The sequence below is a fragment of the Variovorax sp. J31P179 genome, assembly GCF_030316985.1.
GTDB classification, from domain to species: Bacteria; Pseudomonadota; Gammaproteobacteria; order Burkholderiales; family Burkholderiaceae_C; genus Variovorax; species Variovorax ginsengisoli_B.
Window position 1 is genome coordinate 1 of the sequence record NZ_JASZYL010000022.1, and the last position, 56,342, is coordinate 56,342.

Below are 56,342 nucleotides of genomic sequence, written 5' to 3' on the forward strand. Positions count from 1 at the left end.
TTCGACCGCGCCGACGCTCACAAAACTGCCAACCGCCTCATCCGACGACTTCAGCAAATCGGCTACGCCGTGCAGGTCACTCCGACTTAAGTGAGGACGTTTCATTTCAGACCACCGAGGTGGCACCGCCGCCGGCAAAGCCGGGCTCGCGCCAGTTCGCCGGCGGCGGCGCGGTGACGATCGAGTCCAGCGCCGGCTCCGTCATCCGCAGCGCGGTGAGGTCCGGGCGCGGTCGGCGCAGCACCGGGTCGGCGGCGAAGGCCTGCTCCAGCGCCAGCGCGGCCGAGAGCACCTGCAGGTCGCCGCGGAACGGCCCGACCACCTGCAGCCCGAAGGGCATGCCCCTGGCATCGGTGCCGCAGGGCAGCGTCAGCGCGGGGTGGGTGGTCAGCGTGGTGACGTAGGTGAGGGCCAGCCACCGGTAGTAGTTGGACTGCGCCTTGCCGTCGATCACCTGGGCGTGGGATTGCGTCCATGGGAAGGGCGAGACCGGCGTGGTCGGCGCCAGCACCAGGTCGTAGTCGGCGAAGGTGGCCTGGAAGCGCTGCAGGATGCGGGTCTGCTCGGCCTGCGCCCAGGCGCTGTCGAGCAGGCTCATGCCGGCGCCCATCTCGTAGTTGGCGCGCGGGTTCTCGCCCAGGCTCGCAGGGTCCTTCTCGTAGGCCTCGCGCATGCCGGCGACGAAGGCTTCGGCGCGCAGCACGTCGAAGCAGCGGTGGACGTCGCCGAGCTCGAAGCGCACCTCGTCGCAGCGGGCGAACAGGTGCCGCATCGCCGCGATCCGGCTGGCGAAGGTGGCACGGATCTCCGGGTCGACGTCGCAGCTGCCGAAGTCGGTGGTCCAGGCGACCCGCAGGCGGCCCAGCTCGGCGGCCCGCGGCTGCAGGAACGCGAGCGGGTCGAGCGGATAGCTGAGCGGGTCGCCTGCATGCATGCCGGCCGTCGCGGCCAGCTGCAGGCAGGCATCCCCGACGCTGCGCCCCATGGGGCCGACGACCGAGATCGGCGTCCAGCCCAGCAGCTTGCGCACGCTCGGCACCACACCGGGCGAGGGGCGGAAGCCCACCACGCCGCACTTCGATGCCGGGATCCGCAGCGAGCCGCCGGTGTCGGAGCCGGTGCACACGGGCAGCATGTCGCAGGCCAGCGCGGCGGCCGAGCCGCCCGAGGAGCCACCGGCATTGAGGCGGGGGTCGAAGGGATTGCCGGTGGCGCCCCACACGGGGTTGCGCGAATTGGCGCCGGCGCCCATCTCGGGCACGTTGGTCTTGCCGGCGACGATGGCACCGGCGCGGCGCAGGCGGGCCACCAGTTCGATGTCCTGGGTCGGCACGTGGCCGCGAAAGGCCGGCGAGCCGAAGGTGGTCAGCAGGCCGGCCGTGGGCTCCAGGTCCTTGACGCCGAGCGGCAGTCCGTGCAGCAGGCCGAGAGGCTCGCCTCTCAGCACCGCCCGCTCGGCGGCGCGGGCCTCGTCGCGGGCGCGCTCGAAGCAGGTCGCGGTGACGGCGTTGACGAAGGGGTTGACGGTTTCGATGCGTTCGATGCAGGCCGCCAGCAGCTCGACCGGCGAGATCTCCCGGGTGGCGATCATCTGCCGCAGGGCGACGGCCGAGTGCTCGACCAGCGCGACGGGTCGGGTTCCTTCGCTCATCGGATCACTCCGGCTGGATGTTGGCGCGCACGGCGACGGCACGCATCAGCGGCAGCTCGGCCTCGAGCTGGGCGGCGGCCTGGGCCGAGCCGATGAAGCCGGGCTCGACACCCTGCTCGGCGAAGCCCTTGCGCACCGCCGGATCGGCCACCGTCTCGGCCAGCGCCTTCTCGAGCCGGGCATGCACCTCCGGCGGCAGGCCGCGCGGCGCGACCACCATGCCCCAGCTGTCGAGCACGGCCGACGGGAAGCCCGACTCGGCAAAGGTCGGCACGCCCGGCATCAGCGCCGAACGCCTGGCCGTCGTGACCGCGATCGCCTTGACCTTGCCGGCCTTGATCTGCGGCAGCGCGGCGGTCACGGTGTCGAAGGAGAAGGGCACCTGCCCGCCGATCAGGTCGGTCATGGCCGGGCCGCTGCCCTTGTAGGGCACGTGGACCAGGCGGATGCCCATCGCCTGCAGCGCCATCTCGGCCGCGAAGTGCGAGCTGGTGCCGGCACCGAAGGAGGCATAGGCGTACTTGTCGGGGGCGGCCTTGGCGGCCGCCACCAGCTCCTTCAGGTTGTTCACGGGCACGTTCGGGTTGGCCAGCATCACGAGCCCGACCCGGCTCACGATGCCGATCGGCTCGAAGCTCTTGACCGGGTCGTAGGGCAGCGTCTTGCGGATCGCCGGGTTCAGCGTGAAGGTGGAGGCCGAGCTCATCAGCAGCGTGTAGCCGTCGGCCTTGGCGTTGGCGACGTAGGCGGCGCCGATGGCGGTGCCGGCCCCGGGGCGGTTGTCGACGATCACGTTCTGGCCCAGCTTTTCGGCCAGCTTCAGGGCCAGCAGGCGGCCCTGGGCGTCGCCGCCGCCACCCGGCGGGAACGGCACCACCATCGTGATCGGCCGCGACGGCCAGGCGTCCTGCGCCATCGCGTGGGGGGCGTGCAGACCGAGTGTGCAAAGGGCGGCGATGCCGAGGGCGCGCAGGTGTTGGAGGTGCATGGCTGGGTGGGGGCGATGGGGCGGGAGGGGCAGCGAAGCCTCATCGTAGAAAGGCGAATGCCCTCCAGCAATATCAATGTTAGAAACCTTTCATTGCGATAATGGCAATCTTCATCAGGGTCATCCCGTGTCCAGGAACATCAGTCAGCGCGTGTTGCAGGAAAGCTCCTTGCGCCATTTCCTCGAGGTGGTGCGCACCGGCTCGGTCACGGCGGCCGCCGAGCGGCTGAACGTGGCGCCGTCGGCGGTCAGCCGGCACATCGCGCGGCTGGAGAGCGAACTCGACACGCTGCTGTTCGAACGCCGGGCGCGCGGCATGGTGCCCAATGCAGCAGGCGAACTGCTGGCCGCGCACGCCAAGCGCGCCTGGCAGGACATCGAGCGCGTCACCGACGACATCCTGGCGCTGCGCGGGCTGCAGACGGGGCAGGTGCGGGTGGCCAGCACCGAGGGCTTCGCGTCCGAGTTCCTGCCGAACCTGATCGCCGATTTCCAGCGCGACTACGCCGGCATCCGCTTCGCGCTCGATGTCCGCATGCAAGCCGAGATCCCGCAGCTGGTGCGCGACGGCGATGTCGACATCGGTGTCACGCTCAGCACCAGTTCCGAGCGCCACATCAACGTCGAGCTGCGCCACCCCTCGCCGATCCTGGCGATCATGGCGAAGGACCACCCGCTCGCGTCGCGGCGCCAGCTGGCGCTGTCGCAGCTGGTCGGCTACCCGATGGCGCTGCCCGGCCCGTATTCCACCTTGCGCCAGCTGTTCGACATCAGCTGCAGCCGGCAGGGCCTGCAGTGCGAGCCGGTCTTCCTGAGCAACCGGCTCGACGCCATGATCGCCTTCGCCGCCGCCGGCGGCGGCATCGCGCTCAGCGGCGAAGCGGCGCTGCGCACCCGGCTGAAGGCCGGCCTGGTGGTCGGCGTCCCGCTGCGCGACCGCGAGATGAACGAGCGCCATTTCGAGGTCCAGACGATGGCGGGGCGTACCTTGCCGGGGTCATGCCGGGCCTTTCTCGACCACCTCAGAGAGGTGCTGCACCGGGAGGGATGAAGCGCTTTGCGCATTGTGATTTTCGCAATGCATCGTTCAACAGATTGCCACGCCTGCATATTCCCAGCCACCCATAATCGACCGCATTTCAAAGCCGCCCCATGACAGCATCCGCACTTCCGTTCTCCAAGCTTCGCCAGGCCAGGGGCCTGGTCTTCCTGTCGGGCGAGATGCCCTTTGCCGACGACGGTCGCATCCCGGAGGGCATCGCGGCGCAGACCGCGCTGGTGCTGCGGCGCATCGGCGCCACGCTCGCCACGGTGGGCCTGGGGCTGGACGACGTGGTGCAGGTGGCCGTGCACCTGGTCGACGGCGCTGACTTCGCCGCCTTCAACGCCGAGTACCGCCAGCACTTCCGCGACCCGCTGCCGGTGCGCACGACGGTGGTCGCGAGCCTGCTGGCGCCCGGCGCGCGGCTCGAAGTCACGGTCACCGCGGCCCGGCCCGACTGAAGGGCGCGGCGCAGATGGCGTGCGATGTCCTGGTCCTGGGTGCCGGCATGGTCGGCACCTGCACGGCGCTGCAACTCGCGCGGCGCGGGCACTCGGTGGCCCTGGTCGACCGGCGCCCGCCCGGCCGCGAGACCTCCTACGGCAATGCCGGGATCATCCAGCGCGAGGCGGTGGAGCCCTATGCCTTTCCGCGCGAGTGGGCGAGTGTGTTCGATGTCGCGTTCAAGCGCGGCATCGACGTCAACTACCACTTCAGCGCGCTGCCGGCGGTGCTGCCGCGCCTGGCCCGCTACTGGCACGCCTCGGCACCGGCCCGCTACGCACCGATCGCCCAGGCGTACAGCCGGCTGATCGAACACTGCCTGACGGAGCACCAGGCCCTGATGGACGAATCCGGCGCCGGCGATCTGGTGCGCAAGGAGGGCTACCACTTCGCTTTTCGCACGCCGGCGGCGATGGAGCAGGCCGTGGCGCGCGCCGCCGACCTGGCGCGGCGCTACGGCGTGCGGCATGCGCTGCTCGACAGCGCCGCGCTGGCGCGCGCCGAGCCGGGCTTGCGCCGGCCCATGGCGGGTGCGCTGCATTGGCTCGATCCATGGTCGGTCAACGATCCGGGCGCGCTGGTGGCGCGCTACGCCCGGCGCTTCGCCGAACTCGGCGGGCAGGTGGTCGAGGCCGACGCCCGTGGCTTGCGCCCGGTGGGCGGCGGCTGGCAGGTGCAGACGGCGGCCGGGCCGCTGGCCGCGCGCCACGCGGTGGTGGCGCTCGGGCCCTGGGCCGACCCGCTCATCGCGCCGCTCGGCTACCACCTGCCGCTGTTCGTCAAGCGCGGCTATCACCGCCACTACCGAGGCGGCCCCGGGCTGCGGTTGCCGTTGCTGGATGCGGAGCGCGGCCTGGTGCTGGCGCCGATGGCGCAGGGCATGCGGATCACCACCGGCGCCGAGTTCGCGCGCATCGGCGCGCCGGCCACGCCGGTTCAACTCGACAAGGCGGAAGCCGCGGCCCGAGAACTGCTCGATCTGCCGCAGCCGGTCGAGCCCGAGCCTTGGATGGGCAATCGGCCCTGCACGGTCGACATGAAGCCGGTGATCGGGCCGGCGCCGAACCATCCGGGCCTGTGGTTCAACTTCGGCCATGCGCACCAGGGCTTCACGCTGGGGCCGGTGAGCGGCCGGCTGCTGGCCGAGATGATCGAGGGCAGTCCGCCGCTGGTCGACCCCGCGCCCTATTCGGCGGCGCGGTTCTGACCGACTGCTCGCAGCTGAAGCTGGCCGCGTCGTCCGGATGGCTGCCCGTGTAGGCCGCCACCTCAGGATTTCGCAGTTCCTGGTGCGTTGAAGCGGCGGTCGGCTATGCTGAACACGACATGAACGCGATCACCTGCATCGAAGACCTGCGCGTGCTGGCGCGGAAGCGGGTGCCCCGGATGTTCTATGACTACGTCGACGGCGGGTCATGGACCGAGAGCACCTACCGCGCCAACGAGCGCGACTTCCAGCGGATCCTGTTGCGCCAGCGGGTGGCGGTGAATCTCGCGCATCGCAGCACCCGCACCACCATGCTGGGCCAGGAGGCCGCGATGCCGGTCGCCATCGCCCCGACCGGCCTGACCGGCATGCAGCGCGCGGACGGCGAAATACTGGCGGCGCGCGCGGCGAAGGCCTTCGGCGTGCCGTTCACGCTGTCCACGGTGAGCATCTGCTCGATCGAAGACGTCGCCGAGGCCACCGGCGGCCACCCGTTCTGGTTCCAGCTCTATGTCATGCGCGATCGCGGGTTCGTCGAGCGCCTGATCCGCCGGGCGCACGACGCGAACTGCTCGGCCCTGGTGCTCACGCTCGACCTGCAGATCAGCGGACAGCGCCACAAGGATCTCAAGAACGGTCTCTCGGCACCTCCGCGGCTCACGCTGCGCAACCTGATCGACATGGCGAGCAAGCCGCGCTGGGCCCTGGGCATGCTCGGCACCCGGCGGCATGGCTTCGGCAACATCCTCGGCCACGTGAAGGGGGTCGAGGACATGGCGTCCGTGTCGGCCTGGACCTTCGCACAATACGACCCGACCCTCGACTGGGACGACGTCGACTGGATCCGCCGGCTGTGGAAGCGCAAGCTCGTGCTCAAGGGCATCCAGGATGTCGAAGACGCGCGGCATGCGGTGGCCGCCGGCGCCGACGCGCTCATCGTCTCCAACCACGGCGGCCGGCAGCTCGATGGCGCGCAGTCGTCCATCCGTGCGCTGCCTGCCATCGTGGAGGCCGTGGGCGACCGCATCGAGGTTCACATGGACGGCGGCATTCGCTCGGGCCAGGACGTGCTCAAGGCCGTGGCGCTGGGTGCCAAGGGCACCTACATCGGGCGGCCGATGCTCTATGGCCTGGGCGCACTGGGCGAAGCGGGCGTCAGCCGCGCGCTCCAGATCATCCACACCGAACTCGACCTCACGATGGCTTTCTGCGGGCGCACCGACGTCGGCGATGTCGATACCGGTGTGCTTCTGCCGGGCACTTGGTGACAGCGTCCGGCGGCTCGCTCAGGAACGGTCCAGGGACCCGTCGTCGGCCCGGGCCTGCGCGCCGCGCCGGGACCGTGCACGCTGCACCAGCAGCCCGATCAGCAGGGCCGCGGCCGCAGAACCCGCCAGTGCGCCCGAGGTGGTGAGCTGCTGCACCAGGCTGTCGACGGTCTCGACGCTGACCTGCTGCGCGTGGTGGACCAGCGCCACCATGTCGGCGGCGCCGACGTTCTGAAGATCGTCGATGCGCACGCCCGGATCCTGGCCGGCGTTGCGGAACCGGATCTTGGCGAAGATGCCATTGGCGATAGCCACCAGCGACAGCACGCCCAGGGGGCGCAGCAGCGTCTCGACCAGGCGGCAGCGCTCTTCCGCGGGGGCTGATTCGTAGACCTGCGCCACCAGCGCAGGGATCGCCGTCTCGGCGGTGGCTTCGGGGGATTCGGGTGTGCGGTCGTCAGGCCACGATGCGAAGGTTGCCATGTGTCTGCTTCCTTTCTCTGCATCCAGCATATTGGCGCGGCGATGCGGCAATTTGATGAAGGAACCGTAAAGCCGCGATGACTTTGCGCAACCGGATGTGGCGTGTCAGCCCTTGGTCAGCAGCCGCGCCGTGGCGCGCGCGATCGGCTCGTCGTCCTCGGCATCGTAGAAGGTGAATCCGGGCGACGGGTTGACCTCGAAGCAGATCCAGTCGCCTTCTGCGCTGCGGCGCAGGTCGATCCCGGCCATGACCAGCCCCAGCGATGCCGCCAGTCTGCGCACCCGGGGCCGGAGTTCGTCGGGCACCCGCCAGGGCTGCAGTCGAACGCCTGACTCCGCATAGCGATAGTCATCGGCTTCGGAGTCGATCGCGTGGCCGTGGATCTCGTCGCCGATCACATGCACGCGGTAGTCGGTGCCCGGCACGTATTCCTGGAACTGGGTCGGGCAGGTGGCGAGCCGGGCCAGCCGGTCGGCATCGTCCGCCGCCAGGCGCGAGACGATGCTGCGAACACCGCTGCTGGACTTGTAGACGATGCTGCCGTGGCGCCGCCAGAAGGCGCGCAGCGCATCGGGGTCGTTGGTCACGAGCGTGTCGGGCACCGCGAAACCGGCCTTCGCGATCAACGCCGACTGGTAGGGCTTGGAACTGTTCGATCCCATCGCGGACAGTCGATTGACGACCAGCGCCGGCGTCAGTTCGAGCCAGCAGGCCAGCGCCTCGTCGACCGCGCGGGCCGCGTCCTGGGGCCGCGCATAGACCGAGCGGACGAGGTCCAGCGCGCAGCGCTGGTCGCCGACCTGGATCCAGCCGCCGAGGACGCCATCGATCTCGATGTCGATCTCGATGGAAGTCTCGCCGGCGCGCGTCTGGTCGACCAGGAACATCGGCGTACCGAGACGGCTCAGCGCGGTGCAGACGGCGGCGATGGGCAGGTCCAGCGGCGAGCCCCACAGCAGCACGGGCCGGGACGGGCGGAGGCTCATGACAGGCTCTCCATCACGGCGTCGCCGATCGATCGGTCGGACAGGTCGGGCCAGCGGTCGGCGCCGACGAAGCGCGCATGGCCGTCGTCCGCATCGAAGAACACGCCGAGCAGCGCCATGCCGGCGCCATCGGCCAGCCGCCGGGCATGCGCGCGCAGCCGCGGATGCCCGTGGCCGATGACCGCCCGGCCGATGACGTCGAGGCGAACGCAGGCCTCGCCCGGAGGCGGCGGCGCCGGCATCGGCGACCCGGGCCGCAGCGCGAGCCGGACCGGCGCGACCGGAATGTCGAGGCCGAGCGCCAGCCGGACCCACTGCTCCCGGCGCCACACCGGCCCCGAGAGGGAGGGAACGAAAGGGCGGTTCATTACCGGGCATGCCAGCGCCGACAGCCAGGCCCCGAGAAAAGCGCTCATCTCGCTGGCCACGTAGTCGCGATCGGCCTCGGCCACGTGCGGCAGCTGCGCGGGCGCGATGGCGGCGAGCCGTGTGATCACGCCGCGCAGCGTCGATGCGGCGATGGCGCCGTCTTCCGCCACGGCGACCGAGGCGCCCGGATCGCCGACGCGAAGGCACCAGCCGGGGCGCGAGAGATCCGACGGTATCAACAGGCGCGCGCCCTCCGAGCGATGGTGGGCGACGAAAGCCCGCGCCGCGAGATCCCGTTCGTCGGCGAGCACGAGCAGCGGCCGATCAGCCACCTTTCTTGCTCTTGCCCTTGGTCTTGCCGGATGCCTTGGGCGGCGCAGGGGGGGCTGGCGGCTCCGGCGCGGCCGGCGGCGGCCCGACCTCCGGCCGCTGGGCGGGCGCGATGAACGAGCGCTGCAGGATCACCGGCGAAGAGATCACCGCCGGGCTGGCGATCACCGGGCTCACCACCGCCGGGCGCACCACCACGTCGCTGACCTTCTCGGCCAGCACCGCCTTGTCGAGGCGCACGGTCTTGTCGGCGGCGGCCTCCTTGTCCTTGTCCTTGTCCTTGCCCTTGACGCGCACGGTCACCGTGGCCTGGGCGCTGCGCCGCGGGTCGGCGACGCTGGTCGCGACCACGGCGAACACGCCGGCCGCGCCGGGTGCGACGTAGTTGCCCGAGGCGCTGACGGAGCCGCCGCTGCAGCTCCAGCTCACGCCGGTGTCGACACCCCCAGGGATCGCGACCCCGCTGCTGCCGACGCTGGCCGTGAACTGCTGCGAGGTGCCGGCGAGCAGCAGCGCCGTCGGCGGCGACACGCCGACCGCCAGGACCACCACGGTGAAGTTGGTGGTGAGCGTGGTCGTCAACTGCGAATTGGGAATTGCGGGCACGCTGGCCGTCACGTTGACCACGCTGCTCGACGGCGGCGCCGAGACCGTGATCGGGAAGCTCGCGCTGGTCTGCCCGGCCGGGATCGTGAGCGGGTTGCCGCCGTTCAGCACGACCGGGATCGCCGGCGCGCTGCTGGCCGACAGCGTCACCGTGACCGCCGACTGCGCGACGCTCGCGAGCACCACCTGGCCGGTCAGCGCGCCGTCGCCGAGCAGCACCGCCGCGTTCAGGCCGAAGCTGCGCAGCGAGACCGGCGTGGCGGCGAGCTGGAGGGTGAACCAGCTCTCGAAGTCGCTGTAGCGGCGCCCGCAGCCCGAGGGAAAGGCCAGGTCGGTGCGCAGGCTGTTGGTGCGCGATGCGCTCAGCCCGGGCTGGCCGCGGACCTCGCCGTCGAGATAGAGCCGCTCCTGCCCGAGGTCGCCCCAGATGAAATTGCCCTTCATCCGCACGCGCACGCGCGCCTGCCCGCCGCTCAGTGCATTGACCACGCTCTGGGCCGCCGGGCTGGGCACCCACAGCAGCGTGTTCGATTTCGCCTGCCAGCTGATCGGGTTGCCGGGCAGCACCACCGGCACGGGCATCGTCAGCGCGGGCTGGGCGTTGGCGGGCTGGTTCGGTACCGGTGTCGGAATTTCGACGGTGACGACCATCGAATTGTCGGAAACCGTCATCAGCGCCACGTTCGTCGGCACCGGCGTGCCCGTTCCCGGGTCGAGGTTGACCGTGTATTGCCCGATCGGCGCCCCGTCCATCGAGATCGACAGGCCGGCGACGAACTGCGACAGCTGCAGGACGTCGTCGTTCTGCCAGCTGATGCCGGTGACGTGGAGCGCCGGCGGGATGTCGGTCAGCGGCGCAAAGGTGCGCCGGCAGTCCGTGAGCAGGCTGCCGGCCGGGGCGCCGGCCCAGCGCAGCAGCCCGATGCGGGCGAAGTGATGCACGATGCCGGCCGGTGGCTGGGGGGCCGCATGGTGCCACTCGACGCTGGCCGTGGCGCCCGAGCGGGCGGGAACGAGCCAGTGGTCGCCGGTCGCGTACTGGCCGGCCGTGAACTGCACCTGCACGCCGAGCTCCAGGTCCAGCCAGCCGCCGCCGCCCGCCGGTACGACGGTCGCGGCACCGTCCCAGCGGCGCATCTTCGGATTCAGCGACGCATCGATCGGCGTCGGCGACGCGGCGAAGCTCACGGTCGAGGTGGCGGGCTGCACGGTGGCGATCTGGATCAGCTGCCCGGGCCGGCCGTGCAGTTCGTCGGCGGCGCCGATGATCTCGACCCACTGGCCGTTCGCCAGTCCCAGCGCGTCGTCGGGTCCGGTGCTGTCGACCGTCAGCGTGCTGCCGTTGAAGCCCCGGATGCGCGTGACCACGCTGCCGTTGTCGCGCGACCATTTGAAGGTCGCGCTGCCGTCGGTGCCGGCGTCGTGGATCTCGACCCGGTAGAGCTGGTTGTCGAGTCCGCGGTAGCCCCCGCCGGGCGGGATCAGGCAAGGTCCGCTCTGTCCCAGCGACGGTGCCGCGCGGGCGGACAGCGCGCCACTGGAGCCGCCGGTCAGCGCATCCCACTCGGGGAAGGCCGTGCCGCAGGCCGGCGCATCGGTGGCGGGCGGCGTGACCGCGAGCAGCTTCAGCTGGCGGATGGTCCTGGTGCGCACGGCCGTGTCGGGGCCGCCGAGCGCGCTCTCGCGGATGTCCGGATCGTCGAGCGCGGTGACCAGGCGCTGCCAGACGTCGAGGTAGGCCACGTACAGGCCCTTGGGCAGCGCCAGGGTGGCCGGGTTTGCGCCGGCCGCGGCGCTGGCGAAGTCGGGATTCGGAAAATCAGGCTGCGTCAGGTAGGTCGTGATCCGGCGCAGCACGCCGTTGAAGCTGCCGCTGGCCGGCGTCGGCGGCCGGGTGACGGCCCCCGCCAGGGTCAGCGTGAAGCCGCCGTCCGCGGCCGCCACGGCGGTGATGCGCAGCATCTGCGACGCGTCCGCCGTGACGTTCAGAAGCACCCACTGGCCGGCGCGGAAGTCGGCCAGATCGGCGCGCGGCAGGGCCACCAGCGCCTTGTTGTCGCCGCTGCTGCTGAAGGCCAGGCGCTGGCCCGGCTCGGCATCGCAGGCGATCCCGTCGACGTAGTAGCGGCCCGAGGCGATCGTCAGGTCGCTGCCGTCGGCGGTGAGGGCCAGGCCGAAGCCCGGGTCGTCCTGCGGCGCGCCGCTCGGGCCGACGACATCGATGCCGAGGCGCTCGCGCCGATGGGCGTTGATCGACTGCTGCTCGTTCCAGTCGGCATCGAGTTGCACCCGTCCCTGCTGAAGCAGCACGTCGCTGTAGTGCTTGCGCGGATCGAAGGTGTTTCGGCTGAAGTCGGCTGTCATGTCGTTTCTCCCTCGGAGGCTCAGTCGGCGAAGAGCAGGCCGCCGTCGAGTCCGACGCGCAGGTACTCCGCCAGGCGCAGGCGCAGGTTGCTCTCGCGCTGCTGGGCCATCTGTTCGTGGTGGACGCCCATTTCGGCGCCGTCTTCGGCGCCGGTGCGGATCTCGATCGCCGAGCGCCGGGCCAGTTGGCAGTAGGACGGGTCGCCGTAGCGCAGCGAATCGAAGAGCGGCACGACGCGGCTGGCGTCCGCTGCTGTCGCCGGCTGGCAGCGGTAGCGGCGCGGCACGATCGAATCGAGCGGCAGGTAGGAGAAGCGCAGGCAGCCCTCCTGCCGCCGCTCGGACCAGACCGGCGCCGGCCAGGGCGGGGCAGCGCCGCCCGCAAGGCTGGCGCGGGCGTGGAAGATGCAGTTCGAGGCCGCCCCGATCATCGCGCTGTGGACGCGGCCGACCAGCGTGCAGTCGGTCGCCTGCAGTGCGCCGCCCGCCGCGTTGCCGTCGACCGCCGCGAAGGCCACCGAGGCCGGATCCCCGGCGTCGACGATGCAGTGGCTCAGGCTCACCTGGCACTCGGCGGCGATGCGCAGCGCGCCGACCACGCAATGGTCGAGCTCGACCCGCGTGCCCTTCGTCTCGACGATCAGGCTGGGCGCGCCGGGCTGGGCGGCGCTGCCGTCGCTCTTCAGCGTCGACCCCGGCACCAGCGTGCAGTGCACCAGCCGCAGCGTGTTCGGGCCCTGTCCGTTGGCGGTGGCCGCCAGGTGCAGCGCCGCGCCGCTGATGACCAGCCCGTTGAGCGTCAGCTCGGAGCCGGCCGCGCCGCTGATCTTCAGTTCGCCCGCCAGCTGCAGGACCGGCCGCGTCTGGTCGGCGGCACGCAGTTCGACGACCGCGTCGGCCGCCAGCGCGACCGACGGCGTCTCGGCCCAGGTCGCGCTGCTCGGGAACTGCGCCGCGCCCCCCGTGCTGACGGCGCCGAACGCGGCCTGCACGCTGCCGTTCGCGGCCTGGACCTCGACCACCGGTTGGAGGCCGAGCGAGAGCGTCGACAAGCGCTCGTATTCGCCGCCGCCGAGGTCCGCCTCGGTGGCGCGATGGAACCATACCGCCAGCGGCCTGGATGGCGCGGCGGCGAAGGCGATGCGGCCGCGCTGCGGATCGATCAGCACGCTGCCCGCGGCCGGCACGTGCGCCCACTGGGTGCCGGCGGCATCGAGGTCCGACAGATCGGCCGCCAGCAAGGTCGTGCCGGCGGGCAGGCCGGCGATGAAGAGCGACGCGTCCGGTCCGTGGAAGTCCGCCATGCCGGAAGCCAGCGCGCGGCGGCTGATGGCCACCGGCAGGTTCGATTCGCGGGCCAGCGGCGCATCGGCTGGCAGCGGCTGCGGGCGGTTGAAGAGCTGCGTGTCGGCGCCGAGCGGATCGAAGAAGAAGCGCAGGTTGTCGCGCGCGAAGGCCGTGGCCTGCGACAAGCCGACGCTGCGCTGGGTCCACAGGTGGATGCCGACGTTCGGCAGGTTCCAGCGGCCGCCGCAGCCGAGCCCGCGCACCTCGACCCCGTGCGCCGCGCCGTCGAAAGGCGAGCCGATCCGTTCGAGCAGGGGCTGGCCGCGCAGGTCGACCGTGCCGCCGGCGCCCGGCCGGACGTGCTTCACGCACTGCGTGGCCGCCAGCCCGAGGAAGTATTCGACGACATGCGCATCCCAGCCCGTGACGTCGCGGGCCAGCCGCTCGAGCACGGTGACGGTGCCCTTGCCGCGCCGCAGGTTGATGGTGTTGGCCACCTCGGCGCGCGGGCTGCTGACGGTGGCGGCCACGCCGTTGAGTTGCCGGTAGCCGATCAGGTCGCCGATGTAGGGCACGACCCAGTCGGCGCAGGTCTCGATGAACTGGTCGTCGTAGAGCTGCGCCAGGTCTTCCTGCAGCACCTGCACCTGTTCCGCCAGCACGTCGAGCAGGCGCGCCAGCGCCCCGCCCTGGTCGGCGTCGCGCAGCCGGTAGATCGCGGGCAGCAGCTGGAGGAGGGCGGCGCCGTCGAGTGTCATGGAGGTGCCTCCGCCCAGGTTGCGACCAGGTCCAGCGGCCTCGGGTCCAGCGTCAGCAATTCGGCCGCCAGGACACTCGCGTCGGAGCCGACCTGGGGCAGCGCCGCATCGATCTGCGCGTTCTCGCGCAGCACGGCCAGGCGCGCCGCCGGCACGAAGAGGGCCGTGTCGGTGCGCCGGAGCGCGCTCACCTGCACCGCCACCACGCCCGGCACGCCCTGCAGCAGCGCGATGACCTCGCTGCGCGCCACCGCCTGTCCGAAGCCGCGGCGCGCGAACGAGAACGCATCGCGCGCCGCCTGCTGCGCGGCGGCCAGCACGGCGTCCATGTCGCGGGCCGGATCGATCATCAGGTTGGCGCTGAAGGTGAAGGCGCCGCGCCGGTAGCTGCTGAGCCTGACCGGCACGTTCGGCTCGGCCGCATCGCCGATCGCCGAGAGCAGGTGGCCGAAGACCGCGCCCCCCGATTCCACGTCGGCACCGTCGATGCCGGCGACCGTGAGGAAGACGCCGCGGGTCTGTCCGAACCAGGTCCAGGTGGCGCGCGCCTTGGCGATGCCGCCGAAGGCGCGGGCGAAGTCCTCGTAGTCCTGCAGCGAGACGATGCGCCCGAGCGTGCTCAGGCCGAGCGCGGCGTTGGCGCGGATGTCGTCCGCGGTCTCGGCGTCGGCGCCGCCGGTGGCGGGCGTGGGGTTGGTGACGCCCTGCACGCCGAGAGGGCGCGTCTGCAGCAGCGTGAGCTGGCCGGCGCCGACATTGCCGACCGCGCCGATGCCCTTGCGGTAGCTGGCCACGATGTTCTCGGTGCCGGTCGGAGGCCGCGCGCCGTGGCTGCCGTCGCCGAAGCCGACGACGGTGCTGCCGTCGTCGTCGAGGCGGGCGACATAGACGCGGTCGCGGGGCCCGCTGCCGAAGAAGTCGTGGACCTCGCGCCACTGCACGCCGTTCACGCGCAGTGCCAGGGTCGATGCCACGCCGCTGGGCGTCGCCGCGCTGACATGGGTGAGCGGCGACTGCCGCAAGGTGAAGCGCTGCGATGGCACGGCGGCATTGCCGCTGCCGAGCACCTCGCTCACCGCGCTGCCGTGCGTGGCGGCTGCCACGTTGCCATTGATCGTGACGGTCTTGCGCACATAGGCCTGGGTCAGCGCGCTGACCAGGGTCAGGCTGGTGCCGCCGTCGGCGCCGATGGCGTGCGCCACCGACTGGATCTGCACCATCTCGCTCGCCAGGTTGCCGGGGGCATCGGCGAGCTCGCCGCTGACGATCAGCCGCTGGCCGGCATGGAGGCCGTCGACCCAGGTGTCGAGGTCGATCTGGCTGTCGGCGGGCAGCGGGTCCTCGTTCGGCAGGCGGGCCAGGGGCAGGGCCTCGCTCTCGGCCTGCAGGGTGGCGCCGCGGTAGCTGCTGAAGCTCGGGTAGGCGATCGACACCGGCCCGCTGTCGCTCTGGCCGACCACGGACAGCCGGAGTTGGGTCACCTTGCCGGTCATCGTGTATTTGGCGATGCCGTGCTCGGCCACGCCGTCGACGTTGGCGACCACCCAGTGGTCGCCCTGGGCATCGCTCCATCTCAGCGCGGCGAAGCTGGGGGCCGCATCGCCGCCCGGTGCAATGCGCGGATAGCTGGCGTCGAGCAGCGGGTCGAGCACGTCGGCGGGCGGCACCCAGTCGCCGCCCGCCACGTACTCGTCCGAATACTGGCCCGAGATGGCGGCCGGCAGGCTGCGCGGGTCGGGTGCGTTGTAGCCGAAGAGCGAAGCTTTCGTACGCAGCGCGTAGATGCTCGGTGCGACCGGCGGCGACCAGGCCGCGAGGGTCCGGAACAAGTGCCTGAGCTTGAGCCCGAAGCGCCAGCCGAAGACCTTCAGGTCGTCGGCGCGCGCGACGAAGGGCACATGCGCCGACAGCGCCTGCTGCGTGACGAAGGACCAGTTGCGCGGCGCGGCGAAGGTGGCCGTGATGTGCAGCGGCACGGTGTCGGCCCGCAGCGATTCGAAGGCGATCCGCGGGCGCCGCGGGCGCGGCGGAGGTGGCGCCGGTGCCGGCACCTGGGCCCCCGAGATCGCCGGTCGCAGCGTCACGCGGGTCTGCTGCTCGGCCGCCATCGGCGTCACGCCAGCCACCGTGCGCAGCACCGGGCGGCTGCCCGCGTCGCTGGGTGCGACGACCACGCTGTCGCCGGGCTTGAGCCCCGTCGACACGCCGCTCAACAGGACTTCCGTCGTGTCGGCGTCCACCGTCTGGGCCAGGCTGAGGCTGGGGCGGAACGCATTCCATTCGACCCTGGCCGGGACGGCCTCGAGGGTCTCGAAGGTCTGCGGCAGGCCGCCGGGCAGGGGAATGCTCTGCACCCGCGTGCCCGCCGGAACCTCGACCGCCGTCGGCGCCGCGCCGGGCGCCTGCATCAGCGTGAAGGCGAGCCAGGTGCTCGCGGCCACGCCGGGCTGAGGCACATAGCCGACCAGTTCCGACAGGCCCGCGAGCGATCGCCGCTCGGTGGCGGTGCGCAGGAAGGATTCGTTGGCGATGCGCTCCTGGTAGAAGCTGAGCACGTCGGCGACGCTGGCCCAGGCGTCGATCAGGCCGAGCGTGAAATCGCCGGGGTCGCGCGTGCGCAACTCGGGCAGGGTGCCCAGGCGCGCCTGCATGCTCTCCTTGAACAGCGGCTGCGTTCCGACCCGGTAGCCGATCGCCGACAGGCCGGCGCGGTTGGCCACCGGCGCGGGCGTCTGCGGCGACGTGCCGGCGCAGGCGCCGCAAGCGTCGAGCTCGGTGGTCATTTGCCTCCCCTCACCGCGAAGCTGAACACGCCACGCTCCGGAAAGTCCGGGTTGTTGTCCAGCCGGGCCACCTCGAGCCGCCCGATCGGCAGCACGCCGGCGTCCAGTGCCGCGCGGCCCGGCTCGCCGCGCCGCTGGAAGGTCGTGATCTGCACCGATTCGACGCCGTCGATGGCCATCGCCGCCGCATAGAGCGGACTCGAATACACGTCCTGCCCGATCCGGAAGTTGTCGGGGTGGAAGAGCCCGAGCCGCCCGTCCGGCCGCACCCGGCTGTTGAAGACTTCCGACAGGGCCTGCGCGACCTCGGCGCGGAAGTAGTCGGGCCGCACGCGGACCTCCATCGCGATGTCGAGCGGCACGGCGATCGGGGCCTCGATCTCCAGGTCGTGTCCGGCCATGCGCAGGCTGTCGAGCGACTGCGCGAGCCGGGCCTGCGACGCCGCATCCAGTGCGCCGCCGCCGAAGGGGTCGACGGTGACGAAGACGCTGCGCCAGCTGCCGGTCCAGCGCATCGTGGCGGCCGCGCTCTGCACGCCGGGCAGCTGCGCGGCCAGGCGGGCGTAGTCGTCGGTCGTGACCGCGCGCTGCTGCGTGCGCAGCGCATACGGCGCGTTGGCGCGCACCGAGGCGATGCTCTCCGGCTCGCTGCCGCCGCTTGCCGGCAGCGGCTGGCGAACGCCGACGATGGCCGGGTCGTCGGTCACGATGCGCACCAGCGTGCCGGCGCCGACATTGCCGGCGCTGCCGGTGCCGACGCGGTAGCTCGCGCTGAACGTCGTGCCGGACGCGGGACGGCGGCCGTGGCTGCCGTCGCCGAAGCGAAGCCACCCCACGCCCGCGTCGTCGGGCTCGACGACGAAGTGCGGATCGTCCGCATGGCTGCCGAGCAGGTCCTGCTGCGCGAACCAGTCGACCGACAGGCCTTCGAGCTGGCCGGCGAGCTGAATCGCCGGCGCGGCGCGTGCTGCATCGGGCTGCTGCAGCGCCGCGGCCGAGGCGGCGAGATCGGTGGGATCGAAGGGCACGGCCCAGGTGAGCGGCGACCGCGCCAGCCGCGGCCTGAAGCGCGGCGGCACCGGCTCGCGACGGGCGGCGCTGCACATCGCGCCGCTCGCCGCCGGCGCGCGGAACAGGGTCGGCGCGGGCACCTCGCCGATGGCCTCGGCCGCCGCGAGACGCTGGCCATGGTCGGCCATCACGATGTTGCCGCGGGCGACGCTGATGTCGCTCACGTCGCTCTCCGTGTTGTCCTTCGCGATGCGGGCCGAGAGGCAAAGTGGAAAGGCCAGCGCGTCGCCGGCGGCCCATGCGATCTGCGTGACGGGCTGCTTGTACAGCGGGTCCTGCAGCGGCTGGCCCTTGGCATCGTCGACCGAGACGCTGACGAGCCGCACCGCCTGGCGGTGGGTCGGGTCCGCGTCCGCGGCCAGGCCGGTCTCGGGCCCGAGCACTTCCTCGAACACCAGCACGTCGCCCGGCTTCAGGTTCGGGAAGCGGCCGCGCAGGGTTGCCCGCGTCGCGCCCCGGGGCAGCGCGCAGCGCCGGTCGCCCCAGGTGTGGAAGCCGATCTGCTGATGGGCCTGGAACAGCGTCGCGGCCTGGGCCGTCTCGAACACGACCGGAAGACCCGCCAGCGCGGCGGCGTAGCCGGCCCTGGCGACCACCGGCGCAGCGCCGGCCTTGCCGCCGAGGACCGGCGTGTGCGCCGGCAGCGCCACGTTGTCGGCCTGCACCTGCACCTGCACCTGCACCCAGGCGCGGGCGCTGCAGCCTTCCTGCATGAAGTAGTCGACCAGCCGCGCATGGCGGCGCACCGAGGTCCGCAGCCGTGCCGTGCCCAGGTAGGCCTCGGTCGCCACGGCGTCCTGCTGGTAGCTCAGGTAGTCGCCGACGTAGGCCAGCATCTCGACCAGCGCGACGCCGAGGTCCGCCACGTGGCTCTCCTGCCAGCCGGGCACCTGCGTGGCGAGGCGGTCGAGCATGAGCTGGCGAAAGCCCGCGTAGTCCTTCGCCAGGTAGTTGAGCTCCGGCACCGTGGCCACGGCGGGCGCGCAGGCAGTCGACGACTGGCAATCGAAGGGCGATGGGCAATCCACCTTGAACGAGAACTGCGCCGACGCCAGCACCGGGTCCATGCCCGTCATCGGCAGGCCGCTGCCGTCCGGTTGCACGAGCTGCAGCGTGTAGGTCGAGAAGTCGCCGGGCTGGTCGACGTGCAGCACCAGCACGTTGTTGTCGTAGGTGGGCGGCCGGTCGACCACGATGCCGGTGAAGCGCTCGCCGCCGCTGATGCGCACGTTGGCCGCCGTGATGCCCGCGGGCGCGGGAGCGCGCAGGAAGTGCACGCGCAGGCCCTGCTGGAACTGCGCGCCCACGTCCACGACCTCCACGAAGTCGATGCCGTTGAGCGTGGTCGAGTTCGCGACGTCGATGCGTCGTTGGGCGTCGCAGCAGAGGGTTTGGTCCATGTCAGCGGTCCACTGCTTTCGGGCTTGAGATTTCCGGGGCGCGTGCCGAGGGCGTCGTTGTGTCGCCCTTGCCGAGGATGAACCACCGACTTGATGGCTCACGCCGATGGTGTGCTCTGCGCAGCGAAATAAAGGAGGAGGCCGCAGGCCGGGGGACATTCGCGGAGCAGAGCACACCGTCGGCGTGAGCCCGCCCCCTCGTTCCCACAACAGAAGAGCCGGCCTTCATGCTATCCACCCCCCCGAGTGAACTCGGCAGACATACGCTGCTGCGTCGCAAGCACCACGTACTGCACAGTCACCGTCACCGTGCTCTCCACGCTCTCCACCTGCACGCCGGTGAACTTGATCAGGTCTCCGAGCCACTGCTGCAGCGCACCCTGTACCAGGAACTGCGTGGCGGTCGCCAGTTCGGGGCTGGTCGGTGAGAAGAGAAGCTGCGCCAGCCCGGTGCCGAAGGTCGGCCGGTTCACGCGCTCGCCCGGCGCCGTGAACAGCACCTGCTCGATCAGGTCACGGATATGGTCGTCGCCGGCGGCTTGTGCCGTGCGGCCCTGGGCGTCGAATCCGTAGGGATAGGCTAGCTGCATCACGTTCCCCTCGCGCGGACTTGCGAAGGCGCGACCAGCACGCCGGTGCCGTTGGGCACGCACTGGGCCTGGCTGTCGACCAGCAGCACCGGTGCGCCGCCGGCCCTGACGCGGGTCGCCACCGTCGTCCAGGCCGCGCTCACGCAGGGGCTCGGCGCGCCCGAGACATTGAAGGGGCAGGCCGAGACCATGTAGGCCGCCGCTTGCGTCACCACCGCCTGCTTGTTCAGCGTGACGCGCGGGAAGGGCGCGGTCGCCTTCGCCTGCCCCGCGTGCATGCAGGTCACCACCGAGGTCTGGTCGAGCAGGAAGCCGGGCATCAGATCACCTCCAGCGCACCGTCGTTGATGGACACGCCGGTGGCGCCGATCGCGATGCTGAACGCGGCCATGGCGAGCTTGATGCCGTCCGAATCGAGCGTGAGCTTGAGCGGCACCGCGACCGCCGGCGGACTGACCTCCAGGATGAAGCCGCCCACGCCGGGCAGGTCGCTCATCTGGAGACTGATGCAATCGGTCTTGAACACCTTCATCTCGGCCACGGCCGGCATCGCCGGCACCTCGCCCGCGCCCCAGAAGCAGCCGCTCCAGATCGGCTGCTCGGGATTGCCGCCCTCGAACTCGACCCAGATGTTGGCGCCGACCGGCGGCACGGCGAAGAAGCCCACGCCCGAGCCGCCGTAGGGTGCGCAGGGCAGGGCCCACGACAGCGTGCCGTCGCCGAGCACCGCGGCGACGCTGACCTGCACCCGCCCGAGCATCATCGGATCGACGTTGTTCTCGACCTTGCCGCGGTACTTGCCGTAGAACGGAGTCATGTTCGTACCACCGGGACAGTCGATCCCCAGCCCTCGCGCGCCAGCGTGAACGACTGCGAATAGTTTTCCTTGCGGATGCGGTGCCTCACGTTCTTCACGTACCAGAGCCCGTCGTGCAGGTAGCCTGCCCCGCGCACGCCCACCACGCCGCGCGGCTGCAGGATGTCGCCGTAGCGCAGGGCATCGAGCTCGCCGTTGGCGACCACCAGGTCCATCGAGTCCTCGATGAGTGCCTGCGCGCGTCCGTAGGCCTGCATCGCATCGACGCCCGACTCGCGGAACCGGGTGGTGCGCACGTTCGGCTGGTTCACCAGCCAGGCGGGCAGCGCAGCCAGCGGCGGCCGAAGGCTCGCGAACAGCCGCACCGGCAGCGCCTGGTTGGTCAGGCGGTCCTGCACCTTGCCGCTCACCTGGGTCGGCCCGAGGCCGTTGCTGTGGACGCTGAAATCGCGGACGTTGGTGTTCGGCCCCATGTTCACCGTGATCGCGCTCTGCGGCAGGCCGGCGCGAACCGGCGGCCCCCAGTAGGCGGTGTTGGTCATCGGCACCGGGCCGGGCACGATGTAGAACACATAGCCGTGGCGCAGCGCCAGGAAGCGCAGGTGCTCGAGGTCGGTGCGCAGCTGCACCGGCACGCGGTCGATCGGCAGCGGCGGATCGATCACCGGCGGCGGGATCAGGTTCGGAACCAGGCCGTACTCGGCATAGCTGCCGATGAGCTTCAGCGCGACCAGCCCGTCGTCGAGGCCGACATGCTCGGCGCTCTTCTCCTCGAGGTCGAGCTTGACGCTCACGTCGTCGCCGGTCAGCGTGATGAAAGAGCGCCCGGGCTCGTTGCTGGCGGAGAACTCGCGCTGCGTCACGAAGCCATCCATCAGCACCCGCGGCGTCGCGTTGAAGGTCACGATCACGATGACCCGGTTCCAGGTCTGCAGCAGCGGACTGGCGAGCAGGGCGTAGTCGAGCAGGTCGGCGGGCCCGGAGCGGCCGACCTGGAAGCGGATCTGGAAGCCCGATCGATCGTCGCCGGTGTGGACCTCCACCTCCTCGAGCGCCTCCATGATGTCCACGGGCGCCGGCAGCGGCACCGAGGGGCCGATCAGCAGGGTCAGGTGGATGCCGAGGAAGTCCATGGCTCAGAACTGGGGCGATGCGATGCGCAGCACGCGGCCGATCGTCGCGGTGAGTTCGAAGGGATCGAGCGCATCGTTGGCGTCGCAGATGCGCCAGTACTGCTCCGGATCGCCGAAGGTGCGCGCCGCGATCAGGTCGAGCCGGTCGCCCTGCGTGACCGTGACGCCCATCACCAGCGGCATCGCGCTGCCCGCCGGCAGGAAGCGGCGCCCGAAGTAGCTTACGGCGCGCCCGCCGGGGTCCGTGTGGGTCAATACCGGAAGGCTGGCATAGCGGCTGGTCGTGGCCATGGTCTACATCCCCGTGCTGACGCCGCCGCTGAACGACAGCGAACCCGACGCCGACGCATTGCCGACCGTGTTGAGCGTGGCCATCGTCTCCTTGGCCACCTGGTGCGCAAGGAACAGCGCATAGCCCGGATGCGTGATCGGCAGGTCGTTGTAGCTCAGCACGCGAAGGCCCAGCTGCACCCTGGCGCGGGTCGGATTGAGGTTGACGTCGTAGGCCTCCTCGGTGATCGAGAAGGTGCTGATGCGAACCGGCAGCACCCGCTGCGGCCCCCAGATGAACAAGGTGAAGGGGGCGGCCGGCGGAATGATCTCGATCGTCCCGACCGCCAGCAGGATCGTGTTGGCGATCACCAGGCTGCTCTTCGGATAGACCAGCATCTCGAGGGCCGAGAGCTGAGGATAGATGCCCGAGCTCACCGCCAGCGGGTTGGCCTGCTCGAGCTGGTCGGTGGCATCGATCTCGACGTCGAGCGAGATGGTCTCGACCGGTGCGCCCTTCAGGCGCAGTGCCTCGCCGCGGTCGCCATCGTCCGAGCGCGTGGTCTGCGCCTCGATCTGGCGCGTCATGGTGTCGGGGTTGTACTGGAAGCTGATGATGCTCGCGAGCGGGTTGAACGGATCGATGCCGACGATCGCGCCCTTCACGAGCCGAGGCGAGCCTGGGAAGCCGCTCATGGCCGGCCTCCGCGCGCCGCGGGCGGCAGCGCCTGGTGCAGCGCCGCGGCGATGCGGTGTTCGAGGCGCTGCCCTGCGGCAGGTTCCTGCCGAACGGCCGGCTGGCGTGGAGCCCCGGCGTCGATGCGCTGCGCAAGCGCCTGCGACACCGCCTGCGCCAGCCGCTCGCGATCGACGGCGGCACCGCTGCCCGCGTCGACGACCAGCCGGTCGATGTGCAACTCGATCTTCATGCGTGTGCTCCCTGAACGGCCGCGGGCCGGAAATCCGCTTCGTGGATCGGCCGTCCGAGCTTGAGGAGCTCGCTGCGCGCGGCCTCGTGGACCAGCGCCATGGTCACGCTGCCGCCGCGGTGGGCGGCGAGGAAGGCGGCGTTCAACGCGATGCTGTGGATGCTCCCGCCGGTGCAGTCGAGTCTTGCGAGCTGCGTCGGGTCGAGCCCTTCGACCGGCGTGTCGGCGGGAAAGGCGCGCTGCCACATCAGCGCCCGCTCGTGCGGACCGGGGTAGGTGAATGGCACGACGAAGCGCAGCCGCCGCATGAAGGCCGCGTCGAGCGAGCCCTTCAGGTTGGTCGCCAGGATCGCCAGGCCGCGGAAGGCCTCGATGCGCTGCAGCAGGTAGTTGGTCTCGATGTTTGCGTAGCGGTCGTGGCTGTCGCGCACCTCGCTGCGCTTGCCGAACAGCGCGTCGGCCTCGTCGAAGAACAGGATGCCGCCGCCGTCTTCCGCGGCATCGAAGATGCGCTGCAGGTTCTTCTCGGTCTCGCCGATGTACTTGCTGATCACCGCCGAGAGGTCGATGCGGTAGAGGTCGAGCGCGAGCGCGTTGGCGATGACTTCGGCCGCCATCGTCTTGCCGCATCCGCTCTCGCCGTGGAACAGCGCGCTGAGCCCCAGGCCGCGGCTCATCTTTCGCTCGAAGCCCCAGTCCCCGTAGACCCGGCGGCGCAGGGCGACCTGGGCCACGATCTGGTGCAGCAGCGACAGCGCCTCCGCGGGGAGCACGATGTCGCTCCATTCGGCCTTGGGCCGGATGCGCTGCGAGAGCATGTCCATCTTCGAATGCGCGCATTGGCGGCAGGCCGTCCAGAGCGCCGAGGCGACGCCGTCATCGCCGCTGTCGCCGTCGTCGCCGGCCGCGCGCCCGGCGCTGCGCACCATCGACGCGATCTGCGGCAGGTTGAAGTTGAACTGGCTCGCCAGCCGCGACGCGAGCGCCTCGCGCGATTCGCCCAGCAGGTCGAGCCAGGCCTGCGTCTGCTCGGTGGCGCTGGGCCTCTCGATCGCCGTCACCAGAAGCCCGTCGCGGCCGCCGGCACCGAGCGCATGGGCGTCCCGCGTGGCGACGAAGGCCAGCGCGTGCAGCCGGTCGAGCAGCCGCCCCAGCACGGCCGCGCTCGCGTCGGACGACTCGCCGGCGGGCACGTCGTGCGCATCGATGTAGAGCGCCAGCGGCATCAGCAGGCATTCGCGTCGCCAGAGCCGGCACCAGGCCTCCAGATCGGCGCTTTGCGCCGGCAGCGCGGACAGCCCGACGCGTTCGAGGCGCAGCCCCAGCCCGGCCGCGACATGGGCAGCCACCAGCTGTTTGCTGGCGACGTCGATCCCGGTCAGCTGCAGCGCCGGGGCGCTGCCTTCGTCGGCGGACCTGTGCACGAAGGCCAGCAGCGCATCCACCGCCGACTGCTGCGAGGGCGGCAGCGCCTGCAGGTCGTCGGTGGCGATCGGCAGCAGCGAAGGCGCGATCCGCTCGTCGGCGCGATTGAGGCCCTTGATGTAGTCGACGATCCGGTCGTCGGCCCGCAGCGCGCTCATCGTCAGCGGCGTCGGGCCGTTGGCGTGCACTTCGACCAGGCGCCAGTAGCGCAGCGGCCGGTCGGGCGACAGGGCCTCCCATGCGGGGTCGTCGAAGAGCACCATCGCGAGCGCGAAGCTCGGCCAGGGCCGGGAGGGTTCGTCGAGCGCCTGTGCGCAGAGCCCGCCGATGCGCGTGTCGAGCGCCGCCGCGGCGCACAGCAGCAGCACCTTGCGCTCGAACGTCGACAGACCCAGCCGTTGCGCGAGCACGGCCAGGGTCGGCACCGCCACGAGTTCGTCCGAGTCGACGGCTGCCGCGGGCGCGCTGCGATCGGCCAGCCGCTGCAGCCGATCGCGCAGCCACGCGAGCGCCGCCCCGAGCGCCAGCTCGTTGCTCTGCAGGGGTGTGGCGCCGGCGTTCATGTGAGTGTCACCGTCGGGCCCACGTACTGGTGGAGGGTCGGGCTCCCGGGCGCTTCATCCGTCACCAGGGCACTGCAGGCGCCGTCGACCATCACCCGGGCCAGGTAGCTGCGGGCGACGAAGTTGGCGGGAATGGGAAACGAGACCGTGCTGCTGGTGTCGGGGTCGCCCGGCGCATGCGGCGCCGACGCGACCTGCTCGTCGTCGAGCAGCAGCACGGCGCGCTGCGTGCGGCCGACTGGCGGCGCCACCTGCAGCTGCAGCACCGCGCCGCGCGCGACGCTGATCGGCGATGCGGCGGCGATGCTCGGGCTGAGCATGAAGGCGGCGGCGTTGGACTCGAAGCCGACGCCCGGATGCACCACCGGCGGCGCGCCCAGCGGCACTTCCTGCACCACTCGCACGGTGTTCACGCCGGCCGGGACACCGGGAGGAAGGGTGAAGGACAGCGTCCGATCGGCGACGGTCGACGGCGCCACCCGGAGGCCGGCCACCACCACCTGCGTCGCCGGGGCACCCAGGTTCGCGCCCACCAGCGTCATGGTCGCGCCCGGCACGGCGACCTGCGGCGTGACCTGGTCGATCGAGGGCGTGCGCAGCGGCGCGACGACGATGCTCGCGCTGCGCACCGGGGGCGCGATCTTCGCGGGCCGGGCGCTGTCGATCAGGACCACGGAGGCCTCGTAGGCCGCCGACAGGCGGTATTGCGTCTGGTAGGCCATCCAGAGCTTCGACATCTCCTCGAAGCCGAGCGAATGCGGCGTGATGCGCACCCGCTCGACCTGGCCCTGCACGTCGGCCGCGCCCAGGGCATCGGCGAGGTCGGCCGGCATCAGCAGCGGGTTGTCGTGCAACGCCAGCATCGCGCGGCCGAGGAGCAGCTGCGCGATCAGCTCGTTGTCGTCCTGCCCGAAGGCCGTGAGCATGTAGTGCAGGTTGAGCGCGAGCGGCGGCTCGCCGCCGGCGGGGCCGCCGCGCGGCGGCAGGCCGTTGCTCAGCGCCGGGTTGGGCACCGTGCTGTAGAGGTACAGGTTGAGCAGGTTGCCGTTGGCCGAGAAGCTGCGCACCTTGTCGAGCGGCAGCGTCGTCACCTGGACCTGGGTGGTGGGCACGGTGTCGGCCGGCAGGTTGGCGGGCAAGGGAGCCTGCAGCGCCTGGTTGACCAATGCGCGCAGCCCGCGCGTCACGCTGGCGATGGCGAGCGCACTGCTCATCGCCCATGTCCTCCGGCACGGCGCTGCAGGTAGTCCTGCAGGCTCATCCGCGGCGCGGCGCGCGCCGGCTTCGCCGAAGGCCGGCGCGGCGACGCTTCGGGAGATCGAAGCTCGAGCCGGCCGATCGTCACCTGCACCACGGCGGACGGATCGGTGGCTGTGGCCGCCGGCTCGCGGCGTTTCGGCGCTGTTGCGGCGGTGGAGGCCGCGGCCGTTGTGCGCGTGTCGATCGAAGGCCGTGCGGCGGCGTCGGTCGGTTCTCGCCACGGCGCGATGCGGCTCGCCATGTCGGTGACCGGCGTGCGGGACGGCTCGGCTGCGGCGGGCAGCGCAGGCAAGGGCATGGGCGCAGCGTCCGGCCGCGGCGATGCGGTGCGGATGGCGGGCACTGCGGTGGCGACCGCATGGACCGACGCCGGCCGTTCGGCCGACGCCGGAGCAGGTCCTTCGCGTGGCGTCGTTCGAACGCCCTGCGATGCAGGCTTCGGAACTTCCCGCGAAGCATCCTGGACCGATGGCGGGTCGGAGATCTCGCGGATGACCGAAGCCCGGCGCTGTTCCTTCGGGCTCGCATCGACACCTGCACGAGGCGTCCGCATGGACGACGCAAGGCTCTCCTCTCCCCGCTCTTGCGCCACAGGCGCCGGCCTCGCGCGCGCCGGCGGCGCAGGCAAGGCCTCGTCCTCGCTGGCCGATCCGGGCTCCGCCATGGATGCGTTCAGCGGATCCGCAGCCTCGAAACGCGACAAGGGACGCGGCCTGATGAGGGGCCGGGGCTCGACGAGTCGCGCGGCGAGACGATCGAGGTAGCCCATCACGACAGCACCAGTGCGAGATAGGCGTCGCGCCGGACGCGGCTCATCGACAGGATGTCCGCCTCGCTCCAGCCGTAGCGCGAGGCCAGCGCATCCACTTCGGCGAGCAGGCGCGGCGCGCGGGCCTCGACCTCGGCCCAGCAGAAGGCGGCGAGATCGATCGGCTCGCCGAGGACCGCATCGCACGCCGGGCAGGTCATCGAGATCATCAGCTCCGCGGCCGGATCGGCGGCTTCCATCCAGGCGGCGGCTTCCTCCAGCAGCGCCGGCGGCAGCGCCTGCGGCGCCATGGCCTCGCCCGTTCGCGTCGTGCAGGCCAGGCAGCGGTCCAGCAAGCGGCTGTAGGCATGCCGGACATCGTCTTCGTCGGCGAGCGCGATGCTGTCCGCCACGGTCGGCAGTCTCATCTCGACGCGCAAGTCCCCGGACTCGACAGTTCGCGTCGGCGCGGCCTCGGCCGGCACGGGCAACCCTGCCGCAAGCGCACGCGCGTCGAGTTCGAACTCGAAGGCCTCGCCGCACTGCGGGCAGTCCGCGACGCAGGCGAGGCGGGCGCCGAAGCAATGCGCGTGCAGGTCCAGCAGCCGGCGCTCCCGCTCGCCGAGGCTCAGCCCGGCCAACCGGCCGCTCGCCAGGTCCGGCGCCGCCACCGCGAGCAGCGCGGCGGCACGGCGCGGCAGCGTCTGGCGCCGCATGGTTTCCCACAGGTGGAGCAGGTCGGAGTCGGCCAGGGTGTCCATGGCAAACGCGCGGTGAAGGGCGAGGATCAGGCGTTGATCGTCGGCTCGGTCGGTTCGGTGACGGAAGTGTCGCGCGCCCAGCCTTCGTTCTCGAGCTTCAGGTGCTGGATGGCGATCGCATTCGCATTGGCATCGAGGTCGGGCAAGGCCTGGAACTCGGACACCCAGCAGCGGTACACGTTGTAGGCAATCACCTTCTGGCCCGCTTCGTTGTAGACCTCGATGATGATGTCCTTGCGGAAATCCTTGAGCGAGACTTCCGCGCCGAGGCCGCCGCCGAAGTTCCAGACCTTGCCGGCCCAGTTCTCGAACTCGGGGTCGTGCGTCACGCCGCGCTCCAGCGTGATGGCGTCGAACTCGGTGCGCCCCGGCGACTTGTGCGAGGTGCTGGGATCGCCGCCGTCGCGGTGCTTGACCACTTCGGTCGTCTTCTTGAGCATGCCGACCTTGCTCACGCCCGCGACATACCGGCCATCCCACTTGACCCTGAACTTGAAGTTCTTGTAGGGGTCGACGCGAAAGGTGTTGACGGTGAACTGGGCCATGGTCTTCTCCTCAGGCGGCGATCTGGCCGGCCAGTTGCTGCAGGCGGATGACGACGAACTCGGCGGGCTTGAGCGGCGCGAAGCCGACCAGGATGTTGACGATGCCGAGGTTGATGTCGTTCTGCGTCGTCGTCTCGCTGTCGCACTTGACGAAGTACGCGGCCGATGGCGTGTGGCCCTGGAAGGCGCCCTGGCGGAACAGGTTCTGCATGAAGGCGCCGACGTTGAGCCGGATCTGCGACCACAGCGGTTCGTCGTTGGGCTCGAAGACCACCCACTGCGTGCCGCGGTAGAGGCTTTCCTCGATGTAGAGCGCAAGCCGGCGCACCGGCAGGTACTTGTAGTCGTCGGCCAGCAGGTCGGCGCCGCGCATCGTGCGCGAACCCCAGATCACGCGGCCGGAGACCGGGAACGAACGCAGGCAGTTGATGCCGAGCGGATTCAGCACGCCGTTGTCGCCGTCGCTCAGGTTGGCCTGCAGGCCCTGCACGCCGTTGAGCGCCGCGTCCAGTCCGGCGGGTGCCTTCCAGACCCCCCGCGTGCCATCGGTGCGCGCGATGATGCCGGCCACCACGCCGCAAGGCGCGAAGACGTCGGGCTGTCCGTTGAGCTGCGGATCGGACTTGATCACGCGCGGGAAGAAGATCGCCGCGTTGCGTGCCGCGTCGCCGGTCAGTCCCAGGCTGGCGACGCCGGTCGACGGGTCGGAGGCCTTCGCCGCCGCGGTTTCCTTGACCTGCCCCCAGGCGGCCAGCGGATCGACCAGCAGCACCGCGCGGCGGGTCGCGCAATAGGCCATCGCCGCCTGGTAGACCGCCGCGGCCGTATCGCCGCCACGGGTGTCGGGCGGGATGCACATCAGGTTGAACAGGTCGGCCTTGTCGAGCGCGAAGATGCCCGTCTTCAGGCTCGCGGAGCCCAGGTAGTCGGCGTTCGCGAGATGCGCGCTGTCGACGCCGCCGGCCAGTGCGACGGTGCCCGGCTGCGGTCGCGTGGCAGGCGCGATCGGATGGCCGGCGTTGTCCAGCGCCACCTTCGCGAGCAGCGAACTGCTGTCGAGCACGCGGGCCACGAAGCGCGGGCTGGCTGCGCTGGAGGAGACGTTCAGGAACTTCTCCGTGGCACCGCCGGCCTGGGTGATCGTGAGGTTGTAAAGCGTGGTGTCGGTCGGGTCGCGCGTGGCGTCGTCGACGATCGCCTTGAGCGCGTTGCCCCAGGTGCCCGGACTCGACGCGACGAGGTCCAGCGCCTCGCCGTTGGCGCCGCCCGTGACCAGCGCCGCCGAGGCGGCGACGGCGCCCGACTGCAGCCGCACGATGATGGCCTGGCTGCCGCCGTTCAAATAGAAGTCCTGGACCGCGTAGCTCAGTGGATAGTCCATCTGCACGCCGCCGAACAGCCGCTCGAAGTCGCCGAAGCTGGTGATCAGCGCAGGCTCGCTCACGGGTCCCTGCGATGTCCTGCCGATGAAAGCGGCGACCGAAGTCGCCACGCCGGTGATGGTGCGCACCCCGCTCGGCACCTCCTCGATATAGACGCCGGGGGACAGCAGTGCGGAAGGCATGGTCGACACTCCTTGTTGCAAATCGACACGACGCGCGGTCCTGGAGGCAGCGCCTCGCGCCAGGCCGACGGATCGATGCCCGAAGGGGAGCCGACATTACCCGCGCGAAACATGAACCGCAATAGACTGTGGGCCATAGGCATAGCGCCATGCCCTCGAAGGCCCGCGCTTCAGGGCGGCACGGTGGCCGGGTCGAGGCTCTTGCGTGCCTCGATGCACTTGTTGCGATCGGCACCGGCCGCGAAGGCCACGGCACAGACGTCTTCGGCCAGCAGCGGATTGTTGTTGTAGGCCATCTTGCTGTAGGCATCGCGGGGACCGGCCGTCTTCTTCATCTGCTGGACGAACAGGCTCAGGCGCATCTCGAGCCGCATGCTGGACCGGCTCGAATGGCTCTCGATGTAGTCGTAGCGGTCGTCGAGTCCCAGCGCATGATGGACCTCGTGCGAGAGCGTCACCGGGCTCGATGCCCAGTTGCCCGAGTTGGGCCATTCGCAGAACTTGACGGTGAACTCGAACACGTCCGGCCCCGACTTGTCGACGAACACGATGTCGACGTAGTAGCCCTTGGTCGTCATCGAGATCGAGCGCTCGATCGCATCCTCGAGGCCCTTGATCTTGGACACCTCGTCAGGGGCGCCGTTGAGCTTGACCTTGATCTTCACGCGGATGTTCTTGGGATCGCTGCGGTCCACCTTGTACTTCTTGCCCTGCTCGCCGGTCCTCTCGACCATGTTGGTGGCCGAGGCGACCGAGAGCTCGTCGACGTCGCTGTAGGCGCCGCCCCATATCGCCTCGGTCTTGAGGGCCTTGTCGACGACCTCGCGGTTCTGCTTGGCGACGTCCGGCGAGCAGCCGTAGCCCGATCCCGTCGAGGTGCCGACGAAGGGCGTCGCGATCGCCTTCAACAGCTTGAAGAGATAGTAGAGACGCTGGCCCTTGGCATCCCCGAGCGGCTTGGTCCTGGCCTGCGCGATGATCCAGGTGACGTTGCCCTTGGACACGCCGTCCAGCGCCTTGAATTCGGGGGCGGCCAGGATCTGGGTCTCGAACGCCGTCGCCTCGGTTTTCCATTCGGCCTCGGTCTTGCGCTGCACGCGCGGCGTGGCGTGGCCCTGCTGCAGCGTGTGCACCAGCTCGTGCGCGAGCAGCAGACGTCCGGCGTGGTGGTCGGGGTCGAACTTGCCGTGGCGAAAGTGGATGTGGTTGCCGATCGTGAAGGCCTGGGCATTCAGCTGCCGCGCATGCTCGTTGTCCGAGGCATCCGCATGGATGCGCACGGCGGAGAAGTCGGCGCCGAACCGGCGTTCCATGAAGAGGCGAGTGGCCGGGGGCAGGGCACGGCCGCCGCCGGTCGCGCCGAGGCCTTGGGACAGCGATTCGGCGACCGCCTCGCCCGGCTCGGGGGATCGCTGCAGCATCCCTTTCTCCTGCTCTTCCTCGCGTTCGCACCGGGCGCAGGCGCGGCTGATGCGCGGCGGCGCGGGCGTGAACGACAGCTCGTTGTCGGGCGCACGCAGGACCTTCTCGGCAATGCGGTCGGCTTCGTGCTCGAGCGGATCGTCGACCGCCCCGATCGTGAGCTTGCGCTGGACGATCCCGTGCAGCGGCGGTGCCACCGCCCACGCTGTGCGGCTGGCGGATTTTCGGACCTGTGTCCTGGCGGCCTGCGGCGCGTACATGGATCGACCCCTTCCGGAACGAAGTGGCGGGCGACGAGGAAAGCGACCGGCATATTAGCCCTGGGCGTGCCGCTTGGGGATACGCCGAAGGTTGGGGGCGCCGCGCGCGCCCGACTTGCGAGGCCACGTGGATCGGGGCACCATCCGCGCCATGCATCGTGCAAGCCTGTTGTTCGAACCTCCGCATCCGGTGGCCGCGAGGTCATCCGGGCCGGTTCGAGGCGCGGTAGCGGAAAGCGAGCGAGCCGCACCGAGGCGCGAATTCACGCGCTCCGGCTTCAGCTTCGGCGAGGTTCCCATCCATGCGGGCGGACCGCCGCCGGGCGAGGTGCCGGGCAGCGTGCATCAGGTTCTGCAGCAAGCCGGCAGTCCCATGGAGACCGCCCTGCGGCGCGACATGGAAAGGCGCTTCGATGCCGACTTCTCGGCCGTGCGGATTCACTCCGGGTCCATGGCCGAGCAATCGGCGAGAGAGGTCGCCGCGGATGCCTACACCGTCGGCCGCAACATCGTGTTCGGCGCCGGCCGGCGCGCGGAGGACGCCGGCGACGGGGGTCGATTGCTGGCCCATGAACTGGCCCACGTGGTCCAGCAACGCGGCGCCTCCGCCGCGCCGATCCGTCTCCAGCGCAGGGCGCGCGATCCCGACGAAGCCGCCGCGATCACCAAGGAGGAGACGACTCTCGCGGCGCTGGCGAAGCGGGCCCTGGCCTCGGGCAAGCCGGCATTCGCCGTGCACGAAGTCGTCTGGCGGCTGATCAACGCCTACGGCCTCGACATGCATTTCGAACTGAGCGGCAGCCGCTACGACAAGGGCCGCAAGGGCGTCTTCTTCGACTTCAAGGGCAGCGGACCCAGGACCACCGGAACCATCGTCGCCGGCGACGATGCGCTGCAGCGGGTCGCCAAGGGCGACGCCCCGGCGCTGGCGAAGGAGATCGAGGCCCAGATCGGGCGTGTCGATACGGCGCGCGGTGCCATCGACTATGTCTTCATCATGGGCAAGGACGCCAGGAAGAGCGACAACAAGTTCTACACCGAAGCGAAGAAGTTCTTCAAGGCCGAGTATGCGGGCGCGACGATGGTGGAGGACGTGCGCGACCTCGACGGCATCAACCAGCGCATCAACAGCGGCGGCAAGCCGGTGGCCAACCTGATCATCGTCTCGCACGCGCACCCCGACGGCACCCTGCAGTTCTCTCTCGACGCCAAGGACCCGACGCCGGGCAAGGTGGAGTATGCGGAGCTCAAGAAGGCCAACCAGGGCGGCGGCATCACCCAACCCAAACCGGACCTGGTGGGCTTCTGGACCAACGTGCTGATCAGGGGCTGCAACCTCGGGCGCAGCGAGGAGATGCTGGGCGAGGTGCGCACCGCCTTCGGCGGCAGTGCGCGGGTGATCGCGCCGACCCATGGCCAACGCTATGGCGGCGGCACCGAATCGCTGGCCGATCCCTTCTACGAGGAGCCCGGCGCGAGCAAGCTGTCCGACGAGGACGCATTCAAGCGGATGAAGGCCAAGCCCGAATATGCCTTCGTCACCGATTGGGCCGCGATGCGAAAGAAGCTCCGGCGCACCACCGACCAGAGCCAGGAAGTCGCCTACGACGGCGCCTTTCCATCCAAGGGCAAGGAACTGGACCTGCTCCGGTCGCAGGCGAAGCAGCTCAACGTGAAGGACTTCAGTTTCGGCTCCAGCCGCCGCGTGGGCAAGGACACGGTGTTCACCTTCACGCCGAAGGACGAATTCAAGAACGGCCCGGTCGACATCACGGCCGAAACCCCCCCCAGCGACAGCGAGGCGATCGCGCTGGCGAAGGAGAACATCGCGCGTCCCTCGGCCTACACCTTCACTGTCCGAAGGATCCAGTCCGGGCTGAAATTGAAAGTCGTGGTCGATGTCGTGCGGACCGAATGGGAACTGCACCACGCCGAGATCCACAAGGGCGGCAAGGGCTTCGACCCGAGGCCGGGGTCCAAGCCCTGGTACGGCGACACCGACTATTGATCAGCCCGCTGGACGGAACGGCTTGCTCAGGTAGCGCGAACCCTTCTCACCGAAACGCCAGGGCAGATCGATGGCCTTCGAGATGCCGATCCGCGGCCCGACATCGACCGCCAGCGGCGGCCGGTCGCCGGGCCGTGCGAGCAGCGCGAAAGGGGGCGCATCGAGCGCCTTGCCGTTGAAACTGTCGTCGACACCGAGTGCCTGGCCGACCCGCCCGGGGCCGGCACACAGCAGCCGCAAGTCATCGAGGCCGCGCCGCTCGCGCATGCGCGCCAGGCCGTGGGTCGGCTCCAATGCGCGGATCAGCACTCCGGCGCCGTGTCCTGACTCGCGGCAGACGAAATTCAGGCACCAGTGGATGCCATAGGAGCGGTAGACGTAGGCGTGGCCCGGGGGGCCGAACAGCGCCACGTTGCGCGGCCGCGGGCCACCGAAGCTGTGGGCCGCCGGCTCGGTGCTGTCGTAGGCCTCGGTCTCGACGATGCGCCCGCCGACGCCATCGACCAGCAAGGTGACGCCGATGAGTCGGCGCGCCACCTCCTGCGACGGGCCGTCGAAGCCGATCGATGGTGCGGCTGGGAGCAGGTCGGCGGCAGTCATCGGCGCCGCGGCACGCGCTCGCGCTCAGACCCCTTCGATGACCCGGAGATCGCGCTCGGCGCCATCGCCCAGGGCGGCGAGGGCGGCCTGGTAGGCAGGGCTGTCGTGGGTGGCCGTGGCCTGCTCGATGCTGTCGAACTCGATCAGGACGGTGCGCTGGGCGAGGCCGGCCTCGTAGACCTTGGCCGGCACGCCACGTGCCAGAAAGCGTCCGCCACCGTCGGTGATGGCGGGACCGGCGAGTTTGGCGTAGGCCGCCAGTTTGTCTGCGTCCTTGACGGCACGGTACGCGCTGATCCAATAGGCTTTCGGCATGGTGATCTCTCTTGTTGCTGAGCCGGAAATATAGCTTGCGGCCCAAGTTCTCGCCGACGGAGTCACTGTGCCAGGGCGGCGGCTTCGACCTGCATGTCGGCGGCGAGGGATCGCAAGGTCGATGCGGTCAACGTGTCCGCCAGGCCCAGCGCGGCCAGCGCGTGGCCGATGCGGCGCTGCGAATCGAGAATGGGAACGGCCAGCACGGAAATGCCGTTGATGTAGTTGCCGCGATCGACCGCGAACCCCTTTTGCTCCACCGACTTCACTTCCTTCAGCCAGGTGTCGAACGAAGGAGGGTTCTCCCAGTTCAGTGACTTGAAGCCGCGGCGCAGTTCGCTGTCGCTCAAGCCGGAATAGTGAGCGACCAGCCGCCCGGTCGCGCTGGTGAGGGCGGGCACCCTGCTGCCGACTTCCACGTACAGGCGAAACGGCCCCTTCGATCGCGCCAGGGACAGCACCACGAGGTCGTCGAGGCCCGAGACCTTCATGCCGATGGTGGTGACGTTCCATCGCTCGGCGATCCGGTCGAGCGCGCTTTGCACGCGGACGGGGAACGGGTTGTTCTCGACCACGCTGCGCGCGAGGGACAACACGCCGACGTCGAGGCTGTAGCGCTTGGTTCCCGGTTCGAGCTTGACCATTCCTTCGTCGACCAGAACGCGAAGGATGTGGAGGCAGGTGCTGGTGACCAGATCGAGACCTTCCGAAATCGTCTTGAGCGTCATCGGCTCGGGGCTTCCCGCCAACAAACGAAGAATGGAAAGCGCGCGCGAGACGGCGGGCACGGGACGAACGCGAGGGCCCTTGGCGGACGGTGATGCGGGTGCTGCGACAGGCATGGAGAAGGGGCGGTTCACTGGGTTGGCGAAGCATACGACGCTTTGAGCTGGCGTCCGTCGGCCGGCATCGATGGGTCATGCGGACCGCCTGAAGTCATTTTCATAATTGTCTATAGACAATTTATAGACGCTATTGACAATTAAAACGCAGACGCGCAAAGTCTCCCCATCAAGAGCAAACGAGAGACAGCGATGACGAAATTGACGCAATTCACTTCCTATGCGGATGCGCAATCGCGCTGCAGCAGCGCCGGCCTGTGGGCGCTTTTCGATGGCGACGCCGAGCGCATGAACATCGCGCACGAGTGCATCGATCGCCATGTCGATGGCGACAACGCGGCCGTGGTCCTCGTTCGGGCCGACGGCGAGGACCAGACCCTGAGCTTCCGGCGGATCTCCGAAGCTTCGTCCCGCTTTGCCCACTTCCTGGTCGAGCAGGGAATCCGGCCGGGCGATCGCGTGGCGGTGATGCTCGAGCCGTCGCTGGCGTTCTATGCCGCCATCTTCGGCGCGATGAAGGCGGGCGCCATCGCGGTCCCGCTGTTCACGCTGTTCGGCCCGGACGGCATTCGGCTGCGGGTCCAGGACTGCCAGCCGAAGCTGCTCGTGACGAACCACGAGAAGACGGAAGTCGTGGCCGGGTTCGAGGGCCTGCGCGTAACGATCGCCGACGATGCCTTCATCGCATCGCTCGATCGCTTCCCCTCGCGCTTCGAAACCAGCACCCGGGCCGACGACCTCGCCATCTTCCAGTACACCTCCGGCACCACCAGGGAACTGCCGGATGCCGTCAAGCACACGCACCGGGCGATCGTCACGCTGATGCTCGCGGCGCTCTACGGAACCGGCGTGCGCCCGGGTGACCGCTTCATGTGTCCGTCGTCGCCGGCCTGGGGGCACGGCCTCTGGCACGGAACGCTGGCCCCGCTGGCCATGGGGGTGACGATCGGCGCCTATGCAGGCAGATTCAGCGGCGAGCGGCTGCTGCAGGCCCTGGAGGCGCATCGCTTCAACAACCTGTCGGCGGCGGCGACCCACTACCGGATGATGCGCAACTCGGGCGCCGCGTCGAAGCATCGCTACGTGCTCGACAAGCTGTCGTTCACCGGAGAGCCGATCGACAGCGAGACCGCCGCGTTCATCGAGGCCACCTTTGGCCACAAGGCCTGCAGCATGTACGGCACGACCGAGATCGGCGTCTGCCTGGTGTCCTATCCCGGCGCGCCGGACTTCCCCGTCAAGTCGGGATCGCTCGGCAAGCCGATTCCAGGCCTTCGGGTCGAAGTGCACGACATCGATGGCAAGCCCTGCGCACCCGGTGTCGTCGGCGAGCTGAAGCTGTGGCGCCGCGGCGAATGGGTCGCCACCAAGGACCTCGGCCGCGTCGACGCCGACGGCTACTTCTGGCATGGAGGCCGGGCCGACGACGTGATCATCTCGGCCGGCTGGACGATCGGTGCGGTGGAGGTCGAGGACGCGATCCTCAACCACCCCGACGTCAAGGAAGCCGCCGCCATCGGCGTGCCCGACGCGCTGCGCGGACTGGTCGTGAAGGCCTTCGTCGTCTCGGACCGTCCCGCCGGCGAGGCGTTCATCGAAGAGATCCAGGACGCGGTCCGCACGCGCCTGAGCCAGCACGAGTACCCGCGGCAGGTGGCGTTCGTCGCCGAACTGCCAAAGACCCCCGCCGGAAAGATCCACCGGAAGAAGCTGCGCGAGCAAGAGGCCGCCGCCGCTTCGATCCATTCGTAGTCCACCCCCTCAGACCCTTTCAATCAACAGGAGACGGCATGTCCACCACCACCGAAAGAAGCTTCCCGAAGATCACCGACGACGGCATGGACGAGTTGCGCGAGCGCATCGGCCAGAAGATCGGCGCCACCGCCGAGCCGTGGTGCTATGAGGCGACGCGCGACAACATCCGGCACTACGCGCACGGCATCGGCGACGACAACCCCCTGTGGTGCGACCCCGACTACGCGGCGAAGACGAAGTACGGCGGCCTCATTGCCCTGCCGAGCTTCCTGTTCTCCACCAGCCGGATCGTGTCCGGCTATGTCGGCGGTCTGCCCGGTGTCCACGCCATGTGGTCGGGCGCCGACTGGGAATGGCACAAGCCGGTCCAACGCAACGACACCATCCGGACCGAGGCCTACCTGAAGGACCTGGTCGAGCACCAGACGCGCTTCGCCGGCCGCGCCGTCCAGCAGACCTATCACGTCGACTTCTTCAACCAGGAAGGCGACAAGGTGGCCGAGGCCGACAGCTGGTGCTTCCGCACCGAGCGCGACCATGCCCGCGAGCAAGGCAGCAAGTACAAGGAGGTGCGGGCCCGGGCGCCGCGCCGCTACACGACCGAGGAGATCCAGGAGGCGTACAAGCTCTACGCCAAGGAAGAAGTGCGCGGCGCCACGCCCCGCTACTGGGAAGACGTGAAGGAAGGCGAGGCGCTGCCGGTGATGTTCAAGGGCCCGATGACCGTGACCGGATTCATCGCCTATGCGCAGGGTTGGGGCGGCCTGTACATCCGCGCCAACAAGCTTGCGTGGAAGCTCATCGACGCCCACCCCGGCGTCGGCATCACCAACCGCTTCGGCATCCCGGACGTGCCGGAACGGGTGCACTGGGAAGAGGACTTCGCGCTGGAGGTCGGTGCGCCCGGCGCCTACGACTACGGTCCGGAGCGCACGTCGTGGCTCACGCATCACCTGACCAACTGGATGGGCGACGACGGCTTCCTGCGCAAGGCGCACTGCAAGATCCGCCGCCACAACCCCGAAGGCGACATGCTGTTCATCAAGGGATTCGTGAAGCGCAAGTTCATCGAGAACGGGCGCCACCTGGTGGAGATCTCCCAGGAGGCTCACAACCAGGACGACGAGCTGTCGGTGATCGGCTCGGGCGTCGTCGAACTGCCGACGCGCGGTTGAGTCGCCTCGCCCCCTTGCCGGGGGCGAAGGCCAGGTGGCAAACCGGCATCGCCTCGGGCGATGCCTCTCGGATCAGCTATGCCAAATACTCCAGAGCGAAGTGCCAATGGGCGCGGGGCGCTAGCCGGGCTGCGGGTGATCGACCTGTCCAGGGTGCTGGCCGGGCCCTTGTGCACCCAGATGCTTGCCGACCATGGCGCCGACGTGATCAAGGTCGAGCCGCCGTCGGGCGACGAGACGCGGACGCTCGGCCCGCCGTTCAATGACGACGGCGATGCGGCCTACTTCACGGCGGTCAATCGAGGCAAGCGCGGCATCGCGCTGAACCTTGCAGTCCCGCAGGGTCGGGAGACGCTGATGCATCTTCTCGAAGGGGCCGACGTGCTGGTCGAGAACTTCATTCCCGGCACGATGCAACGTTGGGGGCTGGATTTCGAGGACGAGCTTAGGCCGCGTTTTCCCGGCTTGATCTACTGCTCGATTTCCGGCTTCGGAGCGGACGGGCCGCTGGGCGGCCTGCCAGGCTACGACGCCGTGCTGCAAGCCATGTGCGGCCTCATGAGCATCAATGGCGAGCCCTCGTCGGGCCCGACCCGGATGGGCATTCCGATCGTCGACCACCTGACGGGCTACACCGCGCTGACCGGCATCCTGCTCGCGCTGCATCACCGCGACCGCACCGGCCTCGGGCAACGCGTCGAAGCGACGCTGTTCGATTCCGCATTGAGCTTGCTGGTGCCCCATGCGGCCAACTGGATGCACTCGGACCAGGTGCCCGGCCTGCTGGGAAGCGCGCATCCGAACATCGCGCCCTACGACAAGTTTCATTGCCAGGACGGATTGGTTTTTCTCGGCATCGTCAATGACCGCCAGTTCGCCAAGTTCTGCGCCGTGATGGAACTTCCGGCGCTCGCGAGCGACCCGCGTTTCGCGGTCAATGCCGCACGCCTCGAACATCGCGACGCGTTGCGGCAGCAGATCGAGGCGGCCCTCTCGGGGTGGAAGCGGGAAACCCTCTGCAGCGCCCTGATGCACGTCGGCGTCCCGGTCGGGCCGGTACACACGGTGCCCGAAGCGTTCGCGCAGGCCCATGCGTCGCACCGGGCCATGAGTGTGAGCAGCGACGGCTACCGGGGCATCGGTGTCCCGGTGCGCCTGTCGCGGACACCGGGCCGGCCGGGTCGACCTCCGCCGCGCCTGGACCAGCATGCCCAGGAGCTTCTCGGCGAAGCGCCCTGAGCAACGGCAATCGCACCTATAACAAGCAACGGAGACAAAGTCATGAATCGGATCTTCAGCCTCTTGATCGCGCTGGTCGCGCTCTGGACCTCTTCCATCGTCTCGGCGCAAAGCTATCCCAACAAGCCGATACGCGTCATCGTGCCCTACCAGGCAGGGCAGGGGACGGATGTCGCGACCCGGTACCTGGCCGAGCATCTGGGCCGCGCGCTGGGGCAGGCGCTGGTGATCGAAAACCGCGCGGGCGCCGGAGGCAACATCGGGGCTGCCGAAGTGGCGCGCGCTGCGCCCGACGGCTATACGCTGCTCATGGGAACCAACGGAACCCATGTGCTCAACCAGTTCCTCTATCCCTCGATGCCCTTCGACCCGGCGAAGGACTTCGAGCCGGTGGCACTGGTCAGCACCTTTCCGATGGTGATCCTGGCCAACCCGAATGCGCCCTACAAGACCATGGCCGACCTGCTGGCGGACGCCAAGGCGCGGCCCGATGTCGTCAACGTCGGCCTGCCGAGCACGACGTCGCGACTGGTGCTGGAGCTCATCCAGAAGCAAAGCGGCATGGTGATGCGTGCCGTCCCCTACAAAGGTTCAGGCACCTCGATGACCGATCTCATGGGCGGGCAGGTGCTGGTCGCCATCGACACGGCGAGCGCGGCACGACCCTTCGTCGCGAGCGGCAAGCTGAAGGCGCTGGCTGTGACTTCGCTCAAGGACTCGGCACTTCTGCCGGGTACGCCACCGGCGGCCAGCGAGGGCCTGGAGGGTTTCCAGGTGATCGCATGGAACGGGCTCTATGCGCCCCACGGGACACCCGCCGCCATCATCCAGAAGCTGAATGCGGAGATCGCCAAGATCCTGGCCTTGCCCGAAGCGCGGCAGCGCCTGCTCGAACTGGGCCACGAAGCCGCCGGGGGAACGCCCGACAGCCTGGCGCGTTTCGCCCGCACCGAACGGGACAAGTGGGGGCCGCTCGTCAAGAGTGCCGGCATGAAGCTGGAGTAGCCGGCAGGGGCCATGAAGTATATTCACGCCCATCAACGAGGGCATGGATGGCAACCGACAGAGCAGCACGGACAAAGGCGGGCGCAAGCGCCACGGTCGAGGACCGCCCGACCCAGCTGATCGAGATCGCATCCCGCCTCTTCGCCACCCATGGCTACGCTGGCACCTCGCTGCGCGACATCGCCGAGCAAGCGCACATCACCAAGGCCGCGCTCTACTATCACTTCCCGAACAAGGAAGCGCTCTACGAGCAGATCGTCGTCGACAACCTCCAGGCGCTCATCGATCGCGTGAGCGACGCGGTCGAGCGGGCCGATGGCGCGACCGAGCAGGTGCGCGCCTTCATGCTGACCGCGGCGGATGTCTTCGCGGAAGCGCCCGACGCCTGGATCGCCGGGTCCAATGTCTTCTGGTCGAGCATGGGTCCGCAAATACGCGAAGCCGCGGTCGGCCGCCGCGACCGGTTCGAGAAGCTGCTGCGTGGCTGCATCGCCAGGGGCGTGGCCTCGGGCGAGTTTCGCGATCTCGACGCGGCGACGGCGGGGCGCTTGCTGCTGTCGACGCTCAATCAGATGACGCGATGGATCAAGCCCGACGGGCGGCTGAAGCCGCGCCAGGTGATCGAGCAGTATCTCGACATCATCCTGGTCGGGATGAATGCGCCGGGCGCGGCCAAGGGCGCGAAGGCCGCGGGCCGTCGCGCTGCGCCGAAGTCCTGAGGCGCGCTTCTTCAGAGATTTCTCGCTGACCCGGGGTCGTCCTGGCTGCCTGGCTGCTGTATTGCAGCCAGCAGCGCATGGACCGGATCGTCGCCACGCACGCCACCGATCGGCTGCCGCGGACCGAAGCGCTCCGCCTCGCTGCCCTCGGGCGTGCCCAGCGGCCGTACCCAGTCGTACACCACCGTGCGCTGCGCGATGCGCCATTCCTCGTCGCGCTTCTCGAAGCGGTCGAGGTAGCGGCCGGCCAGGAAGACCTCGCGCGCGATGCCTTGCGCGTCGCGGTCGCGCTGCAGGGCCGTGAAGTAGGTCTCCACCGCGGCCTGCATGCCGCGCAGGGTGATCGACAGGTTGGCGACGATGTGCACCGAGCGCTCGCCCTGGGTGCGCAACTTCTCCAAAGCCCAGTCGACGAATCCCGTGGCGCTGCCCTGGTAGGGCCCGTGGCGGTCGGTCGCGTCCGGCCAGTAGGCACTGCGCAAGGCAGCCTCGTCCTGGCGGTCGATGCCGCGGCAATAGCGAAACATGCACTCGCGGATGGCCTCGCGGTCCATCAGCTCGACCACGGTGGCGTTCATTTCGTTACGGTCCATAGGGTATCTCCTAGTCAAAAAACGCTTCATCAACTTACTAACCGGCCGGTAGAATTTTCTGCAAATAGAGCACGGAAGACAAGCATGGCTTTACGCATGGAAGGCAAGGTGGCCCTGGTGACAGGCGGCGCACAAGGCATCGGACGAGCGATCTGCGAGCGATTCGCCGCCGAAGGCGCGATCGTCGCGGTGCTGGACATCAAGGCCGAGAACGCCGAGCGCTCGGCGCAGGCGATCCGCGAGCAAGGCGGGCAGGCCGTGGCCTGTGCCGGCAACGTGGCCGAGCGGGCCACCTTCGAGTCGGCGGTCGCCATGCTCGAGCGCGACCATGGTCGGCTCGACGTGCTGGTCAACAACGCCATCTGGGTGCGCTACGGCCCGATCGACGCGATCACGCCCGAGACCCTCGATCGCATGGTCGCGACCGGCTTCAAGTCGGTGGTCTGGGGCACGCAGGTCGCCGCCGGCCTGATGGCCAGGGGCCGCGGCGGCTCCATCATCAACATCGCCTCGGCGGCCGGATTCCTCGGCATGCCCAACGGATTTATCTACTGCGGCGTCAAGGCCGGCGTGCTGGGCCTGACGCGGGCCTCTGCGGTCGAACTCGGGCCGAAGAAGATTCGCGTCAACGCCATCGCGCCCGGCACCATCATGACCGAGGGCGTGAGCATCAACGTCGACGAGGCCGGCATGGCGAAGCGCATCGCGCGGACGCCCGTAGGCCGCCTGGGCCAGGTCGAGGACATCGCGAACGCCGCGGTGTTCCTGGCCGGCGACGACAGCGGCTTCATGACCGGCGAGTCGATGCTGATCGACGGCGGCGTGACGCACGCGTTTCTCTGAACTGGCGCCGCACCCATGCATTCGCTCCATCCGCTTTTCTTGCCGTCGTCGGTGGCCATCATCGGCGCGTCGTCCGACCCCGAGCGCATCGGCGGGCGGCCGCTTCGCTTCCTGGTCGAGGCGGGCTTCGCCGGCACGCTGTACCCGGTCAACCGCAGCGGCGCCGCCGAGATCCAGGGCCTGCCCGCCTTCGCCAGCCTGGCCGACGTGCCCGGCGCGGTGGACCATGCCATCGTCGCGGTGCCCGTGCCGGGTGTCGAGGCCGCATTGCAGGACTGCGCCCGCAAGGGCGTGAAGGTGGTCCAGGTCTTCACCGCGGGCTTCGCGGAGGCCGACGCGGCGGGCGCCGAACTGCAGGCCCGGCTGGTGCGCATCTGCAAGGAAGCGGGCATGCGCATGGTCGGCCCGAATGCGCTCGGGCTGCTCAATCCGTCGGCGAAGTTCTACGCCACCTTCTCCACCGCCCTGAACGGCCTGCGGCCCAAGCCGGGCGTGATCGGCATGGCCACGCAGAGCGGCGCCTTCGGCTCGGCCGCGTACGGCATGGCGACCTTGCGCGGCATCGGGCTCAGCCGCGTGATCGCGACCGGCAACGAGGCCGACGTCGACGTGGCGGAATGCATCGACTACCTGGCCGACGACGCCGACACGCGCGTCATCTGCGCCGCGCTGGAGGCCTGCAAGGACGGCGCCCGGCTGCGCGCGGCGCTGCGCAAGGCTGCCGCCGCCGGCAAGCCGGTGGTCATCATGAAGATCGGCCGGACCGAGGTCGGTGCCGCCGCCGCCGCGACGCACACCGGCTCGCTGGCGGGCAACGACGCGATCTACGACGCCGTGTTCGCCGAGTGCGGCGCGCACCGCGCGGCATCGATCGAGGAGATGCTCGACATCGCGCACCTGTGCGCCGTCACCGGCCAGCTGCCGGCCAACGAGCGCATCGGCATCATGACCGGCTCGGGCGGCATCGGCATCCTGATGGCGGACGACGCGTCCGAGCTCGGCATGGCGCTGCCGCCGCTCACCACCGGCTCGGCCGACGCCCTGCGCGAACTGCTGCCCTTCGCGGTGCCGGCCAATCCCTACGACACCACCGCGCAGGTCACCGCGGTGCCCGACGGCGTGGCCCGCGTGCTCGATGCGATGCTGCTGCCCGGCTCGCCTTTCGGCACCCTGTTCGCCTACCTGGCACACGTCGGCCTGTCGCCGTCGCGATTCGCATCGACCGAGCAGCGGATGATCGAGATCCGGGCGGCGCATCCGGACCGGCCGCTGGTGCTGGTGATGCTGTCCGAGCAGGGCGTGACCGAGCGGCTGGAGGCCGCGGGCGTCGCCGTCTTCGCCGATCCGTCCCGCGCGGTGCGCGCGGTCGCCGGTGCAGCGCGGATGGCCAGACTGCGGCGCGAGATGCGCAGCGACAGCCCCGCCGCCAGCGGCTCCGAGCCCCTGCCGCAGGCCGCGACCGAGGCCGAGGCCAAGGCGCTGCTCGGCGCGGCCGGCATCCCCGTGCTGCCCGAACAGACCTGCACCAGCGCCGCGTCCGCCGCGCGTGCCGCGGACGGCATGGGCTACCCGGTGGTCGCCAAGATCGTCTCCGCCGACATCCCGCACAAGACCGAGGTGGGCGGCGTGCTCGTCGGCCTGGCGGATGCCGGCGCGGTGGCTGCCGCCTACGACACGCTGATGGCCCGTGCGGCCGAGCGCGCGCCGCAGGCCCGCATCGATGGCGTCTTGATCGCGCCGATGGTGCGCGGCGGCGTGGAGACCATCATCGGCGTCCACATGGATCCGGTGTTCGGGCCGATGGTCATGTTCGGCCTCGGCGGCACGGCCGTCGAGCTGTTCAAGGACGTGGCCTTCGCCTCCGCGCCGCTCTCGTCCGCGCAGGCGATGTCGCTGGTCGACGCGGTGCGTTCGTCGGCCCTGCTGAAGGGCTGGCGCGGCGGCCCGGCCTACGACACGCGAGCCCTCGCCGATGCGCTCAGCCGGCTGTCGGAATTCGCGCTGCGCCATGCCGACCACCTGGCCGGCATCGACATCAACCCCTTCGTCGTCAAGCCCCAGGGGGGCGTGTGCCTGGATGCCCTGATCTCCATGCGCCAAGCCCCCGTCAACCCCAACCCGAGAGAACACGCATGATGGACCTCAAGACACTCACCCTGACGATCGAGGACGGCATCGCCGTCGTCACGCTGAACCGCCCGCCGGTCAATGCACAGAACGCCGAGATGCGGGCGGAGATCACGGAGGTGTTCGACACGCTCAGCGACATGGACGAGGTCGCCGCCATCGTGCTGACCGGCAGCGGCAAGCTGTTCTCGGCCGGCGCCGACATCCGCGAGCGGCCCAACCTGGCGGCCACGCCGGGTGCCTACGGCCGCCACAACCGGCTGGTGCGCGAGTCCTACTACGCGGTGGTCGAATGTTCCAAGCCGGTGATCGCCGCCATCAACGGCGCCGCGCTCGGCGCCGGCTTCGGCCTGGTGATGGGATCGGACATCTGGGTCGCCTCGGAGGACGCCTATGTATCGATGCCCGAGATCAACGTCGGCCTGGCCGGCGGCGTCACCTTCCTGCAGAAATTCTTCAGCCAGTCGCGCGCGCGCCGCATGTTCTATACGGGCATGCAGGTTTCGGCGCAGGAGCTGTACCGGCTCGGCCTGGTGGAAGCCTGCCTGCCGGCGGCCGAGTTGATGCCCTATGCGATGGGCATCGCGCGCGAGATCGCATCCAAGAGCCCGATCGCGGTGCGGCTGGCCAAGGAAGCCGCCCGCATGACCCTGACGATGCCGCCGCGCGACGCCTACCGCTACGAGCAGGGCAACACGGTGGCGCTGTCGAAGACCGAAGACACCAAGGAAGCACAGCGCGCCTTCTTCGAGAAGCGCAAGCCGGTCTTCACCGGACGCTGAGCCAGGCGCGTCGTCCGCATTCCACCATTTCGTTCGCTTCGCCATGTCCCAACGCCGAACCGCTTCATCGCCACCCGCCCGCGCGGCGGCGGCCGATGCACCGGACACGCGCGAGAACCAGCTGCTGGCCATCGCGCGCAGCCTGTTCGCGCGCGACGGCTACGAGCGCACCTCGATGCGGGACATCGCGGAAGTCGCAGACATCACCAAGGCCGCGCTCTACTACTACTTCCCCAACAAGGAAGCGCTGTACGAGCGGGTGGTGCTGGAGTCGATGCAGTCCCTGGTGGACGACGTCTCCGCCGCCGTGGCCGCAGCGGACTCTCCGACGGCGTGCATCCGCGCCTTCATGCAGTCCTCGGCGGACGTGTTCGACCTTGCGCGCGATCGGTGGATCGCCGGTTCCCGGGCCTTCCGCGAAGGCGGCAGGGGAGGGCAGCACCTGGCCGCGATCGCGCTGCGCGACCGCTACGAGAACCTGTTGCGGCAGTGCATTTCCGAGGGCATCGCCAGCGGCGAGGTGCGCGCCATCGATCCCGCCATCGCGGGCCGCTTTCTTCTGTCCGGCCTGAACCAGATGACCAACTGGCACCGGCCCGATGGCCGCCTGGGCGTCACCGAGGTGATGCGCCAGTTCCTGGACATGGCGCTGCACGGCTTGCTCGCCGAAGCGCGTCCGGCGGACACGGCAGCCGCCGGGCCGCGCGCGGCCCGCTCAGCCAAGGCCTGAACCATGAGAACCATGCTTTCCACTTTTTTCGTTCTTCTCACTGACCGGCCGGCAAGTCATTTTTGGAGAATGGCTGCGGCGACGGCACTGTGGGCAGTCGCCGCGCTGGCCACGCTGCCGGCGGCTGCGCAGACCCCGCCGTTTCCCGGCGGACCCGTCACGCTGATCGTCCCCTATGCGGCGGGCGGCCTCACGGACAACCTGGCCCGCGCCCTGGGCCAGCGCCTCGCCGAGCGCTGGGGCCAGCCGGTGATCGTGGACAACCGCGCGGGCGGCGGCACGGTGATCGGCACGGCGGCCGCGGCCCGTGCGCCGGCGGACGGCAAGACCCTGCTGGTGACCAGCTTCGGCTTCACCACCAACCCGTTCATGATGTCCCACCTGCCCTACAAGCAGAGCGCGCTGGAGCCGCTGGCGATGATCGCCGTCGCGCCCGCCATCCTGTTCGTGCATCCCTCGGTGCCGGCCGACGACGTGCCGTCGCTGGTGAAGTACATCCGGACCTCGGGCAAGCCCTTCAGCTTCGCCTCGTCGGGCAACGGCTCGAGCCCGCACATCGGTGCCGAGCTGTTCGCCTCGCAGATCGGCGTCAGCATCGTCCACGTGCCGTACAAGGGCAACGGCCCAGGGCTGAACGACCTGATCGGCGGCCAGGTTCAGGGCATGTTCGATTCGAAGGCGGCGCTGGCCTTCGTCAAGGCCGGCAAGCTCAAGGCGCTCGGCATCAGTTCGCTGAAGCCGTCGACCCTGGCACCCGATCTCAAGCCGATCGCGCAATCGGGCGTGCCCGAGCTGGCCAACTTCGCGACCGCGAGCTGGTTCGGCGTGCTGGTGCCCGAGGGCACGCCGAAGCCGATCCAGAGCCGGCTCCATGCCGACATCCGGGCGGTGCTGGACACGCCGGACATGCGCGAGGCCATCGACCGCGCGGGTGTCGAGCCGCTGCCCATGACCCAGGCCGAATTCGCCGCCTACCTGAAGTCGGAAGCGGAACGCTGGGGCCCGGTGATCCGGGACAAGAACATCAAGGCGGATTGAGACCATGCAAGCACACGCACCCCTGGCGCCCGCCGACCTGAAGGTCGAGGGCCGCCTCGCCGGCCGGCGCATCCTCGTCACCGGCGCGGCCTCCGGCATCGGCCACTCGGTGGCCGAGCTCTTCCTGCGCGCCGGGGCGCGCGTCGCGGCGCTGGACCGGCAGCGGCCGGAGGGCCTGCCGGGCGAGGCGCTCTGCCTCGAAGCCGACGTGACCGACCCGGATGCCGTGGAACGCGCGGTGGCCCACGCCGCCGAAGCCTTCGGCGGCCTCGACGGTCTGGTCAACGCCGCGGGCATCGCCAACACCGACTGGGCCGACCAGGTGAGCCTGGCGGACTGGAAGCGCGTGCTGGAGGTGAACCTCACCGGCAGCTTCATCGTCTGCCGCGCCTGCCTGCCGCAGCTGCGCGAGGCAGGCGCCGGCACCATCGTCAACTTCGCGTCGGGCCAGGGCCTGGCGCCCTTCAAGCAGCGCAGCGCCTACGCGGCCTCGAAGGCCGGCGTGATCTCGCTCACCCGATCGCTGGCGATGGAATGGGCGCCGCAAGTGCGCGTCAACACCGTCTGCCCCGGCGCGGTCGACACGCCCATGGTGCGCGGCGGCTACAGCCCCGAGGAATTGCGCGAGCAGGTCGGCCCGCGCTACGCGCTGGGCCGAATCGGCGAGCCGCACGAGATCGCGCTGGCCGCGCTCTACCTGAGCAGCGCCGAATCCTCCTTCGTCACCGGCATCGTGCTGGCGGTCGACGGCGGGCGCAGCTACCACTGAACCGGATCGGACCAAGGAGACTTCATGAACGGCCTGATGCAACAGCATCCCCTGCTGCTGTCCGGACTCATCGACCATGCCGCGGCCTTCCACGGCGACCGCGAGATCGTCAGCCACATGCCGGACGGCAGCACCCACCGCAGCAACTGGCGCGAGGTGCAGCAGCGCGCGAAGCGCCTGGCCAATGCCCTGGCGCATCTGGGCGTGGGCGCGGGCGACCGGGTCGCCACGCTGGCCTGGAACACGCACCGCCACCTGGAGCTGTACTTCGGCGTTTCGGGCATGCAGGCCATCCTGCACACGGTCAACCCGCGGCTTTTTCCGGAGCAGATCGCCTACATCGTCGACCATGCCGAGGACGGCTATGTCTTCTTCGACATCAGCTTCGCAGCGACCCTGGCCGAGCTGGCGCCCCAGCTCGACCGTGTGAAGGGCTTCGTCGCGCTCTGCGAGCGTTCGCAGATGCCGGACGTGAAGCTGCCCAACCTGCTGTGCTACGAGCAACTGCTGGCCGACGCGTCGCCGGATCTCGAATGGCCGGTGTTCGACGAGAACACCGCCTCGTCGCTGTGCTACACCTCGGGCACCACCGGCAATCCGAAAGGCGTGCTGTACAGCCACCGCTCGACGGTGCTGCATTCCTTCACCGCCTGCGCGGCCGACGGCCTGGCCATTTCGGCGCGCGACAGCGTGCTGCTGATGGTGCCGCTGTTCCATGTCAACGCCTGGGGCGTGCCCTATGCGGGCGCCATGTGCGGCGCCAAGCTGGTGCTGCCCGGCCCGCATCTGTCGGGCGAGAACATCTATCGCCTGCTGCGCGAGGAACGCTGCAATTTCTCGCTGGGCGTGCCCACCGTGTGGCTGGGCCTGTTCGACTACATCGAGCGCAACCGCGCCGCGCTCGACCTGTCGGAGATCGCGCTCGAACGGCTGATCGTCGGCGGCTCGGCGGCGCCGCGCGCCATGATCCAGAAGTTCGAGGAGCTCTTCGGCGCCTACGTGATCCATGCCTGGGGCATGTCCGAGACCAGCCCGCTCGCGACCATCGGCACCCTGCTCGACAAGCACCGCGAAGTGGCGCTCGCGCAGCGCTACGACGTGCAGGCCAAGCAGGGCCGCGCCATCTACGGCGTGCAGATCGAAATCTTCGGCGAGGACGGCCAGCCGCTGCCGCACGACGGCAAGGCCTTCGGCGACCTGAAGGCGCGCGGGCCCTGGGTCGCTTCGGGCTACTACCGCGGCGACGGCGACGCCACCGATGCCGCGGGCTGGTTCCCGACCGGCGACGTCGCCACGCTCGACCCCGACGGCTTCGTGCAGATCACCGACCGCTCGAAGGACGTCATCAAGTCCGGCGGCGAATGGATCTCGTCCATCGACCTCGAGAACGCGGCCGTGGCGCATCCCCACGTGCAGGAGGCCGCCGTGATCGGCGTGGCCCACTCGCGCTGGCAGGAGCGCCCGCTGCTCCTGGTCGTGCCCAAGACCGGCATGCAGCCGACGCGCGAGGACATCCTGGCCTTCATGTCCGGCAAGGTCGCCAAGTGGTGGATGCCCGACGACGTGGTCTTCGTGGACGCGCTGCCGCATACCGCCACGGGCAAGCTGCAGAAGCTCAAGTTGCGCGAACAGTTCCGATCTCACCAGCTTCCGACGGACGTGGCCGCGAGCGGCCCGGCCGCATGACGCGCGCGACGTTCGCGCAGCACCAAGGCTCCCAACCCATGACCCATCTCGACGAAACCCAGACGATGCTGCGCGACAGCGTGCAGGCATTCCATGAAAGACACCCGGCCCCGGCGCGCGTGCGGCGCCTGCGCGACCAGGCCATTCCCTTCGACCGCAGCGTCTGGCGCGAGATGGCGGAGGCGGGCTGGAGCGGCGTGCTGGTCCCCGAATCGCTCGGCGGGCATGGTCTGGGCGCGGCGGAGGCGATGCTGATCGCCAGCGAACTGGGACGCGGCCTGGCGCCGGAACCCTATGTCGCCTGTGGCTTGATGGTGGTGCAGGCGCTGGTGCCGCTCGCCACCGGCTCGGCGCCCGCCCGTGCGCTGCTCGAGCAGGTGCTGGACGGTCGGACGCTGGCGGCGCTGGCCTGGCAGGAAGCCGCCGGCGCGCTGGACATCGACGATGTCCGGATGCGCGCCGTCCGCAGCGGCGAGGGCTGGCGGCTGGAAGGCGCGGCCAAGTGCTTCGTGCCGCTGGCCGACGCGGCCGACGGCTTCCTCGTCTACGCGCTGGAGGACGGCATCCCGGCGCTGTTCTGGATCACGCAGCCCGCCGCGATCCGCACGACCCGCACCGTCGACGGACTCGACTTCGGCGAAGTGGAGGTCGAGGGCCTCGCGCTTGCGGCCGACGCCCGGCTCGCCAGCGGCCCGGCGGTGCGCGACGCGGTCGCGCAGGCGATCGAGCTGGCCCGGCTGGCCAGCGCCTTCGAACTCGTCGGCGTCGCCGAACGGGCGCTGGAAGCCACGGTGGCCTATACCTCGCAGCGGGTCCAGTTCGGCAAGCCCATCGCGTCCTTCCAGGCGCTGCAGCACCGCATGGTCGACATGTGGATGCTCTGCCAGCTGGCGCGCGCCTCGGCCGAGAACGCCTTGCTGGACTGGGCGCGCCCGGCCGACGAGTCCACGCGTATCCAGTCGGTCCGCGCGGCGCGCGCACGCGCCGGCGCCACGGCGCTGGGGGTCTCGAAGACCGCGATCCAGCTGCACGGCGGCATGGGCATCGCCGATGAAACCGACATCGGCCTGTGCCTGAAGCGGGCGCTGGCGCTGTCGGCCTGGCTCGGCAATCCGCTGTGGCAGCGCGCCCGCTTCCTGGACCAGCTGATGAAGAGCGGCCGCGTGCGCCAGTCCGACAACTCGCCCCTGGTGGTGCCGGAGGGCGTCGACGTGGCCGAGCTGCCCGACGACGAGTTCCGGCGCGTGCTGGCGACCTGGATCGCCGCCAACTACCCGCCCGAGAAGCGCTTCATGAAGAAGCGCGCCTACTACGCCGACATCTCTGACTGGTACCAGGCGCTGTCGAAGAAGGGCTGGCTCGCGCCTGCCTGGCCCAAGACGGCCGGCGGCATGGGCCTGTCGGCGACCAAGCAGGTGATCTACGCCGAGGAGATCGCACGCCACGGCTGCGCGCGCATTCCGGATCACGGGCTCGCGATCGGCAAGCTGCTGCTGATGCACGGCACGCCGGCCCAGATCGACTACCACCTGCCGCGCGTGCTGAGCGGCGAGATCATGTGGTGCCAGGGCTACTCCGAACCGAACGCGGGCTCCGACCTGGCCAGCCTGCGCACGCGCGCCGAGCGCGACGGCGACTTCCTGGTGGTCAACGGCCAGAAGACCTGGACCACGCTGGGTCCGGGGGCGGACTGGATGTTCGCGCTGGTGCGCACCAGCAAGGTCGACGGCGCCAAGCAGCGCGGCATCACCTTCCTGCTGATCGATCTGAAGTCACCCGGCGTGAAGGTGCGGCCGATCGTCAATCTCAAGGGCGAGGGCGAATTCAGCGAGGTCTTCTTCGACAACGTCCGGGTGCCGGTGTCGAACGTGGTGGGCCGCATCGACGATGGCTGGAGCGTGGCCAACTCGTTCCTGCGCGAGGAGCGCATCTTCTTCGGCACGCCGCGCCAGTGCGAATATGCACTGGCCCAGCTCGACCGGCTGGCCGAGGCCACGAATGCGCTCGCCGCGGGCGATTTCCGCGACCGCTATGCGCAGCTGGTGCTCGACGTGCGCGACCTGAAGGCCGCGTTCGAGCTCTTCATGGGGCGCCTGCGCGGCGGCGAAGAGCTCGGGCCGGAAGTGTCCTACCTCAAGGTCTGGGGCACCGAGACCTACCAGCGCATCACGGACGAACTGGTGCAGCTCGCGGGCGATCACGGCGGCCAGGTCGACGACGTGGTCATCGGCGACATCGCGGCCGACGTGATGAACCAGTACCTGGATTCGCGCATGCCCGCCATCTTCGGTGGCTCGAACGAGATCCAGCGCAACATCCTCGCCAAGCAGATCCTGGCGCTGCCTTCGGGCCGCGCCTGATACCCGGCCAAGCCTTCACCAACGACAGCAGGAGACACAGAAATGAACACCTTTCGCCACTCCATCGCGGCCTTGCGCGCCGTCCTCGCCACGGCCGGCTTGGCCGCGATCGCCGGCCTGGCCCAGGCCCAGATCTCGGACGACGTGGTCCGCATCGGCCTCATGGGCGACCTGAGCGGCCCGTATTCCGGCAACGGCGGGCCTGGCTCGGTGCTTGCCGCCAAGATGGCCATCGAGGACTTCGGCGGCAAGGTCAACGGCAAGCCGGTCGAGCTGCTGACCATGGACGACCAGAACAAGCCCGACGTCGGGCTGAACGCCGCGCGCAAGTGGCTGGAGGCCGACAAGGTGGACGCGATCGTCGGCGGCTCGGCCTCGTCGATCGCGCTGGGCGTGCAGACGCTGATGAAGGAAAAGCAGAAGCCCTACCTGATCGCCGGCACCGTCACCTCCGACCTCACCGGCAAGGCCTGCTCCCCGATGGCCTTCCAGTTCCTGGTCGACACCTATTCGCTGCCCAAGGCCGGCGTGCAGACGCTGATCGACAAGGGCATCAAGACCTTCTTCTTCGTGACCGTGGACTACGCCTTCGGCGCGGCGCTGCAGACCGAGGCCACGCGCTTCATCGAACAGGCCGGCGGCAAGGTGGTGGGCTCGGTCAAGCATCCGCTGGGCACCACCGACTTCTCTTCGTACCTGCTGCAGGCGCAGTCGAGCGGCGCCAAGGCGATCGTGATCCTGAACGCGGGGCTCGACCTGTCGAATTCCCTCAAGCAGGCGGCCGAGTTCCGCATCACCAAGGGCGGCCAGAGCGTGAGCGTGTTCGGCATGACGATCAACAGCGTCGCCGCGATGGGCCTGGAGACCGCGCAGGGACTGAACATCACCGTGCCGTTCTACTGGGACCGGGACGACGCCTCGCGGGCCTGGAGCAAGCGCTTCATGGAGCGCAACAACGGGGTGGTGCCGACCTACATCATGGCCGGCGTCTACAGCGCCGTGACCCACTACCTGAAGGGCGTGCAGGCGGCCGGCAGCGATGCCGGCCCGGCGGTGGTCGAGAAGATGAAGGCCACGCCGGTGAACGACTTCATGTCCAAGGACGTGAAGATCCGCGAGGACGGCCAGGTGATGCGCCCGGTCTATCCGGTCGAGGTGAAGAGCCCCGCGCAGTCCAAGGGCAAGAACGACTTCTACACGGTGGGCGCCGCGATCCCGGCCGAGAAGGTGTTCCGTCCGCTGTCCGAAGGCGGCTGCGATTTCGTCAAGAAGTGAGCACGAGCGGGCAGGGGGCCACATGAGCGTACGACAAGAGATCATCGGCGACACGCGCGACCAGCTGGGCGAATGCCCGCTGTGGGATGCGCGCGACCAGTCGCTGTACTGGGTCGATTCCAAGGCCAGGCTGGTGCGGCGCATGTCGCAAGGCCGGTACAGCGAGTGGCGCACGCCGAGCGACGTCGGCTCGATCGCGCTCACGTGCAGCGGCCGGCTGGTGCTGGCGCTCGAGGACGGCTTCCACCTGATGGACCTGTCGACGGGCGCCGTGCGCCGGCTGGCGGAGGTACGGCACAAGGGCCCGGCCATGCGCATGAACGACGGCCGCACCGACCGGCAGGGCCGCTTCGTCGCCGGCTCGATGGTGATGGGCCGGCACGACACCGATGGTGGCTACTACCGGCTGGAGACCGACGGCAGCGTGACGCCGCTCTTCGACGGCATCGCGCTGGCCAATGCCACCTGCTTCAGTCCCGACGGCCGCCGGCTCTATCACGCCGACAGCCTGAGCGGCAATGTCAGCGTGGTCGACTACGACCCGGACACCGGGGCGGTCGGACCGCGCCGCACGCTCTTCAGCACCCAGGCGCACGGGTCGGCGCCCGACGGCGCCACGGTGGATGCCGAGGGCTGCCTGTGGATTGCGCTGGTCCAGTGCGGCAAGCTCGGCCGCTTCCAGCCCGACGGCCAGCTGCTGACGCTGCTCGACGTGCCGACGCCGTTCCCGACCTGCCCCTGCTTCGGCGGGCCGGACCTGGATGTGCTGTATCTCACCAGCATCCGCAACACCGGCAACCTGCTGCGCAGCGACCATCCGGATGCGGGCGCGCTGTTCGCCTTCCACGGCCTGGGCGTGCGCGGCCTGCCGGAGGTGCTGTTCGACGACCGGAGTCTGGCGTGACGAACCCGGCACACGCCACCGACTGCATCCTTCGCACCGAAGGGCTCAGCAAGGAGTTTCTCGGCTTCCATGCCGTGAAGAACGTGTCGCTGAACATCCGGCGCCACACGATCCATGCCCTGATCGGCCCCAACGGCGCCGGCAAGACCACCTGCTTCAACCTGCTGACCACCTTCATCCCGGCCAGTGCCGGACGCATCTACTACAACGGGCGCGACATCACGAAGAGCGACCCGGCCAGCGTGGCGATCGGCGGCATGGTGCGTTCGTTCCAGATCTCGGCGGTTTTCGGCCAGATGAGCGTGCTGGACAACGTGCGCGTGGCGCTGCAGCGCAAGGCCGGCGGCACATTCGCCTTCTGGCGCAGCGCGCGGGTGCTGGAGCGCCACACCGGGCGCGCGCGCGAACTGCTGGCCGCGGTCAACCTCGAGCCCTACGCCGACCTTTGCGCCGCCGACCTGTCGTATGGCCGCAAGCGCGCGCTCGAGCTGGCGACCACCTTGGCGCTGGAGCCCGAGCTGATTCTGCTCGACGAGCCGATCGCCGGACTGGGCCACGAGGACATCGGGCCGGTGACGCGCCTGATCGCGCAGGTGGCCCGGGACCGCACGGTGCTGATGGTGGAACACAACATGAAGGTCGTGGCCGAGCTGTGCGATCGCATCACCGTGCTGCAGGCCGGCGAGGTGCTGGCCGAGGGCAGCTACGACGAAGTCTCGAACGATGCGCGCGTGCGCGAAGCCTACGTGGGAGGCGCCCATGCCTGAACAGAACGTGCCCTGCCTGGAGGTACGCGGCCTCACCGGCTTCTACGGCGAGACGCAGGCGCTGCACGGCATCGACTTCGTGGTGCAGCCGGGGGAGGCCGTGTGCCTGCTCGGGCGCAACGGCGCCGGCAAGACCACCACGCTGCGCGCGGTGGTGGGCCTGCTCGCGAAGCGTCGGGGCCACATCGCGATCGACGGCCGCCCCACCCAGGGCATGGCGCCCGAGGACATCGCCCGCCTGGGCGTTGCCTACTGTCCCGAGGAGCGCGGCATCTTCGCCAGCCTGGACGTGGAAGAGAACCTGCTGCTGCCGCCAGTGCTGATGCCCGGCGGCATGACGCTCGAAGAGATCTACACGCTGTTTCCCAACCTCAAGCTGCGCCGCAAGAGCCCCGGCACGCGGCTCTCGGGCGGCGAACAGCAGATGCTGGCGATCGCCCGCATCCTGCGCACCGGCGCCAAGCTGCTGCTGCTGGACGAACCCACTGAAGGCCTGGCGCCGGTGATCATCGAGAAGATCGGCGAGGCCATCGGCATCCTGCGCCAGCGCGGCTTCACGATCCTGATGGTGGAGCAGAACTTCCGCTTCGCCTCGGGTGTCGGCGACCGCTTCTACGTGATCGAGGAGGGCAGGGTCGCCGAGCACTTCGACCGCCAGACCCTGGCCACCGACCACGCCCGCATCGAGGCGCTGCTGGGCGTCTGACGCGAGACAAGAAAACAAAGAGACACCCTATGCCGGACACCTTGTTTGGATTCCCACTGGCCGCCATCGCGGGCCAGGTGCTGGTGGGCATGATCAACGGCTCGCTCTATGCGTTGATGAGCCTGGGCCTGGCGATCATCTTCGGGCTGCTGCGCGTGGTGAACTTCGCCCACGGCGCGCAGTACATGCTCGGCGCCTTCGTCGCCTGGGGCCTGCTGGAGTACCTGGGCCTGAACTACTGGTGGGCGCTCGTGCTGGCGCCGCTGGTGGTGGGGCTGAGCGGCGTCGCGCTTGAGCGCACCCTGCTGCGCCGGCTCTATCACATCGACCATGTCTACGCGCTGCTGCTGACCTTCGGCTTCGCGCTGATCCTGGAGGGCGTGTTCCGCTACAAGTTCGGCGCCACCGGCCAGCCCTATCCGAACCCGATCGCGGGCGGGCTGGACACGCCGATGGCTTTCTTCCCCTGGTATCGGCTGTGGGTGATCGCCGCCTCAATGGGGATGTGCATCCTGACCTGGTTCGTGATCGAGCGGACCAAGCTCGGCTCCTACCTGCGCGCCGCCACCGAGAACCCGAACCTGGTGCGGACCTTCGGCGTCCGCGTGCCGCGCATGCTGATGCTGACCTACGGCCTGGGCGTGGCGCTGGCTGGCTTCAGCGGCGTGATGGCGGCGCCGATCTACCAGGTCAATCCGCTGATGGGCTCCCAACTGATC

General features: G+C 69.8%; 50 protein-coding genes (1 of these 50 running past the window's edge). 23 read left to right on the forward strand and 27 right to left on the reverse strand.

All coding sequences use genetic code 11. The features are described 5' to 3' along the window. Positions 1-106: 106 nt before the first annotated feature. Entirely contained in the window at positions 107-1,651 is a 1,545-nt protein-coding gene (locus tag QTI17_RS32400; protein ID WP_286538060.1) for an amidase, read from the reverse strand. A gap of 4 nt (positions 1,652-1,655) precedes the next feature. Next, on the reverse strand, positions 1,656-2,639 hold the full coding sequence (locus QTI17_RS32405) for a Bug family tripartite tricarboxylate transporter substrate binding protein (protein WP_503011156.1): 984 nt from the start codon (positions 2,637-2,639) through the stop codon (positions 1,656-1,658). Positions 2,640-2,778: 139 nt separating this feature from the next. Here QTI17_RS32405 and QTI17_RS32410 point away from each other — a divergent pair, with 139 nt between their 5' ends. The 4 genes from QTI17_RS32410 (at position 2,779) to QTI17_RS32425 (ending at position 6,660) form a co-directional block, all read left to right on the forward strand. Further along, positions 2,779-3,690 carry a LysR family transcriptional regulator gene (locus QTI17_RS32410; protein WP_286538162.1) on the forward strand — a complete coding sequence of 304 codons (912 nt, stop codon included), beginning with the start codon at positions 2,779-2,781 and terminating at the stop codon, positions 3,688-3,690. A 101-nt stretch (positions 3,691-3,791) separates the two neighbouring features. Beyond that, positions 3,792-4,142, forward strand: a complete 351-nt coding sequence (locus tag QTI17_RS32415) for a RidA family protein (RefSeq protein ID WP_286538061.1) — start codon at positions 3,792-3,794, stop codon at positions 4,140-4,142. 14 nt (positions 4,143-4,156) lie between these two features. Further along, a complete protein-coding gene (locus QTI17_RS32420) occupies positions 4,157-5,392 on the forward strand; it encodes an NAD(P)/FAD-dependent oxidoreductase (RefSeq protein ID WP_286538064.1) in 1,236 nt (411 codons plus the stop codon). 119 nt (positions 5,393-5,511) lie between these two features. Further along, entirely contained in the window at positions 5,512-6,660 is a 1,149-nt protein-coding gene (locus QTI17_RS32425; protein WP_286538066.1) for an alpha-hydroxy acid oxidase, read from the forward strand. Between the two features lie 18 nt (positions 6,661-6,678). Here the strand turns inward: QTI17_RS32425 and QTI17_RS32430 are convergent, their stop codons facing one another. The 21 genes from QTI17_RS32430 to QTI17_RS32530 form a co-directional block, all read right to left on the reverse strand. Beyond that, positions 6,679-7,143, reverse strand: coding sequence for a hypothetical protein (locus tag QTI17_RS32430; RefSeq protein WP_286538068.1), 465 nt, complete (start codon positions 7,141-7,143; stop codon positions 6,679-6,681). A 105-nt stretch (positions 7,144-7,248) separates the two neighbouring features. Further along, a complete protein-coding gene (locus tag QTI17_RS32435; RefSeq protein WP_286538069.1) occupies positions 7,249-8,130 on the reverse strand; it encodes an MvdC/MvdD family ATP grasp protein in 882 nt (293 codons plus the stop codon). Continuing rightward, a complete protein-coding gene (locus QTI17_RS32440) occupies positions 8,127-8,831 on the reverse strand; it encodes a hypothetical protein (protein WP_286538070.1) in 705 nt (234 codons plus the stop codon). The genes QTI17_RS32435 and QTI17_RS32440 overlap by 4 nt, the downstream gene beginning before the upstream one ends. After that, the gene (locus QTI17_RS32445; RefSeq protein ID WP_286538072.1) at positions 8,824-11,799 is read right to left on the reverse strand and encodes a DUF6519 domain-containing protein; all 2,976 of its coding nucleotides are present in this window, start codon (positions 11,797-11,799) and stop codon (positions 8,824-8,826) included. Before QTI17_RS32445 ends, QTI17_RS32440 begins: the two co-directional genes overlap by 8 nt. 20 nt (positions 11,800-11,819) lie before the next feature. Then, entirely contained in the window at positions 11,820-13,844 is a 2,025-nt protein-coding gene (locus tag QTI17_RS32450) for a hypothetical protein (protein WP_286538074.1), read from the reverse strand. After that, positions 13,841-16,627 (reverse strand): putative baseplate assembly protein, encoded by a 2,787-nt coding sequence (locus QTI17_RS32455; RefSeq protein ID WP_286538075.1) that lies wholly within the window; start codon positions 16,625-16,627, stop codon positions 13,841-13,843. The genes QTI17_RS32450 and QTI17_RS32455 overlap by 4 nt, the downstream gene beginning before the upstream one ends. Next, on the reverse strand, positions 16,624-19,098 hold the full coding sequence (locus QTI17_RS32460) for a putative baseplate assembly protein (RefSeq protein ID WP_286538076.1): 2,475 nt from the start codon (positions 19,096-19,098) through the stop codon (positions 16,624-16,626). Before QTI17_RS32460 ends, QTI17_RS32455 begins: the two co-directional genes overlap by 4 nt. Positions 19,099-19,328: 230 nt before the next feature. Continuing rightward, on the reverse strand, positions 19,329-19,688 hold the full coding sequence (locus QTI17_RS32465; RefSeq protein ID WP_286538078.1) for a GPW/gp25 family protein: 360 nt from the start codon (positions 19,686-19,688) through the stop codon (positions 19,329-19,331). Continuing rightward, complete coding sequence (locus QTI17_RS32470) at positions 19,688-20,008, reverse strand: hypothetical protein (RefSeq protein ID WP_286538080.1); 321 nt, start codon at positions 20,006-20,008, stop codon at positions 19,688-19,690. The genes QTI17_RS32465 and QTI17_RS32470 overlap by 1 nt, the downstream gene beginning before the upstream one ends. Then, positions 20,008-20,505 carry a phage baseplate assembly protein V gene (locus QTI17_RS32475; protein WP_286527253.1) on the reverse strand — a complete coding sequence of 166 codons (498 nt, stop codon included), beginning with the start codon at positions 20,503-20,505 and terminating at the stop codon, positions 20,008-20,010. Before QTI17_RS32475 ends, QTI17_RS32470 begins: the two co-directional genes overlap by 1 nt. Next, entirely contained in the window at positions 20,502-21,638 is a 1,137-nt protein-coding gene (locus QTI17_RS32480; RefSeq protein WP_286538081.1) for a hypothetical protein, read from the reverse strand. Before QTI17_RS32480 ends, QTI17_RS32475 begins: the two co-directional genes overlap by 4 nt. Before the next feature lie 3 nt (positions 21,639-21,641). After that, positions 21,642-21,929 carry a LysM peptidoglycan-binding domain-containing protein gene (locus tag QTI17_RS32485; RefSeq protein ID WP_286538082.1) on the reverse strand — a complete coding sequence of 96 codons (288 nt, stop codon included), beginning with the start codon at positions 21,927-21,929 and terminating at the stop codon, positions 21,642-21,644. Between the two features lie 3 nt (positions 21,930-21,932). Continuing rightward, on the reverse strand, positions 21,933-22,604 hold the full coding sequence (locus QTI17_RS32490; RefSeq protein WP_286538084.1) for a hypothetical protein: 672 nt from the start codon (positions 22,602-22,604) through the stop codon (positions 21,933-21,935). Beyond that, positions 22,601-22,837: a hypothetical protein gene (locus QTI17_RS32495; RefSeq protein ID WP_286538085.1), complete on the reverse strand. Its 237-nt coding sequence runs from the start codon at positions 22,835-22,837 to the stop codon at positions 22,601-22,603. Before QTI17_RS32495 ends, QTI17_RS32490 begins: the two co-directional genes overlap by 4 nt. Beyond that, entirely contained in the window at positions 22,834-24,825 is a 1,992-nt protein-coding gene (locus QTI17_RS32500) for an ATP-binding protein (protein WP_286538086.1), read from the reverse strand. The genes QTI17_RS32495 and QTI17_RS32500 overlap by 4 nt, the downstream gene beginning before the upstream one ends. After that, positions 24,822-26,039, reverse strand: a complete 1,218-nt coding sequence (locus QTI17_RS32505) for a Pvc16 family protein (protein WP_286538087.1) — start codon at positions 26,037-26,039, stop codon at positions 24,822-24,824. Before QTI17_RS32505 ends, QTI17_RS32500 begins: the two co-directional genes overlap by 4 nt. Next, positions 26,036-26,854, reverse strand: a complete 819-nt coding sequence (locus QTI17_RS32510; RefSeq protein ID WP_286538088.1) for a hypothetical protein — start codon at positions 26,852-26,854, stop codon at positions 26,036-26,038. Before QTI17_RS32510 ends, QTI17_RS32505 begins: the two co-directional genes overlap by 4 nt. After that, entirely contained in the window at positions 26,854-27,594 is a 741-nt protein-coding gene (locus QTI17_RS32515; RefSeq protein WP_286538089.1) for a T4 family baseplate hub assembly chaperone, read from the reverse strand. The genes QTI17_RS32510 and QTI17_RS32515 overlap by 1 nt, the downstream gene beginning before the upstream one ends. Positions 27,595-27,620: 26 nt before the next feature. Beyond that, on the reverse strand, positions 27,621-28,139 hold the full coding sequence (locus QTI17_RS32520) for a phage tail protein (RefSeq protein WP_286538090.1): 519 nt from the start codon (positions 28,137-28,139) through the stop codon (positions 27,621-27,623). A 10-nt stretch (positions 28,140-28,149) separates the two neighbouring features. After that, positions 28,150-29,703: a DUF2586 family protein gene (locus QTI17_RS32525; RefSeq protein ID WP_286538091.1), complete on the reverse strand. Its 1,554-nt coding sequence runs from the start codon at positions 29,701-29,703 to the stop codon at positions 28,150-28,152. A 170-nt stretch (positions 29,704-29,873) separates the two neighbouring features. After that, positions 29,874-31,385 (reverse strand): eCIS core domain-containing protein, encoded by a 1,512-nt coding sequence (locus tag QTI17_RS32530; RefSeq protein ID WP_286538092.1) that lies wholly within the window; start codon positions 31,383-31,385, stop codon positions 29,874-29,876. 373 nt (positions 31,386-31,758) lie between these two features. On the opposite strand from QTI17_RS32530, the gene QTI17_RS32535 reads away from it, so the two are divergent. Then, positions 31,759-33,393: an eCIS core domain-containing protein gene (locus QTI17_RS32535; RefSeq protein ID WP_286538093.1), complete on the forward strand. Its 1,635-nt coding sequence runs from the start codon at positions 31,759-31,761 to the stop codon at positions 33,391-33,393. Here QTI17_RS32535 and QTI17_RS32540 read toward each other — a convergent pair whose 3' ends face one another. The 3 genes from QTI17_RS32540 to QTI17_RS32550 all read right to left on the reverse strand — a co-directional run bounded on the left by QTI17_RS32540 (position 33,394) and on the right by QTI17_RS32550 (position 35,096). Next, on the reverse strand, positions 33,394-33,993 hold the full coding sequence (locus QTI17_RS32540; RefSeq protein ID WP_286538095.1) for a DNA-3-methyladenine glycosylase: 600 nt from the start codon (positions 33,991-33,993) through the stop codon (positions 33,394-33,396). 24 nt (positions 33,994-34,017) lie between these two features. Further along, a complete protein-coding gene (locus QTI17_RS32545; RefSeq protein WP_286538096.1) occupies positions 34,018-34,308 on the reverse strand; it encodes a DUF1330 domain-containing protein in 291 nt (96 codons plus the stop codon). Between the two features lie 62 nt (positions 34,309-34,370). Then, positions 34,371-35,096, reverse strand: a complete 726-nt coding sequence (locus QTI17_RS32550; protein WP_286538098.1) for an IclR family transcriptional regulator — start codon at positions 35,094-35,096, stop codon at positions 34,371-34,373. Between the two features lie 246 nt (positions 35,097-35,342). Here QTI17_RS32550 and QTI17_RS32555 point away from each other — a divergent pair, with 246 nt between their 5' ends. The 5 genes from QTI17_RS32555 to QTI17_RS32575 all read left to right on the forward strand — a co-directional run bounded on the left by QTI17_RS32555 (position 35,343) and on the right by QTI17_RS32575 (position 41,043). After that, positions 35,343-36,902 (forward strand): acetate--CoA ligase, encoded by a 1,560-nt coding sequence (locus QTI17_RS32555; RefSeq protein WP_286538100.1) that lies wholly within the window; start codon positions 35,343-35,345, stop codon positions 36,900-36,902. 38 nt (positions 36,903-36,940) lie between these two features. Further along, complete coding sequence (locus QTI17_RS32560) at positions 36,941-38,080, forward strand: FAS1-like dehydratase domain-containing protein (protein ID WP_286538101.1); 1,140 nt, start codon at positions 36,941-36,943, stop codon at positions 38,078-38,080. A 78-nt stretch (positions 38,081-38,158) separates the two neighbouring features. Beyond that, positions 38,159-39,319 carry a CaiB/BaiF CoA transferase family protein gene (locus QTI17_RS32565; protein ID WP_286538102.1) on the forward strand — a complete coding sequence of 387 codons (1,161 nt, stop codon included), beginning with the start codon at positions 38,159-38,161 and terminating at the stop codon, positions 39,317-39,319. Positions 39,320-39,361: 42 nt separating this feature from the next. Further along, positions 39,362-40,324, forward strand: coding sequence for a Bug family tripartite tricarboxylate transporter substrate binding protein (locus tag QTI17_RS32570; protein ID WP_286538103.1), 963 nt, complete (start codon positions 39,362-39,364; stop codon positions 40,322-40,324). Positions 40,325-40,371: 47 nt separating this feature from the next. Next, complete coding sequence (locus QTI17_RS32575; protein ID WP_286538104.1) at positions 40,372-41,043, forward strand: TetR/AcrR family transcriptional regulator; 672 nt, start codon at positions 40,372-40,374, stop codon at positions 41,041-41,043. An 11-nt stretch (positions 41,044-41,054) separates the two neighbouring features. Here QTI17_RS32575 and QTI17_RS32580 read toward each other — a convergent pair whose 3' ends face one another. Beyond that, on the reverse strand, positions 41,055-41,636 hold the full coding sequence (locus QTI17_RS32580; protein WP_286538106.1) for a nuclear transport factor 2 family protein: 582 nt from the start codon (positions 41,634-41,636) through the stop codon (positions 41,055-41,057). A gap of 84 nt (positions 41,637-41,720) precedes the next feature. On the opposite strand from QTI17_RS32580, the gene QTI17_RS32585 reads away from it, so the two are divergent. The 13 genes from QTI17_RS32585 to QTI17_RS32645 all read left to right on the forward strand — a co-directional run. Beyond that, on the forward strand, positions 41,721-42,479 hold the full coding sequence (locus QTI17_RS32585; protein ID WP_286538107.1) for an SDR family NAD(P)-dependent oxidoreductase: 759 nt from the start codon (positions 41,721-41,723) through the stop codon (positions 42,477-42,479). A 15-nt stretch (positions 42,480-42,494) separates the two neighbouring features. Continuing rightward, positions 42,495-44,615: an acetate--CoA ligase family protein gene (locus tag QTI17_RS32590; protein ID WP_286538108.1), complete on the forward strand. Its 2,121-nt coding sequence runs from the start codon at positions 42,495-42,497 to the stop codon at positions 44,613-44,615. Beyond that, entirely contained in the window at positions 44,615-45,388 is a 774-nt protein-coding gene (locus QTI17_RS32595) for an enoyl-CoA hydratase/isomerase family protein (protein ID WP_286527207.1), read from the forward strand. The genes QTI17_RS32590 and QTI17_RS32595 overlap by 1 nt, the downstream gene beginning before the upstream one ends. A gap of 43 nt (positions 45,389-45,431) precedes the next feature. Continuing rightward, positions 45,432-46,118: a TetR/AcrR family transcriptional regulator gene (locus QTI17_RS32600; RefSeq protein WP_286538111.1), complete on the forward strand. Its 687-nt coding sequence runs from the start codon at positions 45,432-45,434 to the stop codon at positions 46,116-46,118. 69 nt (positions 46,119-46,187) lie between these two features. Next, positions 46,188-47,156, forward strand: a complete 969-nt coding sequence (locus tag QTI17_RS32605) for a tripartite tricarboxylate transporter substrate binding protein (RefSeq protein ID WP_286538112.1) — start codon at positions 46,188-46,190, stop codon at positions 47,154-47,156. 4 nt (positions 47,157-47,160) lie between these two features. Continuing rightward, positions 47,161-47,925 (forward strand): SDR family NAD(P)-dependent oxidoreductase, encoded by a 765-nt coding sequence (locus tag QTI17_RS32610; protein ID WP_286538113.1) that lies wholly within the window; start codon positions 47,161-47,163, stop codon positions 47,923-47,925. A gap of 24 nt (positions 47,926-47,949) precedes the next feature. Beyond that, positions 47,950-49,611 (forward strand): 3-(methylthio)propionyl-CoA ligase, encoded by a 1,662-nt coding sequence (locus tag QTI17_RS32615; RefSeq protein ID WP_286538114.1) that lies wholly within the window; start codon positions 47,950-47,952, stop codon positions 49,609-49,611. 38 nt (positions 49,612-49,649) lie between these two features. Beyond that, positions 49,650-51,971: an acyl-CoA dehydrogenase family protein gene (locus tag QTI17_RS32620; protein ID WP_286538116.1), complete on the forward strand. Its 2,322-nt coding sequence runs from the start codon at positions 49,650-49,652 to the stop codon at positions 51,969-51,971. A 42-nt stretch (positions 51,972-52,013) separates the two neighbouring features. Continuing rightward, a complete protein-coding gene (locus QTI17_RS32625) occupies positions 52,014-53,246 on the forward strand; it encodes an ABC transporter substrate-binding protein (protein WP_286538117.1) in 1,233 nt (410 codons plus the stop codon). A 22-nt stretch (positions 53,247-53,268) separates the two neighbouring features. Beyond that, positions 53,269-54,150 carry an SMP-30/gluconolactonase/LRE family protein gene (locus tag QTI17_RS32630; RefSeq protein WP_286538118.1) on the forward strand — a complete coding sequence of 294 codons (882 nt, stop codon included), beginning with the start codon at positions 53,269-53,271 and terminating at the stop codon, positions 54,148-54,150. Continuing rightward, on the forward strand, positions 54,147-54,917 hold the full coding sequence (locus QTI17_RS32635; RefSeq protein ID WP_286538119.1) for an ABC transporter ATP-binding protein: 771 nt from the start codon (positions 54,147-54,149) through the stop codon (positions 54,915-54,917). Before QTI17_RS32630 ends, QTI17_RS32635 begins: the two co-directional genes overlap by 4 nt. Further along, entirely contained in the window at positions 54,910-55,623 is a 714-nt protein-coding gene (locus QTI17_RS32640; protein ID WP_286538121.1) for an ABC transporter ATP-binding protein, read from the forward strand. The genes QTI17_RS32635 and QTI17_RS32640 overlap by 8 nt, the downstream gene beginning before the upstream one ends. A 29-nt stretch (positions 55,624-55,652) precedes the next feature. Then, a protein-coding gene (locus QTI17_RS32645) for a branched-chain amino acid ABC transporter permease (protein WP_286538123.1) crosses the window boundary here: on the forward strand, positions 55,653-56,342 show its 5' portion. It continues 195 nt past the right edge of the window; the window shows 690 of its 885 coding nt (coding positions 1-690); it begins with the start codon at positions 55,653-55,655; its stop codon lies off the right edge, out of view.

Excerpts from the sequence above, each read along its gene's own strand:
- QTI17_RS32400 (WP_286538060.1), bottom strand. The coding sequence starts at position 1,651 with ATGAGCGAAGGAACCCGACCCGTCGCGCTGGTCGAGCACTCGGCCGTC.
- QTI17_RS32405 (WP_503011156.1), bottom strand. The coding sequence starts at position 2,639 with ATGCACCTCCAACACCTGCGCGCCCTCGGCATCGCCGCCCTTTGCACA.
- QTI17_RS32415 (WP_286538061.1), top strand. The coding sequence starts at position 3,792 with ATGACAGCATCCGCACTTCCGTTCTCCAAGCTTCGCCAGGCCAGGGGC.
- QTI17_RS32420 (WP_286538064.1), top strand. The coding sequence starts at position 4,157 with ATGGCGTGCGATGTCCTGGTCCTGGGTGCCGGCATGGTCGGCACCTGC.
- QTI17_RS32425 (WP_286538066.1), top strand. The coding sequence starts at position 5,512 with ATGAACGCGATCACCTGCATCGAAGACCTGCGCGTGCTGGCGCGGAAG.
- QTI17_RS32430 (WP_286538068.1), bottom strand. The coding sequence starts at position 7,143 with ATGGCAACCTTCGCATCGTGGCCTGACGACCGCACACCCGAATCCCCC.
- QTI17_RS32435 (WP_286538069.1), bottom strand. The coding sequence starts at position 8,130 with ATGAGCCTCCGCCCGTCCCGGCCCGTGCTGCTGTGGGGCTCGCCGCTG.
- QTI17_RS32445 (WP_286538072.1), bottom strand. The coding sequence starts at position 11,799 with ATGACAGCCGACTTCAGCCGAAACACCTTCGATCCGCGCAAGCACTAC.
- QTI17_RS32450 (WP_286538074.1), bottom strand. The coding sequence starts at position 13,844 with ATGACACTCGACGGCGCCGCCCTCCTCCAGCTGCTGCCCGCGATCTAC.
- QTI17_RS32455 (WP_286538075.1), bottom strand. The coding sequence starts at position 16,627 with ATGACCACCGAGCTCGACGCTTGCGGCGCCTGCGCCGGCACGTCGCCG.
- QTI17_RS32460 (WP_286538076.1), bottom strand. The coding sequence starts at position 19,098 with ATGGACCAAACCCTCTGCTGCGACGCCCAACGACGCATCGACGTCGCG.
- QTI17_RS32465 (WP_286538078.1), bottom strand. The coding sequence starts at position 19,688 with ATGCAGCTAGCCTATCCCTACGGATTCGACGCCCAGGGCCGCACGGCA.
- QTI17_RS32470 (WP_286538080.1), bottom strand. The coding sequence starts at position 20,008 with ATGCCCGGCTTCCTGCTCGACCAGACCTCGGTGGTGACCTGCATGCAC.
- QTI17_RS32475 (WP_286527253.1), bottom strand. The coding sequence starts at position 20,505 with ATGACTCCGTTCTACGGCAAGTACCGCGGCAAGGTCGAGAACAACGTC.
- QTI17_RS32480 (WP_286538081.1), bottom strand. The coding sequence starts at position 21,638 with ATGGACTTCCTCGGCATCCACCTGACCCTGCTGATCGGCCCCTCGGTG.
- QTI17_RS32485 (WP_286538082.1), bottom strand. The coding sequence starts at position 21,929 with ATGGCCACGACCAGCCGCTATGCCAGCCTTCCGGTATTGACCCACACG.
- QTI17_RS32490 (WP_286538084.1), bottom strand. The coding sequence starts at position 22,604 with ATGAGCGGCTTCCCAGGCTCGCCTCGGCTCGTGAAGGGCGCGATCGTC.
- QTI17_RS32495 (WP_286538085.1), bottom strand. The coding sequence starts at position 22,837 with ATGAAGATCGAGTTGCACATCGACCGGCTGGTCGTCGACGCGGGCAGC.
- QTI17_RS32500 (WP_286538086.1), bottom strand. The coding sequence starts at position 24,825 with ATGAACGCCGGCGCCACACCCCTGCAGAGCAACGAGCTGGCGCTCGGG.
- QTI17_RS32505 (WP_286538087.1), bottom strand. The coding sequence starts at position 26,039 with ATGAGCAGTGCGCTCGCCATCGCCAGCGTGACGCGCGGGCTGCGCGCA.
- QTI17_RS32510 (WP_286538088.1), bottom strand. The coding sequence starts at position 26,854 with ATGGGCTACCTCGATCGTCTCGCCGCGCGACTCGTCGAGCCCCGGCCC.
- QTI17_RS32515 (WP_286538089.1), bottom strand. The coding sequence starts at position 27,594 with ATGGACACCCTGGCCGACTCCGACCTGCTCCACCTGTGGGAAACCATG.
- QTI17_RS32520 (WP_286538090.1), bottom strand. The coding sequence starts at position 28,139 with ATGGCCCAGTTCACCGTCAACACCTTTCGCGTCGACCCCTACAAGAAC.
- QTI17_RS32525 (WP_286538091.1), bottom strand. The coding sequence starts at position 29,703 with ATGCCTTCCGCACTGCTGTCCCCCGGCGTCTATATCGAGGAGGTGCCG.
- QTI17_RS32530 (WP_286538092.1), bottom strand. The coding sequence starts at position 31,385 with ATGTACGCGCCGCAGGCCGCCAGGACACAGGTCCGAAAATCCGCCAGC.
- QTI17_RS32535 (WP_286538093.1), top strand. The coding sequence starts at position 31,759 with ATGGAGACCGCCCTGCGGCGCGACATGGAAAGGCGCTTCGATGCCGAC.
- QTI17_RS32540 (WP_286538095.1), bottom strand. The coding sequence starts at position 33,993 with ATGACTGCCGCCGACCTGCTCCCAGCCGCACCATCGATCGGCTTCGAC.
- QTI17_RS32545 (WP_286538096.1), bottom strand. The coding sequence starts at position 34,308 with ATGCCGAAAGCCTATTGGATCAGCGCGTACCGTGCCGTCAAGGACGCA.
- QTI17_RS32555 (WP_286538100.1), top strand. The coding sequence starts at position 35,343 with ATGACGAAATTGACGCAATTCACTTCCTATGCGGATGCGCAATCGCGC.
- QTI17_RS32560 (WP_286538101.1), top strand. The coding sequence starts at position 36,941 with ATGTCCACCACCACCGAAAGAAGCTTCCCGAAGATCACCGACGACGGC.
- QTI17_RS32565 (WP_286538102.1), top strand. The coding sequence starts at position 38,159 with ATGCCAAATACTCCAGAGCGAAGTGCCAATGGGCGCGGGGCGCTAGCC.
- QTI17_RS32570 (WP_286538103.1), top strand. The coding sequence starts at position 39,362 with ATGAATCGGATCTTCAGCCTCTTGATCGCGCTGGTCGCGCTCTGGACC.
- QTI17_RS32575 (WP_286538104.1), top strand. The coding sequence starts at position 40,372 with ATGGCAACCGACAGAGCAGCACGGACAAAGGCGGGCGCAAGCGCCACG.
- QTI17_RS32580 (WP_286538106.1), bottom strand. The coding sequence starts at position 41,636 with ATGGACCGTAACGAAATGAACGCCACCGTGGTCGAGCTGATGGACCGC.
- QTI17_RS32585 (WP_286538107.1), top strand. The coding sequence starts at position 41,721 with ATGGCTTTACGCATGGAAGGCAAGGTGGCCCTGGTGACAGGCGGCGCA.
- QTI17_RS32590 (WP_286538108.1), top strand. The coding sequence starts at position 42,495 with ATGCATTCGCTCCATCCGCTTTTCTTGCCGTCGTCGGTGGCCATCATC.
- QTI17_RS32595 (WP_286527207.1), top strand. The coding sequence starts at position 44,615 with ATGGACCTCAAGACACTCACCCTGACGATCGAGGACGGCATCGCCGTC.
- QTI17_RS32600 (WP_286538111.1), top strand. The coding sequence starts at position 45,432 with ATGTCCCAACGCCGAACCGCTTCATCGCCACCCGCCCGCGCGGCGGCG.
- QTI17_RS32605 (WP_286538112.1), top strand. The coding sequence starts at position 46,188 with ATGGCTGCGGCGACGGCACTGTGGGCAGTCGCCGCGCTGGCCACGCTG.
- QTI17_RS32610 (WP_286538113.1), top strand. The coding sequence starts at position 47,161 with ATGCAAGCACACGCACCCCTGGCGCCCGCCGACCTGAAGGTCGAGGGC.
- QTI17_RS32615 (WP_286538114.1), top strand. The coding sequence starts at position 47,950 with ATGAACGGCCTGATGCAACAGCATCCCCTGCTGCTGTCCGGACTCATC.
- QTI17_RS32620 (WP_286538116.1), top strand. The coding sequence starts at position 49,650 with ATGACCCATCTCGACGAAACCCAGACGATGCTGCGCGACAGCGTGCAG.
- QTI17_RS32625 (WP_286538117.1), top strand. The coding sequence starts at position 52,014 with ATGAACACCTTTCGCCACTCCATCGCGGCCTTGCGCGCCGTCCTCGCC.
- QTI17_RS32630 (WP_286538118.1), top strand. The coding sequence starts at position 53,269 with ATGAGCGTACGACAAGAGATCATCGGCGACACGCGCGACCAGCTGGGC.
- QTI17_RS32640 (WP_286538121.1), top strand. The coding sequence starts at position 54,910 with ATGCCTGAACAGAACGTGCCCTGCCTGGAGGTACGCGGCCTCACCGGC.